Below are 57,671 nucleotides of genomic sequence, written 5' to 3'. Positions count from 1 at the left end.
TCCATCTTTCTGGATACTATAACCATTTAAAAGTCCCTGTATCGTCAGTGTATAGTTTCTGGAAAATTCAGGAGGTGTGTAATAGTAGATTGCCACAATACCCGGTGCATCTTTTCTGGCACAGGCTGCAATATCAATATAGGATCCGTCTTCCCTGGCAAACCGTTCTGAATAAGATCTTTCTTCATATCCGGTAAAATCCATAATAATGTCTTTTTGCAGATACTCCGTAATCTCATCAGTCAGAGACTCATCCGTACTGTATTCGCAGTCCGTCTTTCCCTCTGTATCCAGTACAATGATACCATCCACCCAGAGAGTCTGCAGGTTTTCTTTCAGGAACTCCCGGCTTAGATGACCGCCGTTTTCTTTTTCCGTTTTAATATTTGTACTCATCTGTCTGGCACTTTCAATAGCACGGAGGAGGCTTTTGGATTCCGAAGATTCATTATAATGGGTGTAGGTGGAACACTGCACTTTGACATAATTTACAATCTCTACCATTCTTTTCTCTGCTTCCGTTTTCTCCGCATGAAAGAAATAAAACAGAGAGACTACTGCCACACAGATTCCAATCATACCACCGAGCAGCTGGATTCGTTTTTCTTTTTTCTTTCTCTTAATATCCAAGATCATCCACCTCCAGATATTTCTGGGGATCATCCAGATATTTTCCAATAATTTTCAGGGATGTGCCATCCTGACGCATTTCTTCCAGAGTCTGGCTCATCTGCTCACAGATTCCTCTGTCATCATCTTTTGCAAAAGCGACACCTATTCCAGTGATCATCAAAGGTTCTTCCAGGATACAGAAGCTTGCATCATAATCCTTCATATACTGAACAATCGATTCCTCATGTGCGGCGACTGCATCTACATAGCCTTTTCCCAGAAATGTATAGATCAGTTCCCTGTGTCCTAGGCTGATCAGATTGCCCAGCTTTGGGATTCTTTCATCTGTCCGGTTCAGAAAGATGCCTTCCGGTTTGGTTGTGGACTGGACAGCAAGGTTCTTTCCCTCCAGGTCATTCAGGCTGTAGATATCGCTGTTCTCATTTACAGCGACCACCTGACGGCTTGCTATGTACGGTCCTGCCCAGCGGTAATCGTCAAGACGTCCTTCCATAGAAAAGCAGCCCATGATACAGTCAATCTCTCCGCTCTCTACCAGTTCTTTTTTCTTCTCCCAGTTGATCTGGACAACCTCCACCTGATATCCCATTCTTTTGAAAGCTTCTGTAGCCAGTTCTACATCTATACCCGTCGGTACACCATCCTCATTCAGATAATTGTATGGTGGATAGTTATCGCTTCCGAGGGTAATAACAGGCTTTTCAGTTTCTTCTTTCGTGTTATCTTTGTTTTTACACCCTGCCAGGGTGACTGCTAAAATTCCCGCAAGCAGAATGCCTGCAATCACTTTTTTTCCTTTCATTTTCTGTCTATCCTAACTATCCTTCTCGTATTTTTCATATCTGATTCCCTGCCATAAAATTATTATTGTTACGTCTATGAAATAACACCGTAAAAAAACACTGTCTCACAGACAGTGCACCTCAGTTCATGCAACTGGCTGCCATTTTACAGGCCCTATAGCTTTGCGTCACAGACTTTCGTCTGTTTTGCCGATTTTCTTATTATAGCTTTTAAAATTCTGCAAAAAACCTATTTTATTATACTCCATTGCTCCACTTTACACAAGAAAAACCTCACCGCTTTAACACTTAAAAATTAAAAAAAGAACAGCCGATACATATACTCGAACTGTTCTCCTTCTTCCGAAGTCCACGCAGCATTGACATTACTGTTTCCTACTCATTTGTACTCAGATCGTTCCATATCCTTGGAACTTCTTTTTGCTCTTCTGTCAGCTTCTCCGAATTAATATCATAGGTTATTACGTTTTTACTTTCTTCTACGTTTTTGTGAGGCGGCCAGCCTGTAATAGGGCCAACTTCCGGATCTTTTGCATTATTAAAATGCATTCTAAAATTTTTTCCATACACTTGGTTTAACCCCGCCCGGATACAATTGTATTTTTTAGTTCCCTTGCCGCAGCTCCCATAGGATGCTGGCTGTCATACACCAGGCAGATCTGGCGTTCCGGAATTTCATCTTTTAATGGAATCTGTACGATCTCTTTTTTCAAAAGGGAAGGTGCAGCCATTGGCTGGGGCAAAAAGGCAAGCCCGAGCTCGCATTTTACCAGAGGCAGGATCTGATCCGCAGTGGCAGCTTCCGTATCCGGGGAAAGATCCAGGCCATGGGACAAAAATACGCTGTTGTAAAATTTATAGGTCATAGTTTCCCGCCCAAGAGAAATCATCGGATAGTTCTTTACCTCCCGAAGGGAAAGTTCCTGGCTGCCAAGGGCAGTAAAAGTAGTGCCTCCAACCAGAATCTCCTGAAACGGCATGAGCATGATCTGTTTCAATGGGGAATCCACCTCTGCCGGAGTGGAAACTACTGCAAAATCAATCTTTCCGCTTTTAACAGCTTCAATGGCTTCCGGTGTGGAATGGTTGTAAAGCTTCAGCCGGATTCCCGGATAAGTCATGTGAAAACTTTTTAATTTATCCAGCAGGAAAATATTGAGGGCAGTTTCACTGGCACCGATGGCTACACTTCCGTGAGATAATCCGGAGCTGTCTGCCAGCTCCTCTTCTGCTGCCTGAAACTGCTCCATTGCACTTAGCACATGATTATAAAGCCGTTCTCCTTCCGGAGTGAGCTGTACGCCGCGGTTGGTACGGATAAATAAAGTGGTATTCAGCTGTTGTTCCAGACAATTCATGGCCCGGGTAATATTAGGCTGGCTGTTGTTTAACGCCTGAGCCGCCTTGGTAAAATTGTGGTATTTTGCCACATAATAAAAAATCTTATAATACTCGAAGTTAACATCCATAATATTTTTCCTTTTCTTTTGGCATATCATATGTTTATTTCAGTTATATCAATTATAGTTTTTACTTATTTCTACGTCAAGCGTATTATGTACTCGAAAACCATATGGCGTTGTACTTGCCACATGCTTCCCTCTTAAGGTAGAAACTACCACCACCTCCCCTGTATATCGCTTAAGAGGAAAATACCCTTTAGGATGATTTCTACTCCTAAAGGGTATTTTTATAAATAATTATTTATTTAATTTATGAAATAATATAAAACAATACTTAACCGCTCAGGTATTTTCCGGATAAATCCCAATAAACGTTAGAAGCGGAAGTACACGGAAATCATGTAAAACAATTTTCATTTCCCTGGCTTTTTTCCCCTTAACAGGAATGATCTTCTGATAGCCAATTACCGTTCCTGTGTAAATACTGTTCCATATTTCCCCTTCTTTAACAAATACCTCATATTTTTCTACTCTCTGGCTATAGCAGACAGCCTCTTTTAATACCAGATACCCCAAATTGTATGAGTCGTCCAGGCAAATCGTTATCTCTACTGGCAGCTCACTGCTTTCAGGCTGATACCATGCTTCTAAAGTATCCTTTGTCAAATTGGAAGCCGGATGCGCCGGATCTTCATTTTCCGAAAAAACATGTGCTGTACTCATTAAATTATGAGCAAAAGATTTCTTTTTCCAGCTTCCAAATTCTTCCAGACGTTTAACATCATTTTTATGAAGAAGTCCGTTTGGCATAGGTGGAATGTTTAACAAAAAGGTTGCATTTCCTCCAACAGCCCCAATATAGATATGAACCAGCTCTTCCAGACTTTTCACCTGATCATCTTCTTCTGGATGATAAAACCATCCAGGTCTTATAGAAGTATTTACTTCTGCCGGATACCAGATCAGATCCGTTTCACCTTCAAGCGCTTTTCTGCTTCCAAGATCTTCCATATCACTGGTAATCCGGCGCATTCTGAATTCCTCATCATCGGTCTGCTGGCTTCTTTCCTGTACACTCTCTGCAAGTGCTGTACGCGCAGGAACAACACTCCACTCAGATTTTCTTACATCGCCAGCTTCATTTCCACACCATCGGATATCTGGCCCGCACACACAGATACATGCGTCTGGCTGATATTTTCGAACACATTCGTAATAGCGATTCCAGTCGTAGACCTGTTTTTTCCCATTAGGTCCTTCCCCACATGCACCATCCAGCCAGACACTGAAAATATCCCCATAGCCGGTGAGAAGCTCAGTCAGCTGTGCCAGATAGTAATCATCATATTCTTTTCCACTTCCATAGCAAGGCTGGTTTCGATCCCATGGAGAAAGATAAATTCCAAATTTCAGTCCATGGCGGCGGCATGCTTCGGACACTTCCCGGACCACATCTCCCCTGCCATTTTTCCACGGGCTTGCTGCAACGCTGTGACTGGTATATCTGGTAGGCCACAGACAGAAGCCGTCATGGTGCTTACAGGTAAGAATTACGCCTTTCATGCCGGCATTTTGTGCTGCAGTCACCCACTGGTCTGCGTCAAACTCTGTAGGATTAAAAATTTGCAGATTTTCCGTTCCATCTCCCCATTCCCGATTGGTATACGTATTCATTCCAAAATGAAAAAACGCATAAAACTCTGTTGCCTGATAGGCAATCTGGCGGCAGGAGGGAACTATTTTTATTAATTCCTGATCAGTTGGCATATGATTTCTCCTTTTTTCATCCTTTCAACCCGCCTGCACCGATTCCCTGAAGCAGATATCTCTGTCCAATGAGATAGATAATAATTGTTGGGATCATAACGATTACAAGTCCGGCAAACAGGGCACCCCAGTCTGTAGCATATTTCTGCACCTCAAACAAGTTTGCCATACCGATGGGAAGGGTTTTCTTTGCATCTTCCGTAAGAAGAACAAGTGCCAGTGGATATTCATTCCAGAAGCCCATGGCACTTAACATCGTAATGGTCGCAATCCCGGGTTTTGCAAGAGGCACCATAACTCTTAATAACAGCTGGATATTAGTAGCACCGTCAATTCTTGCAGACTCCTCATAATCCCTTGGTACCGCAGACATAAATCCCTGTAAGGTAAAAATACAGAAAGGAAACTGCATAACTGCATAAACAAGACATAATACCGGCAGGTTATTTAATCCGTTCACAGCCTGTAATTCCAGAAACAAAGGAATCATAATGTAAGTAGCCTGCAGAAAAATACAAGCCATGTAGACCGTAGAAATCAGCCTGCTGCCCACAAAACGGTATCTTGCCAGTACATAAGAGATGGGAATGACCAAAAGCAGAAGCAATACAGTGGAAAGCACTGTCACAAATATGGAATTTCCAAAATAAGCGGCAATATTTGCTTTCTGCCATGCTGCCACAAAATTATCCAGATTCAAAGCTGCGGGCAATGCATAAGGATCTGTCAGATATTCTGCATTTGTCTTAAACGCAGACATCAGGTTCCAGAAAAGCGGATACAAAAAGATAACGGTAAACAGAATCATCAGGATTCTGATACACCAGGTTCTTACAGTTTTCATCAGTCTCCCTCCTATTCTTTTTCAGATGATATTTTTTTAGAAATCATTGCAAGGACGATTGCAAGGCCAAGGGTAAACATGGCGATTGCCATGGCATATCCAAAGTTGGCATTTCTCATACCCTGGGTGTACATATACTGCAACAGGACACTGGATGCGCCGTTTGGTCCACCACCTGTCATAACATTGGACAGGGTAAAACTTAAGTTGATAGTACCAGACAGGGAAAGTATATAGGTCGTTCCAATTGATCTGCGAAGCAACGGAATGGTGATCTTAAAGAACTTCTGCACTCCTGTTGCACCGTCAATGGAAGCAGCTTCATAAACCTCCTGGGAAATCCCATCAATGGAAGCCACATGCATGACCATGTAATAACCAATGGCCTGCCAAACCAAGGCTGCACCGATACACCAGAGAGCCGTTTTTCCCTCTCCAAGCCATGCGTGTTTCCAGGTGGAAAGATGGAACAAATCCAGCATATGATTCAGAATTCCTCTTGTGGGATTAAACACAAAGGACCACACAATACCAACTACAGTCATGGAAACAATACTTGGGAAAAAGAATACGGTCCGGTAAAATGACTTTTCCTTAAGCTGTCCCTGAGTAAGGATAAATGCAAATACAAGACTTAGAAATATGGTCACAGCCGGGATTACCAGCATCAGCTTAAGAGTATTAAACAGTGCCTGAAGAAAATCCTTATCCTGGAACATATACCTGTAATTATCCAAAAATACAAATTTGCTGTTAAAGCCTACGCTAAGTGCAGTGGAACTGGTAAAAGACAGATAAATGGCATTTACCATAGGGACAATCATAAAAACAATGGTTAAGATCAATGCAGGAAGCGTACACAGGGCTATAAATAATCTGGGCTTTTTTACCACGCTTGCTCACCTCTTTAAATTTAAATATTGAAAAATGTGGATGACATCACCGATTGGCAATCTATCTGTTCAGGGTTACAAAAGGCTGCCGCATACACTGTGCAGCAGCCTTTCCATGCTTTACCGTTTTTATCCGGCTGGCATATGAAGTTTAGTTGGCAGCTTCCATATCAGCACGAACCTGTGCGAAAGCAGCTTCCACGTTCTGTGCCCACTCTTCTACTGTCATTTCATCGTTCATAACAGAAGTGATCGGATTGAAGATCTCATCTTTCGGGTTGATCTTGCAGTCAGCCGGAACTGCTGCAAAGCTCATGATCAGGGAAGAAGCATTTGCCTCTTCGTAGATTCCGTACATATTATAGATTGCAGTAGACAGCTTATCTTTTGCTACTTCACGGGCACTCTTGGTAGCATAGAGGGCACCGGAAGCCTCTGCAAATGCAGATACGGATTCATCGCTGTACAGGAAACGAAGGAATTCTTTTGCAAGCTCCGGATTCTTTGCAGCAGCCGGAATGGAGAACTGCTCACAGCTGTCGAATACATAATGCACATCATCTGCGTTCTCAGTTGGGATCGGGGCCATTGCAAACTCAAAGCCTTCTTCTCTTGGAGCATCCTGCATCTCATTTTCCATCCAGGTTCCGTTCGTGATAAATGCAGCTTTTCCAAGCATCATCTCTGTCTGGGACTCTGTATGGTTCATACCTACAGTACCCTCTAACAGATAACCTTTCTCTGCAATTTCTTTGATATGGGTAAGAGCCTTTAACACACCTTCGTTGTTGAAGGAACCTTCCTCATAATTGGCAATCTTGGTAAGAGCTTCCTCACCGCACTCATTTGCAATTGCCGGCCAGAGCATTTCTTCCATGTATCCCGGATAAATTCCCTGATAGGTGAAAAGCGCACGTCCGTCAATATCTTTTAAGGTATCGCCAAGTGTGAAAAACTCGTCCCATGTTTTTGGAACTTCCAGATTGTTCTCATCGAAAAAGGTCTTGTTGTAGATCAGACCCTGCGGACCACTGTTAAATGGTGCCAGATAAATTTCATCGTCTCCGTATGGTGCACACTTTGTACTGGAAAGAATTCCGTCTGTAATGTCATCGCGAAGAGTACCGGTTCCAGCATAGTTTTCTCCGTCAAATACATCGTCCAGATTTAAAAGTGCATGTTCTTTAATCAAAGAAAGAATTACGCCGTCCTCACCACCATCGTTGAGACAGATAAAATCCGGCGCGTTTCCGGCTACGATCTGTGGACGAATAATATCACCAATAGTCGGGCTGATCGTCATATTTACCTTCACGCCCTCATGGCTTGCTTCAAAAAGCTCTACCATCTGATTCCAGTAAGCATCTCCGTATCCACCCTGGAAAATGGCAATGTTCAGCTCCTGTTCTTCTGCTTCCGCAAATGTTGTGAGCGGAGAAAGTACAGTAGCTGCGCTCATGGCAAGAATCATTGCGGATGCTGCAAATCTTTTTTTCATATGGTGTTTCCTCCTTCTGGTTGGCTGTTTTATTACGTTTGCCTGATGATGCTATTATATTGCGAAAATCTTTTGTCGTAAATTAATAAAACGATTCTCGTTATGGAGCATTTTCTTGTAAATAATATCTGATATGGATTTTCTTGCGGCATATATGTATTATTTTTTCATCTTTTGCTTTTACATAGATTATTCTGTTTTTTTCCTGTATAATGAATGAAAATAATAATATTTTGACAGATACCCGTCAGTGGTCAGCAACAGGAGGAACCTCCATGGAAAAAAAACATCATTTTCAGGGATTTCGTAAATTCAGCATCAAAACAAGACTTGTAATTGCCCTTCTGATGATTTCTATTATACCATTGGTAGGAATCAGCGGCTATTCTTTTCATATATTTTCCGCGGCACTTCAGGAGAAGCTTTCTGCGTCTATTTCCCAGACCCTGTCCATGATCAATCTGAATATGGTAAGTGAGATTGAGAAATACCAGTATCTGTGTGGTTCCATCTGTATTAGTGAAGAGATTAAAAAAGGTCTTCTAAAAAAAGACATGACAGATATGGAGAAGAATCAGGCGATGCTTGAGATTCAAAACATGATCCGCAATAAAATCATCTATCCTGCCCAGGCAAAAAATATTACTGTCTATGATACCGATGGAAATATTTTTTATGATCTGGGCTATGACGGGTTCTATCAGGAGGATGTGGACCGGATCCTGTCGCAGCTTGAAGAGCAGGACCAGGATGTGTGGGCTTATGTACATACTTACCGTGACAGAAATATTCTGGTTCTTGGAAGAAGGATTTACGAGCATTATTCCAAAAGCCGGGTAATTGGATACACTCTGATTTCTATTGAAGAAAAAATCTTTTCCAAGACAGTACTGGAGCCTGTGGGACTGTCAGATTCTTCCAATATTATGTATATGAATCTGGATGGAACGGTGCTCTCTTCCTGGAACCGAAGTATAGCCCTGGGGGAGAAAACTGGCGATGAGCTTCTGAAAAAAATCCAGGAAAGGCTTCCAAAGAAAACAAGTTCCTTTAGCATCCAGGAGGATGGGGAGGATCAGCTGGTGACCTATATTTTTAATAAAAATCTGAATCAGCTGTTTGTATATACCATGCCTTACCACTATATCAATTCAGAGGTTTATGCCATGCTGAAACATATTCTTGTGGTGGTAGTGTTTCTGGTTTTACTGTGCATCGTAATTGTAGCCATGGTATATCAAGGAATTATGTCTCCTATTAAAAGAATGCTGGAATTCTGCCGTGAGGTTTCCGGAGGAAAATTATCTGTGCGTATTCAGGACAAGCATAAGGATGAACTCTCCCGGCTTTCCGGCAGCATGGATCATATGGCAGATACCATCGAACATCTGATGGACCAGCAAAAGTCCCAGGAAAAGAAAAAAAGAGAGCTGGAGCTGCAGATGCTTCAGTATCAGCTGAATCCTCATTTCCTTTTCAATACTCTGAACAGTCTTCGGTTTGTGGCTGCCATGCATAAGGATCAGATTGTAAGCGACGGAATCCAGGCGCTAAGCAGTCTTTTACAGAATACCCTTACCAATAAGAATGAATATATTACTATTCAGGAGGAACTGGAAAATCTGGAAAATTATTTTTCCATTCTTAGGATCCGGTATGCAGGAAGCTTTGAATATTCTTTCCATGTGGAGGAGGATGAGCTGCTCTCCTGCCTGGTTCCAAAGCTGATTCTGCAGCCTCTGGCAGAAAACTCGGTGATGCACGGTTCGTCAGATAATGGCACGGTGATGGAGATTCAGATTACCTGCTGGCGGGAAAATGCGGATGTAATGATCGAACTGTCTGATGACGGCAAAGGCTTTGAGGTGACAGTTGACGCTCTGGCACCTCACCCGGAGCGGAAAAGGATTGGCGTCGCCAATGTAAATGACCGGATCCAGCTGAATTTCGGACGAAAATACGGGCTGAAAATTAACAGCCAGCCGGGAAAAGGAACTACTTGTACCCTGACCCTGCCGGAGCTTTATGCGGACACGCTTTCATAAAATACACAACTAGAGCCTTTTTCAAACACGCTCTGGTCAGAAAGGACGATACATGTACAGTATACTGATTGTGGATGATGAGCCTATTGTAAAAATTGCGCTTCGTTCCATCCTGCCCTGGGAGGAGCATGGCTTTTCTATTTGCGGAACGGCATCAAATGGACTTGAGGCATTGCCTTTGATCGAACAGCATCATCCGGATGTGATCATCACAGACCTGAAAATGCCTGGGATGGACGGGCTTGAGCTGATTCGGACTTTAAAGGAAAAGAATTGTCCGGGAGAAATTCTGGTACTTAGCAATTACGAGGATTTTGATTCTGTGCGAAGTGCACTGCTGCTTGGTGCGGCAGATTATCTGCTGAAAATTAAGATCCAGCCAGATACCCTTCTTGCCTGTCTGAATAAAACGGTAGAAAAATTAAAGGACAAAGTGCCCAGAAATTGGGAAACCGAAAAAAAGGATCAGGAAGAGGATATATCAAAGCTGCTGCTGGAATTTTTCCAGAAGGATGTAAAGCTTTCAGATTTTATGGGACAGCATGCTAAAACCAGACTTGCATTTATGGAAGCTTCCTGTGCCGTCTGCTATGTAACCTTTGAGAAGTATTTATCTAATGACGCATTTTCCATCTCCGGGAGTCTTCTGCGGGATATGATCCTGGATGCGGTTCAGGGAGTGCTTCAGCCCTATATTCTGGTGCTGAACGATTATAGCGCACTGGTTGTTTTTTCCCAGACGGAGCTGTCCGACAGTGAAATTAAGGTGGAACAGCTGGTAAAAAAGCTATACAATCGTTTTACCATGTACCAGTCCTTTGCACCGGATATGCCCTATCAGGAAATGTTGGAAAATTACGAGGAAGCGCGAAGTGTGTTCCGGGAATTTTCCTCTAATGAGGGACACTATAAAACTGATGTAGCGAAAACCCTGGAGTATATGGAGGAAAATTACATGTACAGGCTGACCCTGTCTTCTATTTCTGCAAACGTAAATTTAAGCTCCAGTTATCTGTGCAGGATTTTTAAATCTGAGGTTGGCACAAGCATTACCAATTATCTGAATAATCTGCGGATACGCAAGGCCGCAACCCTGATCAAGGAAAATACCATGTCCATGAAAGAGATTTCTTCCATGGTAGGAATTGATGATCAGCTTTATTTCAGCAGGCTGTTTAAGAAATGCATGGGAATTTCGCCATCGGAATATGGAAAGAAGTATCATCAGTAGACAGATCATAACACCAATATACCATAATGAAAGGAATAAATATATGGAATTGTATTATAAAAATCCGGCAAAATGCTGGCTGGAGGGATTTGCGCTGGGAAATGGACGAATGGGAGCGGTTATTCACGGAGCTTTGGATCATGAAGTGTTACAGTTAAATGAGGACACCTTATGGTCAGGCTCCCCTTACAGCGGACAGACCGGACTTTCCCCTGAAGTAGTGAAGCAGGCCAGGGAGCTTGCAAGGGCAGGGAAATATGAAGAAGCAAAACTGGTTATGGAAAAGAAGCTGGAAGAAGCTGAGGATGTACAGGTTTATCTGCCCTTTGGGGATCTGCTTCTGGATTTTGTGGAGGATAATTATGATGCTGATGGAGGTACAGTTGCAGGTGCTTCGCCAGATTCAGATACAGCAGTGACAGATTATGAGAGACATTTGGATTTAGACAGGGCTGTGGCGTCTGAGTGCTATGTGAGAAATGGAGCTAAGTTTACACGTAACTGCTTTATCAGCGCACCGGCTCAAGGACTTGTGTATCAGATTAATAGCAGCCGGCCATTTTCTATTTTGGTCCACTGTGACGGAGCCTTTATCCGTGAGAAAGATTATAAGGAAAATCATTTCACGCTTACCGGAATCTGTCCGGGAAGAAGCGGACTGAAGGTTATTAAGGAAAATAAACCGGAAGAGTTCCTTTTCCCGGACGAACCAGAGCTTCAGGGTGTACACTTTATAGGAGAAGGGTGCGTAACTGCAGAAGGTGGAAGAGCTACTGGATCTGCTGATGGAATTCTATTGGAGCATGTAACTGGGGTGGAAATCCGTATGGCAATCCGTACCAGCTTCCGGGGATTTGACAAAGCATATACTGAGCAATATTCCGATGCCCAAATTCATCATATGCTGGCTGCCGATTTAGAAAAACTTTCAAAACCATTTGAAGAGCTGCTGAACGAGCACGTAGAGGAATACAGGTCTTTTTATGGGAGAACTTCATTGAGACTGTGGGATGATGTACCGAAGATTTCTGCTGAAACTTCTCAGTGTGATCTGCGGGAGCGTCTTGCAGCATTTCATGAGGGCGCATCTGACCCGGAGCTTTATGCAATCCTGTTTGCTTTCGGAAAATATTTGCTCATCTCATCTTCCAGACCAGGAACCCAGGCTGCCAATCTGCAGGGAATCTGGAGCAATGATATTATTCCACCATGGTTCAGTGATTTCACCGTAAATATCAATACCGAAATGAATTACTGGATGACAGGACCACTGAATCTTGCCAAAATGCAGGAGCCACTGGTAAATCTTTGCAAAGCGCTGGTTAAAAATGGACAGAAAACCGCCAGAGAACTGCTTAACTGTGAAGGAACTGCCTGTTTTCACAACACGGATATCTGGGGTAAAACTTCTCCTGCAACAGGAAAGGCGGTGTGGGCGTTCTGGCCATTTGGGGAGGCATGGCTCTGCCGAAATCTGTTCGACCAGTACTTATTTACAGAAGATAAAGAGTATTTGAAGGAAATTATGCCTATACTGGAAGAAAACGTGCGATTCTGTCTGGCTCAGCTTCAGGAAACAGATCAGGGACTCGCCATCTGTCCCGCTACCTCACCGGAAAATCTGTTTTATGAGGATTGTTCCGTGGCAGAATACAGTGAAAATACCATGGCCATTGCAAGAAATCTGTTTCGGGATTATGTGAAGGGCTGTGAAGTGCTTGGCTTGCAGAATCAGATAATGTGTGATGTACTGGAAGCGCTGGAGCGCATGGTACCTACTGCTATTGGAAGCAAGGGACAGATTCTGGAATGGAACCAGGAATTTCCAGAGCAGGATGTGCATCATCGCCATGTTTCTCATCTTTATGAGCTTCATCCTGGCTGCGGCATTACTCCACAAACACCGGAATTATATAAAGCAGTGAGAAAGAGTCTTGAACTTCGGGGGGATGAGGGAACCGGATGGAGTCTGGCTTGGAAAGTTCTGATGTGGGCCCGTATGGAAGATGGCGCTCATGTGGAGAAAATTATGAAAAACCTGTTTTATGTAGTAGATCCAATGGAAGAAATGGGAATACGAAGAGGTGGCATCTATCCCAATTTATTTTGTGCCCACCCACCGTTCCAGATTGATGGGAATTTAGGTTACAGTGCTGCGGTTGCCGAGATCCTGGTTCAAAGCCAGGGAGAAGAGCTTGTCCTTCTCCCTGCGCTCCCACCCTCCTGGAGAAATGGGGAAGCCACGGGGTTCATTGCCCGCGGAAACATCCGCGTGGATCTTAAATGGGAGGGGAAGAATGTCACCTACACCTTAACTCCTGCTCATGACACCACTTTACGTCTCCGCGTCGGAAAAGGGGACGTGAGGGGCTATTCACTGCGTGGGGGCGTGGCATACGAAGGAAATGGGATGCTAAGCTGAGGAAGAACTTTGTGAGAGCAGACGGTTTTCCGCCCGTCTTATTCGCCTGTTTATTCGTTACTCTGGAAGGCGCCCTTCGTACATAATACTCAGTTCACCATACACCTGTGCCCAGTTCCGGATCGTACTGGTCCATCTCTTGGTAACTTCAAATGTGGCAAGATACAGTGCCTTTAATAGAGCTGTATCGCTTGGAAATACGCTTCTCTGGCGATTCAGTTTCCGGTAGGTAGAATTCAGGGATTCAATGGTATTTGTAGTATAAATCACCGTCCTGACCGTCGTCGAAAATTTAAAAATTGGAGAAATTCTATACGTTGTTTTCTCATATTTGCAGATAACGCCAATCATCTAAACTAATTAAATATATTATAAGCAAGTGCATGTACCTGACATAAACCATGGATTGGCATGTAGCTTCTATACGAAAGCTTAATACCTATTTTTTATAGTTTCTTCAAACTAACTCATATATTTTTCCATATCAAGCTTCTTTTCTGATTTTGCAACAATTAGGGATGCTGTCACATCGCCCAGGCTGTTGCTCATTGCACGCATCATTCCAAGCAGGGAGTCCAGTCCCATGACCAGTCCGATTCCTGCAAGCGGAACATTCAACTGTGTCAGAAGTACAGACAGACATACAAGCCCCGCTCCTGGAACTCCTGGCGCACCTACAGAAAGAACAAACACGGAGAAAAACATAGACAGCATCATTCCACCGTTGATATCAACACCGAAAACTCTTGCCAGTGCCATGCCAAATATCACCAAATATATACAGGTTCCGTCCATATTTACCGTTGCCCCAAGGGGAATAGACAGGGAATAGATTTTCTTTGATATACCAAGTTTATTCTCGCAGGCATCCATGTTCACAATGATCGCGGCATTACTGGAAGCCATTCCGAACACCTGAAGCATTGTGGGACTGTATTTTTTCAAAAAGGGAATTGGATTCAAACGGCCGATTACTCCAAGTAATATACAATATACAGCGATCATCGCCACGATTCCCACTGCAAAAGTTCCAAGCATGGCCAGCATGGACAACAGCACATCCGGTCCTGTCTTTAATACAACCGATACAATGGAGCAAAAGGTTGCAACAGGTATGAAGCGTACCAGCATCACTGTAATCTTCAGGAACAGGTCATTGCATGCTTCGAATATATCCTTTAATAATCTGGAATGCTCCCCGATCTTCTCTAATGCAATTCCAATCAGAACTGCCAAAAAGATGAGCTGCATCATGTTGGAATCTAAAAACGGTTTTACAAAGTTTGCCGGAATGATTCCTACAATTGTATCCTTGATTGAAATACTTACATCCGAAACCGACACCGCAGCTGCATCTCCAGCCAGTTTTGCCGCAAGCTCTGGATTACCTGGCTTCAATAATTCAAACACACCTGTTGCCGTAAGAATTGCCAGAACCGTGGTAAGCAGGTAAAAGCCCATGACTTTTCCACCAATACGTCCGGCTTCTTTCAGATCTCCAAATTGGGAAATGCAGCATGCTATGGAGAAAAATACTACCGGGCCTACAATCATCTTCAAAGCATTCAGGAACATTGTGCTGATAGATGTAAAAATAGTATTGTTCAGTGCTTCGTTCACGCCTGAAGGTACAAACACTTTCATCAATACACCTATTACGATTGCAGCTATTAAAGCCAGCATTGTATGTAATACCATGGCATGGGGATTTTTCTGTACTGTAATTTCTACCAGGTTCATGTTGTTCTTGTTTTTATAGCGCAGTCTTTCTTCATTCGCCTTGAGAAGGACATCCCGGATTATTTTTTCTTCTTTTTCCTGTGCGCTCTGAAGATCATCATTTTCCTGGTCCAGTACTTCTTCTATGGTATGACCATAAATAAACTGGAATTTCTCACCACGGAGTGACAGATTCACATATACCCTGCCAAACCTTTTATTCAAAATAATGCAGATATTTTCATCAGGGTCTTTGGCATGCTCCCTTAATTTCACCAATACTTCCTCTACTAAAAGCATTGTCTTTATGGTCTGCTTTTTCTCTATGCCAAACTCTTCCAGACCTTCTTTGATAAACTCTATTCCCGCTTTTGTATGCTTCTGCTCTACCAGCAATCTTTTGCTCATAGTTCTATTAATCCCTCCTAACCCTAAAATCTTTTATTTACAGTTTTTGATTCCACTTGACGTCATATAAGTTCCTACCAATACCGATATAACTGCAATAATACCGGAAATCAAATCGGTGCGTGAAGTTCTCCCATTTCTGATAAAATTGTCCGGACCTGTTCAGCATCATGAACAGAGACCATTAAATCAATATCATGAAATTCTGAAAGAATCCCTTTAAAGTACAGCAGCATAGATGCGCCTAAAGCCCACTCTATATTCGCCTCATTAAATCGATGTGCAATTTTCTGTAGTAATTCAATTTTCTTCTGTATTTCACACATATAATAACCTCTCGCTTGTATACTTATCTGGATAAAATATGTTAGTTACTGATTTCTACGGACCACTCTGCAAGGACTGCCTACAGCAATCACATTGTCGGGAATATTTTTTGTTACAACACTGCCTGCTCCAATCACAACATTATTCCCGATGGTAACGCCCGGTAAAATAATAGCTCCGCCACCAATCCATACATTATTTCCAATGATAACTGGTGCTGTTTGTGTTTTACAAAATTCAAATGATCCGTCTTCTTTAGGTATCCCGAAGCGATCTATGGCATTTGTCGGATGAAATGCCGTATAAATCTGTACATTCGGTGCAATTAGGGCATTATCACCGATACGAATTATATTGTCATCAAGAAAGGTACAATTCATATTTACTTCACAGTTATTTCCGAAGTAGATATTATTACCATAGTCAACGTAAAAAGGAGCCGTTATCCATAAGTTTTTGCCTTTTCCGCCAAGAAGTTCATTCAGAATTCGTTCTTTTTCATCTGCATCCGCAGAATTCATCTGATTATAATCTCTTACCAGATCTTTTGCCTTATGCCATTGTGTCAGCAGTTCCGCATCTCCACAATCGTACAGTTCTCCTGCCAGCATTTTTTCTCTTTCTGTCATAGGTCCCTCCATCTGATATCCAGTCCACATTGTTTTTTAATAATACCATAAAAACAGGACTTATAATATGTATTCCATTTGTCTTTCTTTTGTTCGCATCCCCATTTTCTCATAAAACTTTTCTGCTGAAGTATTTCCTGTCCATACATTCAATGTCACTTCATAGCAGCCCAGTTGCTTTGCTTCGTTTTTTACATATTCAAACAGGCTTTCACCAATATGCTGCCCTCGTGCTTCCTGATCAATACACAGATCATCAATAAAAAGAGATTTAAATGGAACCATATTGTTTGAAAAAGGCTGCTCCCGTAATTGACAAAATGCATACCCTACGCAAACATCAGCCTCATTTACTGCAACATATATTGGTGTTTCTTTATTCTTCAAAATCTCTCTCAATTCGTCTATGGTATATTTTGTTGTACCCGGAATAAAAATATCAGGTCTTATATCTGCATGAATTTGCAGCACCTGTTTTAATAACTCTAGAATTCTCGGAATGTCTTTTTCTTTTGCGTCTCTGATCATCATTTTCGCTCTCCTTTTAACAGATTGATTTATCCGCATTTTCCCTCGCCAATCACAATATTTCTATTTCCAAAATAAGGAGATACCATCAACAATGTTTTATCTGGCATCCTCTTACAAACTCAACTGCATTTTTAATATCTTCATCATCTGGATGCCCTTTTGCAATTCCACCAACCAGTTTAAATGGACCAAATGTGTCATAACCCTTGCATCCGAATTTTCCGATCACCTTAGAATGCTTCTTACTCAAAATCTGCTCTATGGATTTATAGTTTGCATTTCCACCATAAGTACAAATCAGGAATACCTTTTTGTTGTCTGGTAAGTTTTTCTCCGCAAATCCCAATAATGATTGATGAAATTTCGAAAAATAGATTCCCGATGCAAAACCAATCATATCATAGCTGCTCAGATCTGCATTTGGCTGCTTTACAGCATCAATTAAACTGAACTGACACTCGTCTGCTATGCGCTTTACTAATTTTTCTGTATTTCCATGATGCACAGATGCATATACGATTGCTTTTCTCATTTGTTTTCCTTTCTGATAAAGTAAAGCGGACATTCCAGGTCCGCTTTGTTACTTGCTCATGAACGCAGTCGCTTCGTGACCTGTGTTCAAATTATCGAAGCTCCTATGTGTATGATGTCTTTATATTATCATATATAGCTTAACTATTCTATATTCTTCGGATCAAAATAACCTGTTTTTGCAGACATTTGAGTATGCAAATCAGAAAAAGATCCCTTTGCAAAGCGAATGGCTAAAACGCCTCCACTTTACTGGGATCTTTTCATGCATACAATATCAATGTACCTTGACGGTTAATCAGATTTTCCTGTCAAGCGGATATTCCAGGTCCGCTTCGCTACTTGATTCGGTTAAATACCATATTCACCAACTATGCCATCAATATCCGGCATTGGATCATCCGACAGCTGGCAGCTGTCCTTCTGTACCTGGGATTTATTTACAATTATATATGCACTGGCAAACTTCTGAATCACAAGCTGCAGCTGTTCATCAGTAGTATCCTCTGGCACCATGATAGTAACTGTGCTGTTCTGTAAGTTCACCCAGTCTGCTTCCATTACATCTGGATCAATCCCTTCCAGACAAATTGTTTCGATTCCTGTCAGCATTGCAAATGCTGTCATATTAAGATTCTCAACTCCGCTGCGAATGTGTATTTCCTTCAAATCTTCACATCCGATAAATGCACAACTGTCAATATTCTTCGCATTCACACAGAACTGCTCCAAACCTGTAGCTCCAAAACACTGTACCCCGATTCTGTTTACCTTTCCCTTCCACCATACGGTCTTCAAATTCTTACAGTAATTAAACAGGTAATTGTCCATCTCTCCAACCCCGTTCACAAAAATCACTGTTTTCAATCCCTTACATTCCTCAAATAAACCTTTATTCGTATTTTCCAGAGGTGCATAACAAATCACAGTTTCCAGATCATGGCAGTGGGTAAAAGCACTGTCCTCTATAGACTTCAATGTCTCCGGCAGAATCAGACAGCGCATTGGCAGCCACTCGCCTTCTTTCTGATTGGTTGCCATATCCGAATGCACATAATCTCTTGCACATTCAAAAGCATTATAAGAAATATTTTCTACCGGCACACCACCAATCGTACGCGGTATAATAACATCCACAGATGTTCCGATATACGCAGTAATCGTTCTGCTTGCTTCATCAAACTCAAACTCTTCTTCCGGTAATGCTTCATAAGGCATCTCTGTCAGGCACTCCACGGCTTCTTCCGGAACAGTTTCTTCTGCCCTTACCGGTACCGCAATTCCTGCCAGTATTGCGATTGCAATCACCACAGTCAATATCCTTTTCTTCATTCTGCTGCCCCCTTTCCACAATCAATATTATGCAATCTTTACATTATCAGAATATAGTAAAAGAATTTCATTGTCACTATCATTACAGCCAGTAAAATTATGTTTAATCCAATAATTTTCCTTTACGATATGATCTGACCCAAAAGAATAGGTACACTGAAATTTACAGGACGAAGCAAAATTGCGGAAATAAGAAGCGTTTCTCGATTTCATTTCTGATTTCGAAAAACGCTATTTAAATGGCGGGTTCTGAGGGTACCTTGCCATCATTTCTTACCGCAATCGTAATATCTTCCATCAGCGTTCCACTGTTTTGTGCCTAAACTGCATACAATGTAACATCTTTATCCTGAATCGGATATGAACTACCTGGCATATAAATTATTTGTGCGTAAGCATCTTCATTGGTGGCAGGATCCTTTGGCATCTATTTTTTTAAATTTGGTTCTAAAGAAATACGGAGAATTACCTCCAACCTATCAGGTTGTTGGTTTTGACGATTCACCGATTGCGTCAGAATACCTTATACCATTCAGCACGATACATCAGCAAATCGATGTTCTTACTAAAGAAGCCATGGATATCCTCGTCATGCAGATGAAAAACCGTAAAAAGCGTCGCCCAGCTATTATGGAGACCCCCATTCACAAAACAGTACTACCCACTCTAATTAAACGTGAGACAACCATTTTTTAGTTTTTATCCAAAAGTCCCGGAATCCACATTACTGGCATTCCGGGACTTTTAACACGACAGCTGTTGACTGCCGGAAATGGTTAATTTGCTTCGTTTTTTACATATTTAAACTATTATTTGCGAATATCTACAAGTCCATTTTTTAGTATATTTTCAGAAAACTCATACGAGGCTCCATCACCGGTTACATTAAGATACAGATTTTCCAGGTCATTTTCATTTACGATCCAGGCCATGTTCAGCTGCACGCTTTCATCTGGCTTTATAGAGGAAATGTAGTTTCCGCCATTGCCATAATTTTCAGAGACATTATAATAAACCATTTCTCCGGTCTTTGCCATGCCATCCCAGGTGATGCGGTCATAGCCATCGCCGGACTGTTCCGTTGGAACGTAAATCTGTACTCTTCCATTTTCCTTTGTCATGGTTAGCAAAGCACCAAGATAAAGCATATGGTCGATTTCCTCATCTGAATTGTTTGTATAGGTCACTGTGGCATAAACCAGTTTCTGGTTCACAGCTTCTGACTTCACAATCTCATCCAGGGAATTGATTCCATCACCAGATTTTACATAATTCAATGTATTTGCAGACAGTTTTCCATCAGCCCCAATTGCTTCTGTCCATTCCTCCGGTATTTTGTCAGGCTCAAGAAGCTGAAGGTCATCTGCGATCTGGATGGAATCCACCTTTGCAGAAATGGTTTTCGTCAGATACTCACCATTTGTGTCTTCCCCAGTCGCATTCAGATCAAAGGTGTCACCGATCTGGTAAACAGGCAGCTCCTTCTCATTTACAGAAGTGATTATTTCATCATCATCATCATTTTCTATCTTTTCAGCTATCATGTCTTCACTCCAGGTAGGCATCCCGGCAGTTTTTACCATAGTTGTGTTTCCCGTAATCACCAGATTCTCAGCCACCTTTATGGCATCCTCTTTTGATACGTCATCTCCTATGTAGATCATAATCACACGGTATAAATCCGGGCAGACAAGGTAAATTCTCTGGTTAAAAGTTCCACTTTTGACGATGCTATTATACTTTAGGTATACTCCCTGATATTCTCCAAATGTACGCTCCTCGCTATCAATAACATTCTGATCCTGCACAACCTGTCCCAGATCATTTTTATCCAACAGAACAGATGCAAAGCTAAACCCGCCGGTCTGTTCATGTTCCGGATACTGAAGATGATACTCGTCATTCCAGCTCATGCCTTTTGGAATGTATCTGGCAAACAGATTTACCTCTGGAACCTCATCTGGAAGCATGGTTTCCTTTGCCATGCTATCGGCATCAATTTTAACCGCTACACCATAAGCGCCCTGCTTCTCCAGAAACCAGTGATACAGATTTACACCTGCATATGCTGCTGTGGAAACTGCCAGCGTACAAGCAGCTGCTACAGCTGCGATTTTGGGAATCGTCCATGTTTTTCTTCTTTGAAGATTCATCACCTTTGTATCCTGTATCTGCTTTGCAACCTCATTTTGAATCATTTTATGGATAAAATCCGGTGTTTCGGGAATATCGCTTTTCATATCTTCTAATCTCATACCAGCACCTCCTGCAATTCCTGCCTTAATTTTCCCCTTGCCCTTGCAAGTCTCTTCTGAACAGCACCTTCCGATATTTCAAGGATCTGGGCGATTTCTCTTACGCTGAAATCTTCTATGTAATACAAAATAACGGGCAAACGCAGCTCCTCTTTTAAGGAATTTACAGCGGCATACAATTCGCTGTAATCCTTTGACTTTTCTGATTCCATTTCCAGTCTGTCCTCCAGATCTTCAAACGAAATAAACTTACTGGACTTACGTACGAGGTTGTAACATTCGTTGATCAAAATTCGGATCAACCAGGTACGGGCATATTTATCGTTTTTTAATGTGTCTATTTTGGAAAAAGCTTTTACAATTGTCTCCTGGATAGCATCTGCACAGTCCTGGTCACTGAATAAGATTGTTTTTGCAGTTGAGTATAATTGTCTTTCCGAATCCAGGATCAGATTTCCCAGTTGTTCTTTTGTCATTTAAATACCACCTCTTTTTCATGCCGGCCAGCTTTTTCTTTACATCTATTAGACGCATAGAAAACAAAAATATCCCCCAATAATTCATTTTCGCATAAATAATTATGATAAGCTGACTATGCAAATGCTAAACTAACAGTCCAAAAAAAACTAAACTAATTGTACTCTTGATACCTTCCTTATTTGCAAATTTGCAGTAAAATATAGATATAAAGAAAAAGGGAGGTACCAAAGATGAAATTATCACTTTCTGCAAATATAAGCAAGTTGCGAAAAGAACACGCTATGACACAGGAGCAGTTAGCGGAAGCTTTAGGCGTTACCTTTGCATCTGTCTCAAAATGGGAACGGGGTGTGGCGACGCCGGAATTAAACCTGATTGCGGAGATGGCAGATCTGTTTGAGGTGTCTATCGATGCGCTTATCGGATACCAGTTTAGAAACAATAACAGAGAAACTGTAATTACAAGGCTGAAGCAGTATTCTCACGACAGAGATACTGAGGATGTTTTTTCTGATGTTGAAAAGGCATTACAGTGTTATCCGAATTGTTTTGATGTTGTTTATTACAGTGCCAGAATCTACCGTTTAAGAGGACTGACGCAAAAGAATGCTGCTTATTCAAAGAAGGCGCTTTCCCTTTGTGAACGTGCATGTATACTGATCGGACAAAACAAAGATCCGGAGATAAGTGATGTTTCTGTTCGCAGGGAAATGGCTGAAATCCATTTTGCGCTTGGGGAATATGACAAAGGAATTGCATTATTGAAAGAGAACAATCCATGTCGGCTGAACCACTCTTCGATTGGAATGGTGCTTGCGTCCTCTTGCAATGATCCGGAGGGAGCACTTCCCTTTTTATCGAGGGCATTATTAGATTTAACTGTGACGCACTTTGAAATTGTGGTGGGATATATGAATGTTTTCTGTAAGACAAAAGATTATGCAAATGCTCTAGCTCTTGTGGATTGGGCTCTTGCCTTTTATCCCGGGCTAAAAGATCCCGAAAAACAGGGATATATGGACAAAAGCGAAGCATTTCTTTGGGCACTGCGAGCGGATGTTCTGCTGTCGCTGTGTAAAAAAGAAGAAGCAATCAACAGCCTTCGGCGAGCAAAGGATGTTGCATTGCACTTCGACGAATCACCAAATTACGATGTTTCAAGTATCCGATTTGTTTTCTGTAAGACTCCTGCAAGCGCTTTTGATGATTTTGGTGATACTGCCATGATTGGGGTTGATGAATTTATCAAAAGCCAGGAAAAAAGCGAGCTGAGCAATTTATGGAAGTGTGTCAGGGATGAATAACAATTACAAAGCCAAATGAAAAACTATACTGTGCAGTTTTATAAAAAGGGGGGCATGCTTTACGATTTTGCAATATACAACACACCTAATGTGCCAGGTCCACAATGACTTGATATAACACCACCTGCCCTGGTTTCCAATATCTCATCAAAAACGCCAAGCTCTTCCAGATAAGCCCGCACTTTCTCTACAGTTTCCTGTTTACAGCCAGAATGTGTTATGAATACACGTTCTGGTCTCGCATTTTTTAAATCTTTTTCCATATCTTTAACATAGTCCATGATAACAGAATTAATTTTCCCCCGGTATTTCTTAGAAGCATTCATGGCGCCATTTTCTACTACAATCCTGGGATGCAGTTTTAAAATACCTCCGGCCATAGCCGCTACTGCATTGCAGCGTCCACCGCGGTATAAATAGGTGAGGGTATCAACCACAAAGCTTGCTCGCACATTTGGCTTTAGCCTCTCTATCTCAGAAACAATCTGGGAAGCTGTCCGGTTATTCTTTGCCATAATTGCAGCCTCTATTACAAGAAGACCGATACCTGTAGAAAGATTTGCAGAATCGATTACCTTTATCCTGTCAGAAGCCCCCAGCTCTTCAGCAGCAAGGCGCATCACATTTCCAGAGGTGGACATACCTGCTGAAATAGAAAAGCAGACAATTTCCCTTCCAGCCTCTGCATATGGGCGGAAAAGTTCCATGGCATCTGCCAGGGCAGGAGCAGAAGTTTTAGGCGTTGTCTTATTTGCGTCAGACCAGGTATAAATCTGATCCGGGGTAATGTTTTTTCCATCCCCATATTCTTTATCACCCAGAAGAATATGAAGCGGAAGAATGTCAATCTCGTATTTTCTCAATAATTCCTGCGAAAGGTCGCAGGTACTGTCTGAAATAATTTTTACCATATTCGTTTCTCCTCTGCCAACTCATTTTCTATCAGATTCCCGGCCTGCAAGAGCCAGAAATTTTTTATCAGACTGTATTCCCTGTGTCAGAAACCTTCCATCTCTGAATAGCGCATACGTTGTCACCGGTGCCGGAACGTTCTGTGCAGCTTCTCTGCTTGTAACATGAATTACCTTTAAAGAAATATTGTGTTCTTTTGCCACTTCCACTACACGAGGCACCCAGTAACAGGTAAAAGGACATTGATCTGTATAATAGAGAACAAATCCTTCCTCTTCTACTTTCGGGTGTCTTGCACATTCTTTGAATTTTGACGGCTCAGTATCTGTGTCAAATGGTAAATACATAAGATTGATTCCGCAGTCCGAAGTATCTGCAACAGAAAATCCCTTAAATTTTAAATATTTCGGGTCTGCCAGAAATTCTTTTTTTCGTCCTTCTGAAGACAGAATACAGACTCCCTTTTTCTCTTGTTCTTTTGCATCACGAATGCATTCATTCAGCAAATCATTGGAATAGCCGTGTCCTTTCATGGAACCGGAAACCCATAAGCAGTTAATGTATATATATCCGTCTGCATCAATGGGCACCCAGGCATTCTCAGCAGGAATATATTCAATAAAACACTTTCCGCGCTCTGCACTCCGATAAAAAACCAATCCTTCTTCAAAACGCTGTTTTAACCACTCTTTTTTTACGATACTGTTTTTTCCTGACATAGCACAGCAGATATGTTCCTTGTCAATGTTTTCTTTTGTAATTCTAATATAATGCATAATATCACCTTTCCCAGATATCATGATTGCTTAAATAACCTTGATCTAACACGCTTTCATAGCTTCCAGAGCCAGTTCATGACTCTCTGGCGTTACTCCTGCGCAACAGAGCGAATCTACAATGATTGGCACTTCCGGCAAAAATGGCTTCCAAAGGTAGTTTTATCAATGGGACCAGATTCCAGAAGCTCTGCAATCTCCTCCCTGATTTCCCAACCATAGGTACCGCGGATGCAATGCTCTACAGGAAGCCATATGAAATACGGCATGTTTTCTAAAAAGCCTATTTAAGCTAACTATATCACGTTATTGAGATTTCGTATACTGCAATAGGCTGATTTCAGCGTATATATTTTTGAAATTTTATATTTTCTATTGCATAAAAATAAGCCATTCAGTCAGAATTGCATCCAACCAAATGGCTACTTATATCAGTTTTCTCCTGCCATTTTTTTTGACATACCCAAATAAAACACAGCGCAAAATACCAGAGCAAACACAACACCAAATACATTCTGAATCACCCTAAGACTGACTGCACCCTTTAATCCATAACTCTCTGCAGCGATAGCCAAAGCGCCAAATGTATTAAATACAGCCTGCCAGCCATATTTTGCGGAAAATCCTACACCGATTCCGCCAAGGATTCCTATATATGCATAGATGGATGACGGAAGCAGGAAATACAATGCTGTAAAACAAAGAACTCCTGCAATATTTCCCACAATTCTTTTCTTCACTCTGTACTGCATGTCTTCCATAAACGGTAAGATCGCTGACATAGCTGCAATACCTGCCCACATTGCACGTGGCATTTTAAAAAGCTCTGCAATACAAAGTACAGCCGGTACACACAGGATCTGGCATAACTGCCATTTTGTCCTGGAAGAAGAGAGATCAAATTCCTGCAGTACATCCTGTATCTTTCTTTTATAAACCCGGTTTCTGTGATTCCGATAAAATACCAGACAGGTAAGTACAGCTCCTGCTGCCATTCCCACCAGTCTCATCTCATAGCTTTTCCCTGTTACGTCATATCCATACAGCAACAGATATCCAAGAACGAGTGTGGACTGATTAAACATAAATGGATTATGACAGCCGAACAGAATCAGCACTGCCAATGCAGCAATATTTAACAGCATTCCCGGTACCGGGGAAAGCTGATTTGCCAGATGTGGACACACAGTCATAACTGCGAAAAACAAAGCCAGAAGTATGGTAGACTGTCCGGTATGGATTCCGAGATCGGCATTTCGAAATACCATAAGACATAATAAGACAACGACACCTACAATACTGTTCTCATTTCCAAGCAGAATGCTGAAAATAGTAACAAATAAAAAACAAAACGCCATTGTGACCGCTACCTTCGCCATATATACAAACAGATGATAGATTTTTTCTTTTGCGGTCTCACTTTTTTTCAGCAGGTCTTTTGAACCTGCCTGATTCAACTGAAGTTCCTGATAAAATGTCATATAGCACCTCCCGTTTTTATGCAAATAGGCATTTTATCACAAACAGGAAGGTAATTCAAGAATGATTTTTAAGGAAATAATTACCTGGCCAGACTATTGCTTTCAATTCTGATCATACGATATCCGATTCCAATATGCGTCTGGATGTATTGCACACCATTTTTTTCTGGTTCCAGTTTTTTTCGAAGTGTTGCCATAAAAACGCGGAGGGAAGCAATATCATTTTCAGAACACTGTCCCCAGATCTGCTGGGTAATAAATGTATGTGTCAATACTTTTCCCACATTACGGGATAAAAGGCAGAGCAGCTTATACTCAATAGGAGTCAGATGTAATTCTTCACCCTTCAGATATGCACAGCCAGCCGAATAATCGATCTCTAATTCACCATTTTTAAAAACAGAGGTTTCCTGCTGTTCTCCGGTCTGCGTTATTGCAAGTCTCCTTTGCGTAACACGAATACGCGCAAGCAATTCCTCCACGGAAAACGGTTTTGTAATATAATCATCTGCACCAGCGTCCAGTGCTTCAATTTTATCTGTATCCTCACTTCTGGCACTGATCACAATAATCGGCATGTTCGACCAGGTACGGATTTTCTTTATTACCTCTACCCCTTCCATATCTGGAAGCCCGAGATCAAGAAGAACAATATCCGGATGATGAGAGGAAGCTTCCAGAATGGCCGAAGAACCATTCTCTGCTGCCAGATATTTATAGTCATGTGTTTTTAGCGTCGTAATGATCAGATTTCTTATAGGTCTGTCATCCTCAACCACCAGAATTAATGTTTTATTCATTCAATGTCACCTCACTTAAAGGTAAAGTAAAAGTAAAATTACATCCATGGGGATCATGGTCCGTCAGAATCAGGGTTCCGTCATGGGCTTCTATAATAGAGTGACAAAGCGCCAGCCCCAGTCCCAGACTTCGGTGACTATCCGCAACTGTTGTTTTGCCGGTATAAAACATCTGGAAAATATGCGGCTTCATTTCTTCCGGAATCCCAGGTCCATTATCCTCCACGCTTATCTGCGCTTTTCCATCTGTTTTAGTTCCCCGGATGCTGATTACAGTACCTGGCGGCGTATATTTTATGGCATTGTCAATTAAATTTACCAGAACCTGTATAATAAGGCGGACATCCATACGTGCAAGAACAAGTTCTTCACAGTCAGTTACGATTTTATAATCGTCATGCTTCCGGCTGATATGCCGCAGAGCCTCTGCGATCACCTCATCAAGCAGCTGATCTGTAAATTTGAATTTCAGTCTTCCATCATTTAGCCTGGTAATGGAAAGCAGATTCTCCACAACTCCAATCAGCCATTCAGAATCATCATAAATGTCCGTATAGATCTGATGCTTTGTAGCTTCATCAAGCCGTTCACTGTTGCTAAGAAGCATGTCTGCATTGCCTGAAATGGAGCAAAGGGGAGTTCGAAGATCATGGGAAATTGCCCGAAGAAGATCTGCCCGCAACTGTTCGTTTTTTGCTATCACTGCATTTTTCTCTTTTTCCATGGCATTTTGTGCGTTTTCCATTGCAAGTGCACATTCATTTATCACGGACAGCAGGATACTGTATTCAAAAGAGTCCAGTGTTTCTTTCTGCAGCGGTATTCCTATTACTCCATAAACATTGTTCCCGCTCCGGATTGCCAGATATAAGCATTTGGCCTGTGGAAAATGATGTGTGGATGCACCGGCACGCTGTCTGTTTTCATAGGCCCATCTGGCTATCTTCAGTTCTTCAGGTGTTAAAAAATCTTCCGCGTCCTCTTTTTCCTCTCCAGAGAAAAGCTTCCCTTCTGATAATGCTCCATTTTCTACTACATATGCTGTAATATTACGATTCAGCAGGCGAAGGAGCTGTGTACAGGTAACATCAAGAATCTCTATCTCTCCTTTTGCTTTCTGCAGCAAACGGTCTGTATCAAACAAAATCTGTGTACGAAAAGCAAGCTGTGCAGAAAGCTTTGCATGTGTTTTCAGCTTTGCCGCAAGTGCCCCTGTAAGTACGGATGAAATTAGCATTATGAGAAAGGTCACCGGATAACCCACTGCATAGGTCTGAAAAGACATCCTTGGTTCTGTCAGAAAAAAGCAAAATAAAAAGACACTTAAGAAAGAACCGGCTACACTGCATAGATAACCATCTGTCACAATGGAAGTAAGCAAAACCCCCAGAATGTATATGGTTACAATATTCGTGTCCGTGAAATCCAGCTTCTGAAACAGCAGACCAATCAAAGTACATACTGCAAATATAAAAACTGTCAGAAAATAATCCTTTGCAGACGGTTTTTCCATATACCATGTAAATGACCGTTTCTGGTAGTTTCCTGTTTTGACCGTATCCGGAATAATATGGATATCAATATCTGGTACAATTTCAATCAGTTTTTCTGTCAGAGTCACTTTACTGAAAAAATGATTTCGTCGGGCATTACTTTGTCCAATCACAATTTTAGTAACATTTGATAGTCTGGCATACTCTGCGATCTGTACCGGTATGTTTTCCCCATGAGTCATTACGATTTCTGCTCCCAGATTTTCTGCATACCGAATATGTTCTTCCAGTTTTTCTTTATCTAAGTCTTCTGATTTTGTGCCAGTGCGAACGTACAAGGCTGTAAAACGTGCCTGCAACGCATTCGCCATTTTTGCCGCTGTATCTATTATTTTCTTATTGGAGGGTGCTGCTGACAGACAAACAAGGATATGTTCATCTGTTTTTTTATTATCCTCTTCAATTCCCAGACTCATCCTGCCAGTCCCCTTTTTCTGCCTTTTTTGCAATTATATCATGCGACTGTATTATGGTCAAAATTCTTTTTTTCATACCTGGACTGTCCATCAAAAATTATAATTTCAGCTTCCTTATATTCAATTTTACACTCATGAATCTCTCTTAACAATTCTTCATCTGAAAGAGTATTCAAAAACAATGTCTTCGATGACTGCTGTTTTTCTTCCATATTTTCCTGAATTTCGCCCCAAAACTGATCTGCTTTATTTGCAATATAAAATCCAAGTCCAAACATACAAAATACAGTAACTGCCAATATTCCTTCTGCCATTGTCTTCACCTCTATAGCAGCCTCTCCATAACAAATGACTATATTCTGAAACATTTCTGAAGGGCTCTGTATTCTCCTAACACCAGTAATTTATGATTCTCTTCAAAATACGTATCCGGTGAAATTGCAATACCAAATTCTCCTTCATTTTTTACTGCCAGAATATTAATATTGTAGCGTTTTCTGATATCCAGTTCTCCTACTGTTTTTCCAACCCATTCTTCCGGCACTTCCACTTCAAAAATCGCATGGGATGCATCCACCTCCATATAGTCGAGGATATGATCATCTGTGTAACGGATCGAGGCCCACTTTGCAACCTGCTTTTCCGGATAAACCACTTTATCCGCACCATTACGCAAAAGGAATTTTTCCTGAACATCACGCTCAGCCCTGGATATCACCAGTTTCGCTCCCAGTTCTTTCAGAAGGGAAGTTGTTTCAAGAGAATTCTGAAAGCTTCCTCCAATGGTTACAAAACAGATATCGTAATTTCCTATTCCAAGGGAACGTAAAAATTCAGCATTGGTACTGTCACCAATCTGCGCATTGGTCACAAATGGTAATGCTTTATCTACTCTCTCCTCATTCCAGTCAACTGCCATAATTTCATGTCCCAGCTGATTCAGCTGCTTAGCAATATGTCTTCCAAATCTTCCAAGTCCAATAAGCAATACATTTTTCATAATTATATTTTCTCCTTCTTATCCAACTGTTATTTTCTCCAGAGGCAGTTTTGCATTTCCCCTGTTTCTTCCTGAAAGCACCGCATAAATCAGAGTCAGACCACCTACACGCCCCAAATACATCAGTATAATCAGCACAATTTGCGAAAACATATGAAGCTTCGGTGTAATTCCCAGCGTGAGTCCTACTGTTCCCACAGCTGAAGCAGCTTCATACAGGCAGTCTAAAAGAGGAAGTTCTTCATATATACTGATTGCAAGTCCGCCGCAAAAAAATAACGTAAAATAAAGCATGGCTATTGTCGCCGCATTTTTTATCACATGGTATTCCAGCCTCCTGCCAAAAGCCCCTGCATTTTCCTGGCTTCGGAATGTGGCAATTGCATTTAACAAAAGAACTGTAAACGTTGTGGTTTTCATTCCACCAGCTGTAGAACCAGGTGAACCGCCAATCAGCATTAACAATATCATAACAGCTTTTGAGGCTTCACTCATCTTTGAAATATCAATCGTGTTAAATCCGGCAGTTCTTGTAGTTACCGATTGGAACGCCGCAGCTAATAAGCGATTCCCTGCGGATAGATTTTTTAAATCACAGGTGAAGAAAAAAATAATCGGAATTAAAATCAAGCATGCAGTAGTCACAAGGATAATCTTGCTTTGCATGCGATAACGTTTAAACTTCATTTTGTTGGTATAAATATCGTCCCAGGTGAGAAAACCGATTCCCCCTATGATGATCAGAAGCATAATCACTACATTTATAAGAACATTTGCAGAATACCCTGTCAGGGAAGGAAAAGGATTTGCAGATGTTCCCAGAATATCAAAGCCTGCATTACAAAAAGCGGAAATAGAATGAAAGACTGACAGCCAAATTCCCTTTCCTTTGTAATCCCATAAAAAAACCGGCAGCAGTAACACTGCCCCTGCAGCTTCAATCAAAAATGTCCCCTTTAAAATAAACCTTGTCAATCTGACGATTCCGCCAACCTTAGGCGCGGAAATCGCATCCTGCATGGTACTTCTCTGCATAAGGGATATTTTTTTACCGGAAAGAAGGGAAACAGATGCAGCCACCGTTACCACTCCCAGACCGCCTATTTGTATGAGTATAAGAATAATCGTCTGTCCTGCCAGAGACCAGTAGCTTCCGGTATCCTTTACTACAAGCCCGGTTACACATACCGCCGAAGTGGCTGTAAAAAGAGCCTCATGAAACGGAGTTGGTATTCTATCTACAGATGAAAATGGAAGCATTAAAAGAATGCTTCCCAAAAGGATCACTCCTGCAAATCCCAGAATTATTAGCTGAAAAGATGTCAGATGTTTTTTCTTATATGATTTTTCCGGCATAAATGATCAAAACTCCTTACGAATGATTACTTTTTTGTTGCACCCATTATATATAATTGCCTTTAAAGATGGTATAAGAGTATCTGATTCTGTATTAAGATTGTATAAAGATGTGTTTCCGCCATATTCAGCCTGAATTCGGTTGCCGTAGCAAAAAAATAAGCCATTCAGTCAGAAACATATCCAACCAAATGGCTTTTATTCTTATCTTCTATCCAGTATTTTATCAAATCGCCTGAAGAAAGTTGAAGTTGTAATGATTGCTGCCAGTATATCGCTGATTGGTTCAGCCAGAAAAACGGCAAATACCTTATTCTGAATGAAAAGCGGCAGAATAAAGATCAGCGGAATCAACAGGATCAGTTTTCTTAAGCATGCAAGCAGCAGACTGACTTTCGCCTGTCCCAGTGCCATAAAGCTCTGCTGACAGGAAACCTGGAATCCCAGTGAAAAAATACCAGCCATATAGATTCTCAGTGCCCATGCGGTATACGTGATCAGATCCGTATCATTGGAGAAAATACCTGCAAAGAGCCTGGGAAACAGAAGCATGATCAGCCAGAAGCAGCCGGTAAAAACCGTGCAGACTGTAAACTGCGTAAAAAATGCTTTTTTAACACGCTCTTTATTGCCGGCACCGAAATTATAACTCATGATCGGCTGTCCGCCCTGGCATATTCCCTGCAGCGGTAAGGTTGCAAGCTGGCTGACACTTGTGATAATGGTCATGGCTCCAACCGCAAGATCTCCGCCATATCTTGAAAGGCTGGAGGTGAAACTGATGGACAGAATACTTTCTGTGGACAACATGACAAAAGTGGATATTCCAAGCCCCAGGCATGGTAAGATAATATTTTTTTGTAATTTGAAATTCTCTTTCCTAAGATGGAGAATGGTCTTTTTTCCTGACAGGAAACGAAGAATCCAGATGGCACCAACAGCCTGGCTCAAAACAGTAGCAATTGCAGCACCGCTTACGCCCAGGTCAAATACAAAAATAAAAACAGGATCCAGAATAATGTTGATCACCGCACCGATCACAGTGGTCATCATACTGATCTTTGCAAATCCCTGTGTGGTGATAAAGGGATTCATTCCCATTACGATCAGGACAAAAATGCTTCCCAGTATATAGATTCTTGCGTATGACACTCCATAAGGAAGGGTCTTATCACTGGCACCAAATATTGTCAGAAGCTGTGGAGCAAAAGCGAAAAAAATCACCGTAAGAGCCACAGCCATAAGAATAAGAAGCGAGAAACAGTTTCCAAGAATCTTTTCCGCTGTCGCATTGTCCTTTTTCCCCATGGAAATTGCGGCTCGGGGAGCACCTCCTGAACCTGCGAGCATGGCAAAGGCATTGATCAGCATAAGAATTGGCGTAAATAACCCCACGCCGGTTAATGCTGCCGCACCAACACCGGGAATATGTCCAATATAAATACGGTCTACAATGTTGTACAAAAGGTTAATGATCTGTGCCACAACAGCAGGAATTGCAAGCTGCGCCAAAAGACGTGGGATTTTTTCCGTTTCCATTGCCTGTGTATTAGATTTACTACTCATATCTGTTTTCTCCTGACAAATTTTTTGACATAAACCAATAAAACATAAACGAATTATGTCTTCTGATTTTAACTCATATATTTGTCAATATCAAGCTTCTTTTTTGATTTTGCAACGATCAAGAATGCGGCTGTTGCTCATTGCACGCATCCTTCCTCCACTGATCAACAGCCCGTTTACAGCTTATGTTTTCTCCTCCAGATACAATCCTTAAGTACATTTACAAGCCTCGCCGGTTCAAGGGGTTTGGTAAGATGCTCATCCATGCCAGATATCCGGCTGTTTATAATGTCTTCTGCAAATGCATTGGCACTCATGGCAATAACCGGTACACGCTCTGCATCTGATCTTTTCATGGAACGAATTCTCCGGGTAGTATCCCAGCCGTTTAAGTTTGGCATCATGATATCCATTAAAATCACGTCATAATAGCCTGGCTCGGACTTTTCAAATTTCCCAATTGCCTCCAGTCCGTCTTTGGCGCAATCCACAATTATTCCATTATCTTCCAGCATAAAGCTGGCGATTTCCATGTTCAGTTCATTATCCTCAACTACCAGTGCACGCAGACCTTCAAGGGAAATCGTATTCGGATCCTTTACAAAATCCTCCAGCTTCCGGGCTTTTTCTGCTTCTCCGATTTTGAACGGAATTGTCATGACCACAGTTGTGCCGGTTCCCTCTTTACTTTCGATCCGGATTGTGCCGCCCATTCTGTCTGTCAGCTTCTTTGCAATGGAAAGTCCCAGTCCGGTGCCTTCATATTTCGACCGGCTGGTTTCCTTCTCCTGGGTAAAAAGGTCAAACGCATGTGCCACAAACTCCTGGCTCATACCAGGACCATTATCTGCACAGCCAAATTCATACACTACCCGTTTTTCATCTGCATACTTCTCTTTACACCATACATGGATTTTTCCGCCTGGTTCTGTAAATTTCACCGCATTATCAGAAATCGCATTCAGAAGCCGTTCCAGATAAACAGGATTTCCGGTTAATAATATATGACTTAGCTCTGACCTTTCCCAATCCACGATGTATTCTATATTTTTCTCAGCTGCCTGAAGCTGCTTTTCTGTGTTGGTCCTGCTCAGAATTTCTGTCAGATCAAAAGTAAGCTCCTGGTCAACAATATCTCCCGACTCCAGTTTATTCATATCCAGTATATCATTTACAAGAGAAACCAGATATCTGGAGGATTCCATGATCTTATCCCTGCACTTCTGCTGCATTTCAGGGTCATTGGGATAACGGTTTGCCAATTCGATCATACCTATGATCCCATTCATGGGAGTTCGGATATCATGGCTCATATTAGACAGAAATCTGGTTTTAACCGCCGCATCCTTCTTCGCTTCAGCAGCCTGGTATATAAGAGTCTGCTCCCTTCTCTTCGCATCACTGATACTTCGGATTGCACAAAGAACATGGGTCAGGCGGCCGTTTTCATCCCTTTTCTTTTCAATAAAGCGCAGACTATGCCAGCTTCCATCCTTCATCCGGTATTCCAAAACGACAGATTCTTCGTCTTTCATTCGTTCCGGTAGTGTAGAGATATCTGTAAATTTTTCAAAAGCATCCTGATACTCTTCTGCCACCTGTTCACGGCAAACTCTTCTGTTGTTTTCAGACAGAGTACCTGAATGAATATATTTCAGATGCTCCACATCCCTGTTGGAAATTTCCTCAAAATAATCTGCCTGGATATCAATTCTGGAAATATACTGGTATGTTCTGGCAATGGAGGAAATGATCTCATTTCCCAATCTGGCCTCATCCAGAGTTTTTCGCAGTTTCTCCTGGATTTCCTTCTCTTTGTAAAGGATACTGTCTATATTGCGATATCCAAGAAAAACATCAAAGGTCTCATCCTCTGTCTTTCCCTTCACTACATAGGCTTCATAATAGCTATCTTTTCCTTCCTTTGAAACACTGTGGTAATGGTAAGTAAGCTTCTCTTCATGTAAAAGCCTTCTTTTCATATTTGCGCAAAGATGCCAGTCTATAAACTCTTCTTTCTCTTCATCCAGAATAAAATTGTCTGCATATCTTCTCGCATATTCATCAAAATTTTCAGCCGGATGGGGATCTTTCTCCGCCAGCTGCCTGGCATTGGTATTCGCATCCAGTCTCAGTATTTCATATTTGCCGGAATTAAGCTCTATCCGGTATAAGGATACATACTCGGGCAATAATCTGCTTAAAACATATTGTTCTTTCACCGGATAATCATTTACATCCTGCCTTTGATCGTCTGTCTTTGTTTTTTCTCGTGAAAGCATAATACCGTTTTAAATTTATCCTTTCTTTTGCTGTTAACATTTGTTTTTGCATGCCAGGCATAAACCACCACGGACGTTTCTGGTGGAGCCGCATAACTTGCAAACCTCTGTTATTTCCGGCTTCCAATCGCTGTCCAGCCTCTTCAGGCCTCCGCTGACCTGATCCAATGCTTCATCATCCAACTCAACAACTGCCTGACTCACAGGCTTCATGCTCTCTTTTTTGTCATTCGCTTCTTTCATAATAGTTTCCTCCTGTATATGATTTTAATACGATTTCACTTTTTACTATAGTCAATTATACAATTTTTCACCTGTGTCTTCAACTATTTTTTGGCATTTTAACCAAAATGTGACTGGTCACTGGTAACGTTTCCTCAAAAAATCCTCCGGAAATAATATCTCTGTTTATTCACGCCTGCTTCGTCTGTACTCCATAGCAGTCATACCGCAAGATTTCCGAAAACTCTGCGCCAGATAGCTCTGGGAAGAAAAGCCTGCAAGATGGGCAATGTCAGAAATATCATGATCTGTATTTTCCAGAAGATTTTTGCAAACCTCAATCCTGCGCCGGTTCAGATAATTAATGGGAGAAATCCCATAATATCGTGTAAACTCGTGGCTTAGATAATATTTGTTCAGATGACTTAATGCCGCCAGCTGATCCAGATTGATATCTTCCCCATAGTTAGAATCCAGATAGCGCTTGACCTGTGCACACTCCTTACTTGGATGAAAAGAAGGCACCAGCTGGAAGCCGGAATCTGTAATCCTGCGAAGCTGGGCAATAAGAATAGAAAGCGTATGTCTGCAAATCTCTTCATAACCCTCTTTTTTCTCATCTAATTCCTGAAAAAGGGAGTGGAAATAAAACAAAAGATCTGTATTAATCTTCCGGCAGTTGAAAATCTGGAATTCCTTCTGATCCCGGAAAGAAAAACTAATTCCATCCACTCCTACAGTATAATAAGAAAGGGGCGCAGCGCTCTGAGAAGTTTCCGTGTGCAGGATATGTGGATTGATAATGACCAGATCGTCCCTGGCAATGGAAAACCGCTGATTTTCTATAAGAAATTCGCCGCTTCCTCTGGAAACATAAAAAAGCTCCGTAAAAGCATGGGTATGAGGAATGCTGGGCCAGTCCTCTTCGTATCTGGAGGATGAGGCATTCACCAGAACTGCTTCTGTAGAAAGTGGATTATCATTGGAAAAAGAAAAGGAACGTGTACTCATAGATTCTCCTTATGTATCATAAGCTATAGTTTGTTGTCCGCGCTGTCGGCTCCCGATATTCCGAATACAGCGTTTTCAAACAACAGGGAATAAACACTCGCACACTTAGAGTACCATAGAACGGAAAATACAGCAATATTTCTAAAAACCTTAGCAACAACTCTGTTGAAAAACAGCTGTCAAAAACGTATTCTTATATTACAGAAAAAACAACTATCAAACAATGTTAACAACCCTTGTAAATAAAAAAAAGAAAAGCGAGGTCGCAAAATGGAACAGAAAAAAGGCAGAGTTACTATTCCTACCAACCTGGATGTGGTAAAGGAAACACTGGATATTATGAATGAGTGGGGCGCAGATGCCATCCGTGACTGTGATGGAACCGAATTCCCACAGGAGCTGAAGGACACTGGTGCGAAAATCTACGCTACCTACTACACCACCCGAAAGGACAATGCCTGGGCAAAGGCTAATCCGGATGAGATCCAGCAAATGTACATTATGAGTTCTTTCCACACCGCAACATCAGACAAACTGGAAATCCACCTTATGGACCACCTGTACCCGGATATGCTGAAGGTGAACACACGCGATGATATCACAAAGTGGTGGGAAGTAATCGACCGTACCACAGGAGCAGTGGTTCCGGCAAGTCAGTGGCATTATGATGAAACGAGCGGAAATGTGGTAATTACACCTGTAAAACTGTTCCATGAGTATACCGTCAGCTTTCTGGCTTATATTATGTGGGATCCGGTACATATGTACAATGCAGTGGTAAACGACTGGAAAGATGTAGAGCCGCAGATCACCTTTGATGTGCGCCAGCCAAAAACAAGAGCTCATTCTCTGGAGCGCCTCCGCAGATTCCTTGATACCCACCAGTATGTGGATGTGGTACGCTTCACCACCTTTTTCCATCAGTTCACCCTGATCTTTGATGAGCTGGCAAGGGAGAAATATGTGGACTGGTTCGGTTATTCCGCATCTGTCAGTCCATATGTGCTGAAGCAGTTCGAAAAAGAGGTTGGCTATCCCTTCCGACCGGAATACATTATCGACCAGGGCTACATGAACAATACCTATCGCATTCCATCCAAGGAATTCAAGGACTTCCAGGCATTCCAGCGCCGCGAGGTCGCGAAGCTTGCAAAGGAAATGGTAGACATTGTCCATGAATATGGCAAAGAAGCCATGATGTTCATGGGTGACCACTGGATCGGCATGGAGCCATTTATGGATGAGTTTGCTTCCATCGGTCTTGATGCTGTGGTTGGAAGTGTAGGAAATGGTGCAACCCTGCGTCTGTTCAGCGATATTAAAAATGTAAAATACACGGAAGGACGATTTCTTCCATACTTTTTCCCGGACACCTTCCACGAAGGTGGAGACCCGGTGAAAGAGGCGAAGGTAAACTGGGTAACTGCAAGGCGTGCCATTCTCAGAAGCCCCATCCAGAGAATTGGTTATGGCGGATATCTGAAGCTGGCTCTTCAGTTCCCGGATTTTGTCCAGTACATTAAAGAGGTCTGCCAGGAATTCCGCACCCTTTATGATAATATCCAGGGTGTGACTCCTTACTGCGTGAAACGTGTTGCTGTGTTAAACTGCTGGGGGCGCATGCGTTCCTGGGGCAATCATATGGTACATCACGCAATCTATTACAAACAGAATTACTCTTACTTTGGCATTATTGAGGCATTAAGCGGTGCACCCTTTGATGTATCCTTTATCAGTTTTGATGATATTCTGGCAGATAAGGATCTGCTGAAAAAATTTGATGTTGTGATCAATGTAGGGGATGCGGATACTGCGCAAAGCGGCGGCGAGTACTGGGTAAATGAAACCATTATTACTGCTGTAAAGGAGTTCGTTTACAATGGCGGCGGTTTCATCGGAGTTGGCGAGCCTGCAGCCCATCAGTGGCAGGGAAAATTCTTCCAGCTGGATGATGTACTGGGTGTGGAAGAAGAAAGAGGCTTCAATTTAAATACCGATAAATACAACTGGGAGGAACACAGAGACCACTTTATTCTGGCTGACGCAGAAGGTGATGTGGACTTCGGTGAGGGCAAAAAGAATATTTTTGCGCTTCCGGAAACCCGGATCCTGATCCAGAATGACCATGAGGTACAGATGGCAGTAAAAACCTTTGGAAAAGGCCGCGGTGTTTACATCAGCGGACTTCCATACAGCTTCAGAAACAGCCGTGTGCTCTACCGTGCGGTTCTCTGGTCTGCATCTGCCGAGGACGAACTGAACCGATGGTATTCCACCAATTATAATGTAGAGGTCCACGCTTATGTAAAGAATGGCAAGTACTGTGTCGTAAACAATACTTACGAGTCACAGGATACAGTCGTCTATAAAGGAGATGGCAGCAGCTTCCCGCTTCATATGGATGCAAACGAAATTAAATGGTACCAGATTTAATAGTCATAGGTTTATTATAATTAAACCACATCATATTTCAATAATTCTGTCACGAAGTGTTGGAAAATGGCGCGAATGGTATTATAATAAACCTATCACAAAATAAAGGAAACCATTATGAGAATTGCAATTGTTGATGACATTAAAGAAGAGCGTGACAAGCTCGCAGACGTACTGACGAAACAGCTTTCCAGACGTGGGATTCACGTAAATTTATTTGAATTTGAAAATGGAGAAGATTTTCTTATTGCGGCAAAGGAACGTCCTTTCACCGTCGTTTTTCTGGACATCTACATGAGTGGTGCAAATGGGATCGAGACTGCCAGAGAGCTTCGGACATTTGACTCGGATGCACTTTTAATTTTTACTACCACTTCTACGGATCATGCTCTGGATGGGTTCAAGGTCCGTGCCATGCACTACCTTGTGAAGCCATATCCCGAAAATGAAATTTCAGACCTGATTGATGAGGTTCTGTCCCGGATCCCGGATTCCGGAAAATACATAGATATAAAAGTAAATGGAAGCAATGTACAGGTTCCGTTTCGACATATTATATACGCAGAACATTTTTCCCATATGATCCATATTCACACTACCGGCGGCAAAGAGCTGATCACCCGCCAGTCCTTCGAAGCCTTTACTGCATCCCTGAAAATGGATCCAAGATTTTATCTTTGCAGCAGAGGCGTTGTGATCAATCTGGAGCATGCTGTTGATTTTGATGGAGCCTTGTTTATCCTGGACGATGAAACCCGGATTTCCGTCAGCCGGAAGCTGGTTAAAAATGCAAGACAGACTTTTATGGATTTTCTGTTTCAAAGGGGACATTGAATATGAATACTATATTAAGACCTGTTCTGGAGCTTACGGTAATGATTTCTGGTCTGTTCCTTGCCTATCTGCCGGTACAGACATATCTGAAACAACCGCCCGGCAGACTGGCTGCATGGCTTGCACCTCTTCTGGCAGGAATCTGTCTCCTGGAAGGAGGATTTTGTTACTTTCTTAACATCCCTACCAGCTCAGTGCTTTTTCCCACTCTGCTGGTACTGATGCTGATCTATCACAAAAGCCTGACTATCTCTATCTGGAAATCCGGCAGCATTTTTCTGGCAGTATGTGCGGTCTTTGCCTGTGTAAACAGCCTTTCCAGAGCAGTAAATGCCATTGTGGCAGAAAGACTTGGACTTCCAGAAACAGAAATCTGGTTTCACACCAGTGCCGGTATTTTTTACAATGTAATATGTCTTCTGTTCGTTGCTGCCGCCTGGTACCCGGCCTCCCATGCAGCCCGCACTATGATTGATGACGAAAATTTAGCCCAGACCTGGTATGTTTTCTGGATACTGCCACTGATTTTTATAGGTCTGAACCTGTTTATGATTCCCAAATATGAGGGAACTCTGTATACCGGACGTATTTTGCAGGGCTACATTGTGATCAGCCTGGTGCTTCTTATAATTCTCATGCTGTTTTACACAATGTTTCTTATGATGGCCAACAGCCTGAATAAAAATGCAAGGCTTCAGCAGGAAAACCATTTTCTCTCCCTTCAGCAGGCACGATATGAGAACCTTTGCTCTGCCATAGAGGAGGCAAGACAGGCACGACATGATATCCGCCATCACTTTTTGCAGCTTTCTTCCCTGGCTGAAAAGGGAGATCTGGAAAAAATAAAAGAATATCTTTCCAATGCAAACAGTAAAATCCCAGACTACAACCTGCATTTTTGTGAAAACCAGGCGGCTGACAGCGTAATCAGCCATTATGCCGCTCTGGCAAAACGAGAGAACATTCCTTTCCAGGCAAAGGCAGATCTGCCAGCCCACATTTCCATAGACCAGATTGATATGTGCCTGGTTCTCTCCAACCTTCTGGAAAATGCTCTGGAAGCCAGCCTGAAAGCAAAGTCTTCCAACAGGAGCATCCATGCAGAGGTTTACCTTCATCATAAGCACCTTCTCCTGATCCAGGTGGAAAATACCTTTGAAGGGAAAATACAGGAGAAAAATCATATTTTCCAGTCATCCAAGCGTACCGGAAACGGAGTGGGAATCCAGTCTGTCCGCCACATTGCAGAAAAGAATGGAGGAGACAGCAGCTTCACTTATGAGAATGGTGTTTTTACTGCTAAAATTATGCTGCGCATACAGAAAACAGCCGTTTCTCATCCATAAGCAAAGCAGAGAGGTTTCATGCAGACACACTCTGGAGCGTATCTGAAAAATCATTCCCGCAATCTGCACGCCCCACTTTGCGGTATATTTTCCCCGAATCCAACAAAAAAAGAAAGCTGCAGAACAATATCAGAAATGATACTGTCTGAAGCTTTCTTTTTCTGCATCAATAAACTACAAATGCCATGACCACATACACCAGTATGGATACCAGGCAATACAGCGAATTTGTGGTGGAAACATAAGCGCTTCCATCCTCACTCTTCAGGAAGGTCTGCATACTGAATGTGGCTGGAGCGGACATGTAGCTGATCACTGCAAGGTTCAAAAGAAGATGATCCCCTACTATGTAATGTATTGCCAGCAGCACTCCCCCGATCATAACTGCCTGAAGAAGAACACGAAGTACGATGGTCCTGATACATGGGGAAAGAAGTTTCTTATCAAATTCAATGCTGAATCCTACCACCAGCAGAATAACTGAGGTTATGGAAGTGGTGAGAATGTTCTCCACACTTGTATAGGTACCTGCAAACGGTCCGGCAAGAAGCTTCTGCACCACACCGGTAAGTCCGGCAATAATTCCCAGCACACTTGCAATAAACGCCGGTGTGCGTATTGCACTGGAAAACAGTTTTCCCGGATCGATCTTTTCCCCGTTTTCCACCTGTCCGAGCATTCCCATATAGACGCTGAAGCCAAACAGAAGACCTGCAATATCCAGCACAGCGATCTGGGAAAGATTCTCCGCTCCGCAAAGGCTGGTATATAAAGGATAGGCCATGGAACCGCCTTCGTATACACTGACCATAAAGGGCAGATATTTCCGGTAACGCTCTGCCGGCATAAGCGGGCGGAGTAAAAAACCGATGCTAAAGGAAACAACCAGCATTACAAACATAATTCCAACCAGAATTCCGGTTTCTTTATTATATTCTGACGTAGCAAGGGCATGGAAAATTGCCACAGGAAGCATGATCTGGGTCACCAGAAGCTTCATATTGTTAATTCCATTCTGATCCAGCAGTTTCAGCCGCTTGCAGGCCATACCCAGAAGGATCATCACCAGTACGGGCAAAATAATTTCCAATACTTTCATTCTATGCACACTTTCTATGTATTTCTTAATATTGTATTTTGGTATTTCTTAATCCAGACTCTTCCTGATTTCTTACCTTACAGGATATTTCGTATGGCAAACTCTTCTGCCAGAGCGTGTCTGAATAGTTCTTTTATTCATCAAAATCGGTCTCAAATACTCCCTCAGGCGTACGCATGGTAAGAACCCCGAGATTAAAATCATCATCCATTACCGTGATATGATACTCAAAGATTACATCATCCTCAAACTTGGACAGCAGAATATAGCTTCCGTTCTCTTTTCCCTCGATCTGGTCGCAGATATCATCATACACATCTGCACCGGAAATCTCACGCGGATAACCGGAAGCTTTGATTTTTTTCTCAATTGCAGCGTATAATTCTTCCATTTTATGTTCTGCAGCAGTGCATGCCATCAGGGCTTACCCTCTCAGTTCTTTTTGACTGCCGCATACTCCTTTCCTGAATTTTTTTCGATTAAATATGATTGTATAATATCCGCCCCTGAAATGTCAAACCACATTTTAACCAAATCCTGGTTATCGTAATTTCTTCGTGAGCAAAGAAATCCTGATTTGTATGATTTCGTACCATACTTCTCGTTTTTTGTATAATTTTTTATAAATTATCTGTTATTTTATTCTACTCTCTACATTTTTTCCATGGCTTTTGTAGTTTTTTGTTTTTTCTTTTGTGTATTTCGTTGTGTTTTTCTTTGTTTTTGATATTTTTCATTGTTTTTTTCACCAATTTCTGTTGACATCTGACTGTTTTTGTTGTATGCTATTTTCTACAGAGAGGCACTCCATTTGGTACAAGGATGTATCTATGGAATGCCTCAACTCGTATCTAAAGGGAGGTAATACTTATGAAAATGAAACAGGTTTTAGCAACAGGCGCAGCTTTATCAATGGCTCTCTCCATGGCTCCGGTCACCGCATCCGCCGCAGACAAAGTAGACATAAACGTCATTGCTGCACAGTATGGCCAGCAGACTGCTGACTGGTGGGCGAACTTCGTGACAGAATTTAATGAAGCAAACCCGGACATTAACCTGAACGTAGAGGTTGTTTCCTGGAACGATATCTACACCGTAGTAAATACCCGTATCGCCAATGGCGAAGCTCCTGATGTCCTGAATATCGACGTATTCGCAGATTATCAGGCAGATGATCTCCTTCTTCCGATCCAGGACGTTGTTTCTGAAGAGACCTACAGCAAGATGTACGATGCATTCCTTGCACAGTCTGAAGTAGACGGAACTGTATGGGCTATCCCTGATCTTGCATCTGCACGTGCTATGTACTATAACAAAGACATCCTCGATGCAGCAGGCGTAGAAGTTCCTACTACATGGGATGAACTGAAAGCTGCATGTGAAGCTCTTAAGGCTTATGACGACAGCATTTATCCATGGGGTATCGATATGACTACTGACGAAGGTCAGGCAGCATTCGCATACTACACCTGGAACAACGGCGGCGGATTCGTTGACGATGAAGGCAACTGGACACTGAACAGTGAGCAGAACGTTGAAGCAATCCAGTACGCAATCGATCTTGTAAATTCCGGTTACACAAACACCGATCCTGCTAACGATACCCGTTATGATCTGCAGGATATGTTCGGCGCTGGCAAAGTAGCTATGCTCATCGCACCGAACAGCTTACCTACCTACATTGCTACAGGCGGAAATGAAGTAAACTACGGCGTTGCTTCCATTCCTTCCAATACAGGCGAGTCTGTATCTGCAGGTGTTATGGACCGCTTCATGTGCTTCGATAACGACTACTCAGATGATGAGAAAGCTGCTATCTCCACATTCTTTGATTATTTCTATGATGATGCCCGTTATACAGAGTGGGTTGACATGGAGGGATTCCTTCCGGCAACCAAGTCCGGCGGCGAGGCTCTCGCAGCAGCTAACGAAGATATGGCAAGCTGGATTGATATCTTAGACAGCTGTAAATTCTATCCAACAGCGAAAGCAGAATGGGCAGATGTAAAACAGGGCGTTATCAACGTAGAGCAGAATGCTCTTCTTGGCGGCGACGTTCAGGAATTACTGGATGACCTTCAGGCAGAAATCGCTGGCTGATCTTAATCCACTGTTTTTCCCATTACGAGGAAGATAATGGGCCGGACTTACGGGTCCGGTCCATTTTTAAGTTTGCGAAGCAAACGCTACTTCTTGTGCCAGGCACAAGAAGGTTCCACCTTTTTGCGAAGCAAACACTACTTCTTGTATTTGTCACAAGAAGGTTCTGTTTTTCTGCGTAACAAACGCCGTTTTCTGTGCTTGTCTGCGCAGCGTCAACGCTATTTTTATAAAAAGAGAGGTATCCCTGTGAAGAAAAAATTCAAAAAAGTGGAACCATATGTATGGATCCTGCCAAGTGTCCTTCTCATGGCAATTTTCATCCTGGTTCCTATTATCTTTGTATTCCGTATGGCCTTAAGCGACGTCAGCAAAGCTGGTCTGATCAAAGGCTTCGCCGGATTGGAAAATTTCCGCAAGGTAACAAGCAGCCCTGTTTTTGCCATGGTGCTGAAAAACACCCTTGTGTGGACCGTTGCCGTAGTCGGCATCTCCACACTCCTTGGATTTATCCTTGCGATCCTCCTCAACAATGAATTTAAAGGCCGTAAGCTTGCACGTGCCGTTGTTGTTTTCCCATGGGCCACAACCCTGATCGTTCAGGCAAGTATCTGGAAATTCATCATCGACACAGATTACGGTACCTTAAATACACTGTTGATGAAGCTTGGCATTATTGACCACGCTGTGAACTGGACTCCTACTGCCGGTGCTTATTTCGCCTGGGAAATTGCCTGCGGTATTTTTGTTACCATTCCATTTGTAACCTTTACCGTACTTTCCGGTCTGCAGAGTATTGATGCCAGCTACTATGAGGCAGCAGCCGTAGACGGAGCCAGTTACTGGCAGAAAATGTTCCAGATCACCATCCCGCTGGTACGTCCGAATCTTACCATCAGTACCATCCTGAACATTATCTACGTATTTAACTCTTTTCCGATCATATGGACCATAACCAAGGGTGACCCTGCTAACCGTACCGACACCCTGGTTACCTATCTGTACAAACTGGCCTTCTACAACGGCAAACAGGGACAGGCAGCAGCCGTATCTGTTATCGGCTTCCTGATTCTTCTTTTCTGCGCCAGCCTGTACATGGTTTCCGTACTGAAGAAAGGAGACGAATAATATGGCAAACACCAATGCTTCAGTTAAGAAAAAAAATACCAGAAACACAGTTTTGCGTGTATTGCTCTATGTAGTGATCATCGCCATCTGTCTGATAACTTTATACCCATATTTTGTAACTGTATGTACTGCTCTTAAAAGCCGCGCGGAAATCTTTTCCATGAATGGAACTATTTTCCCTGTTGAGGCCATCTGGTCCAACTTCACAGACGTATGGAAGCTGGCTCCCATGAGCAATTACATGATGAACTCCATTGTGATCGCAGGAGGCTCCACTCTTCTGGCTATGGTCTGCGGTATCCCAGCTGCTTATGCCCTGTCCAGAATGAAATTCAAAGGCCAGACTGCTTTTCTGGGATTTGTTATTGTCTCCCAGATGTTCGCACCGGTTGTACTTCTCATCGGTATCTACAAGGTTATGATGGCGTTCCATCTTACCAACAGCATTATCGGCCTGATCTTTATCAACGCAGCATTTAACCAGGCATTTGCTATCTGGCTGCTCCGCGGTACTTTCCTGAGCATCTCCCCTGAGATGGAGCAGGCTGCCACTATTGACGGCTGTAACCGCGTACATGCCCTTTTAAGGATCCTTCTGCCTGTTGCTGCACCTGGTATCGTTACAGCGCTTATTTTCGTATTTATCAACGCCTGGAACGAATATACAGTGGCACTGACACTGATCTCCACTGATACCTTCAAGCCTCTCACCGTTGGTATCAATATTTTCAATGGTTACAATATGATCGAGTGGCAGTATCTGTTTGCTGCTTCCCTCTATGCAATTGTTCCAGTTGTAATTCTGTTCGTCGGAATCGAAAAAAATCTGGTTGGAGGACTCACTTCTGGTGGTGTCAAGGGTTGATTTTTATTTTTTTCCAAGTATAATAGAGGAAGATGCGGACGCGAGAAAGGGTTGCCCAGGGCAGCCCTTTGTTCATGCCCCATAACTATTCAGAAGGCAGTATTCCGCCAGGTGTTTTTGTGAACATTGTTCACAGCTGCGGCGCGAAATCATACAAAACATGTTACTGGTCATCCAGTAACTGTTTTATTGTGTACGGTAAAATTTCACATACGGAATAACCCCGATGATTCCGCACATTTCAGGAACTCTATACTGGAGATCACCGAATGATTCTTCTGTCCTGCTGACGAAAATTCAGCACATTTCACAGATTTTTAAAATCAATGGTTTTGACCTTGACTTTTCTGTAGAATACTGTAATATTGATAGTGCACAACATCTAGTATGTAATTAAAGATTTAAACACAATATATGGAGGGATTTGAAAGAATGAGTACTGAGGTCAATGCAAACGTCATTAAACGAAATGGCGTGGAAGTTATTTTTGATAAGGCGAAGATCATCAACGCCGTTGAAAAAGCGAATGAGGAGGTTTCTAAGCTTCACAGGCTGAGTCATTACCAGATCACAGCGCTTGCTGATATGATTGCCACCCGTGCCCTTGAATCCTCCCACGCTGTCAATGTGGAAGATATTCAGGATATGGTAGAGACCGGCATTATGGAGATGCGCGGTTATGAGGTTGCACAGAAGTATGTGCGCTATCGCTACAAGAGAGAGCTTACCCGCAAGTCCAATACCACAGACGACAGCATCCTTGCTCTTCTTGACCAGATTAATGAGAATGCCAAGCAGGAGAACTCCAATAAGAACCCTACTATTAACTCTACCCAGCGTGATTACATGGCAGGCGAGGTCAGCAAGGACCTGACCATGCGTGTTCTTCTTCCTGAGGAGATCGTAAAGGCTCACGACGAGGGAATCATTCATTTCCATGATTCCGATTACTACGCACAGCGTGAGCATAACTGTGACCTGATCAATCTGCAGGATATGCTCCAGAACGGCACGGTTATCAGCCAGACACTGATTGAGAAGCCTCACAGCTTCTTTACCGCATGTAACGTTACCACACAGATCGTCGCACAGGTAGCCAGCAATCAGTACGGCGGACAGTCCTTCTCTCTCGCCCATCTGGCTCCTTTTGTAGACATCAGCCGCCAGAAGATCCGTAACAAGGTAATCGAGGAACGTAAGGCTTGCGGTGAGCCTCTTGATGATGAGATCATCCAGAAGGTATCGGAACGCAGACTGAAGGATGAGATCCAGAGTGGTATCCAGACGATCCAGTACCAGCTGATCACTCTTATGACCTGTAACGGACAGGCACCATTTGTAACGATTTTCATGTATCTTGATGAAGTTCCGGAGGGACGCACCCGTGATGACCTTGCACTGATCATCGAGGAAGTTATGAAGCAGCGTATGCAGGGTGTTAAGAACGAGCGCGGTGCGTGGATCACACCTGCATTCCCGAAGCTGATCTATGTGCTGGATGAGGATAACATCCACGAGGATTCCAAATATTGGTACCTCACAGAGCTTGCAGCGAAATGTACTGCCAAGCGTATGGTTCCGGATTACATCTCAGCCAAGATCATGCGCCAGTTAAAAAACGGCAATGTTTACACCTGCATGGGATGCCGTTCCTTCCTTACCGTTGAGGAGAAACAGAAGAACCCGGACGGTTCCTACAAGTTCTACGGTCGTTTTAACCAGGGTGTTGTTACCATTAACCTTGTAGATGTAGCCTGCTCCTCAGAAGGCGATTTTGATAAATTCTGGGAGATTCTGGAGGAGCGCCTGGAGCTTTGCCACAGAGCACTCCGCTGCAGACATGAACGTCTTCTTGGCACTGTTTCCGATGTTGCCCCGATTCTGTGGCAGTATGGTGCTCTTGCACGGCTTAAGAAGGGTGAGACCATTGACAAGCTTCTTTATGACGGTTATTCTACGATCTCACTTGGATATGCAGGTCTCCATGAGATGTGCATGAGAATGTACGGCAAGCCTCATACAGACCCTGAGGTTCGTCCGTTTGCGCTGAAGGTTATGCAGCGCCTTAATGACAAATGTGCCCAGTGGAAGGCAGCTGAGAACATCAGCTACTCTGTATATGGCACTCCGATGGAATCCACCACATACAAGTTTTCCAAATGTCTTCAGAAGCGTTTTGGCATCATTCCAGGAGTTACGGATAAGAATTATATCACAAACAGCTATCACGTTCACGTTACTGAGGAGATTGACGCATTCTCCAAGCTGAAATTCGAGTCTGAATTCCAGAAGCTTTCTCCAGGAGGAGCCATCAGCTACGTGGAAGTTCCGAATATGAAGCAGAATATCCCGGCAGTTCTCTCTGTTATGAAGTTTATCTATGATAACATCATGTATGCAGAGCTGAATACCAAGAGTGATTTCTGTGATGTCTGCGGATATGACGGAGAGATCCAGATCAAAGAAGACGAGAACGGCAAGCTGATCTGGGAATGCCCGAACTGCGGTAACCGCAATCAGGATAAGATGAGCGTTGCCAGAAGAACCTGTGGATACATCGGTACCCAGTTCTGGAACCAGGGACGTACCCAGGAGATCAAGGATCGTGTATTACATCTGTAATAAGTAATGGTTCCCGGGTTTTCTGTGAACTACGTTTACAGAACCTTATATAACGTTACCACTGAACTTAACACTCCGGACAGTTTTCTGAATTTCATAATTTTGATTTCTGTCCGGATTTTTTTGCATAATGGTATTTTACTATGAAAGTCCTGAATCGTGTTTGAAAAAGGCTTTCTGCAAGATGTGTGCATTTGATTATCAAGCACAGAAGGAAAAGAGGAATCAGTTATGAACTACGGAAACATTAAATCCTACGACATAGCAGACGGCACAGGCGTGCGTGTAAGCCTGTTCGTATCTGGCTGCAGGCACCACTGTAAGGGCTGTTTTAACGCACCTACGTGGGATTTTAACTACGGTAAGCCATTTACCCGGGAGACACAGGATAAGATTCTGGAGCTGCTTGCTCCTTCTTATATAGAGGGCTTCTCCTTACTTGGAGGAGAGCCATTTGAGCCAGAGAACCAGCCTGTGCTGGCAGAGCTTCTGGAAGAAATCAGACGTACCTTTCCGGATAAATCCATCTGGTGTTACAGTGGATATCTTTTTGACAAAGATATGGTTCCCGGAGGTAAGATCTACACTCCTTTTACAGACCGGATGCTCTCCTGCATCGACGTTCTGGTAGACGGAGAGTTTATTCAGGAATTAAAAAACCTCTCCCTCCAGTTCAGAGGGAGCAGCAATCAGCGAATTCTGCATTTAAAGGATGGTAAGCTTATTAAAGAAGGCCTGTGATACGGGTCTTCTTTTCTTATATCTGCATTCAAATAGTTGCATAAGTTTTTACATCTGGGTAATTGAAAATCCCCCTCCTGTCTAACAGGAGGGGGATTTTATTACACTTTATTTATTTTGCTTTCGCATATTTTGGTGTGCTGTAAGAAGAATAGATTGGAACACCTGCTTCGTTGTTTCCAACGGCGCGTACTTTGTAATAATACTTGGTTCCAGCTTTCTTGGAGCTCTTGTCAACATATTTCACTTTGGAGCCTTTTGTAATAGTTCCTACCAGTTTGTATCCGGAACCTTTCTTAGTGGAACGGTATACCTGATATCCGGTAGCTCCTGTTACTTTTTTCCAGCTGACAGTGATCTTGCCCTTTGTTGCTTTCGCTTTCGGACTGGTTGGCTTCGCGATCTGTGCTGTGGAAACCATAGCACTTGCAGATTTGCTTGCACCACTTGTGTATGTTGCGTCAGCAGAATCTTTGTACTCATAGGACTTGCCATTCTTGTAAGCAACTACATAATAGTAATATTTTACTCCTGCTTTCGGTCCTTTGTACTCTGTGCTTGTTGCACCATTATAGGTGTACTTGATCTCGCGATCTGTAATAGTCGTTTCCTTCAGTTCACTAACACATTTATATCCGCTGACTGTTGTGGAATCAGCAACATAATTCGGAACGGCTGCACTGGAACCGTAATTATAGCTGTAAGAATTGCTGTCTTTGTTATATCTGTTCCAGGAAGAGGTAGTTCTATATACACGATAGTAATCAGCACCTGCTACCGGATTCCATGTTACCGTAATGCTTCCATCTGCTTTGTTTGCAACCGCTTTTACATTGCCAGGAGTTGCTATAACAGGGATAACTGATGTTCTGATTTCATTGCTGTATTCCTGTCCTCTGTATGCACGTACACGATAGGTTGTTTCCGTATCTGCTGCCGGGAATGTAATGGAAGATGTGGAAGCTTTCAGTGTCTTATAGGTTTCCCATGCACCAGTCTCTTCATTTCTCTTCTCAACCAGATAACCCTTTCCGGCATATACCGGCTGCCAGCTTAACTTCACTTTACCGTTTGCATAAGAAATACTGTTAACAGTAGTCATCTCGAAGCTAAGATTTGCATATACACCCTCATCAATGTAATACTTGCTGTTTCCTACAGTCTTGTAAGCTCTTACAAAATAGTAATAATCCATACCGCTCTGAAGCTTCTTATCTGTATAACTGGAAGCCTTTGCACTTGTAGTCTTGATCAGTTTATACTTGGCAAAATTGTTGGCCATGCCAGCTGCTACAGTATCTCCAATAGAAGATCCTTCACATCTGTAAATCTCATATCCCTTAGCACCTTTGATCTTGGTCCAGGACAGTTTTACAGAAGTTGTGCTCTTAGGTGTTGCTTTCAGTTTCAGCGCACCGCCCCAAGTAGTAACCTTATTATAAGCCCATGCTCCATAAGTGGTCTTGCCTGTTTCGGAATCATAATAATATGGTCTTACTCTGTAAGTATAGGTGGTATCTGCTTTTAGTTTGGTGTTCTTATAAACGCTGTCTGTAGTTTTGGCAATTGTTTTATATTTCTTGCCATTCTTTCTCTGGATCTGATAGCCGGTAAGCCAGCCTTCTGATCCGCTTTCAGCGCTCATCCTTAAGGTAACAGTCTTTGCTGTGATAACATTTGTTACAGATATACTCGGCATACCAGCTTTAAATGATGCTGTATTTGTGTATGCACTGTATTTCTGTGCAAGTGTAGCTGCCTTATCATTTTTTACACGGGCACGCACATAATAGGTCTTGCCTGGTGTAAGTGATTCAAAGTAAAGTGTTGCCTTATTGTTCTCACCAGAAATACAATCTGTAACCTTGTAATCATTTACAAATTCAGGTGATTCGGAATACCAGAATTCTACATCTTCTTCTTTTCTTACAGTTCCGTCATAGGAGAATACATAACCATCCGGTGTTTTCTCAACCAGCTTCAGGTTACTGATCGCTGAAGTAGCTTTGGAAACATTGACAGCTACTACATTGGAAGGAGTACCATATTTCTTGTTTCCGCTCTTGTCTTTTACATAAGCGACAACTCTTACATAGGTTGCTCCTTCTTTTAATAAGGATTTACTCAATGTAAGTGCATCATCATCCTCATAGTACTCATCTTCATCTTCATCATAGTAACCACTGGAAGAAGCGGTTACCCAATCCTCTTCGGAAGGCTGTGCCTTATCTGTGTACTGGAGCTCATAAGAGTCGCCATCTTCCAGAACAGCATCAAAACGGAATTTGAAGCTGTTTGCAGATTCTTTATACATCTCTAAGCCAGTTACATTCTTAGGTGCCTTTTCTGCATCTGTAGTGAAGGAGACTGCTGCAGGTTTCAGTTTTGCAACCTCTTCCTCTTCCGGTCTGTCTGCACTGCTCACTGCACGAACATAATAGGTTTTTCCTGCTTCCAGATTACTGTTGTTTTTGCTGATCTTCAGTTTCGCGGAACCAGCTGAGCCATCATAATAGAAGCGGCTCCAGTCACTTGCCATAGTTGCAGTGGTAAATTCTGTGCCTGTTGCGATCTGATACCATACGCTGTCTAAATCAACCTTTGCACTGTATGTGAAATAATAGTACTCATCGTCAGCTTTTACATACTGAAGATCTGTGATCGGCTGAAGAGCATCTACTGTAAATGCAGCGGACGGTGCTGACCAGTCGCCTTCTACGGTCTTTGTGACTTTCTTTCCGTCTGTATCAACGGTATAAGTGCGTACTGCACGTACCTGGAAGGTATAGGATTCTCCAGGAGCCATTGCCTTGATCGGATCGCCATTCTCATCTCTTACACGGTCAAATGAAACCTTAGGATCTGTTGTATATGTATACAGATATTCATCTTCATCTTTAAGCTTTGACAGGGAAACACTTGGGAAATTACTGCGACCGACGCTGTAATAGGTCTTATCAACAGTTCCGTCATCCTTCAGAGAAGCTGAGCGCACGTATTCACGTCCGGCAGAATCTTTTACAAGGATTTCATAGCGGTTTACATTGTCAAGTGCATTCCAGCGCAGGGTTGGCTCACTGTCCTCTGTGTTTACGGTTACACCGGAAACAGCTGCAGGCTTCTCACTGGTACCTGCATCTGAAGCGGTTACTTTGTATGCAAATGCATTGGACCAGTCTCCGTATACTTCCTTGCCATCCTCTCCGATCTTAACGGCACGAACAGAAAGATTATAAGTCTTTCCATCTTCAAATGCATAAACAGGCTGACCGGTAGCCGGGTAAATAACAGGTTCCAGAACTCCGTCTACACTTGTATAAGTGTTATAATCAGAGTCATCAAATGAATATCTGGTGCCGCTTACTCTGGTATAACGGCCACTCTTCCGATCGGATGCCAGCGACTCAAAGTACTCACGTCCAGCTTCGTCTGTGATCTTAATCTCATAGCTGTCTGCATTCTTATCCGGATTCCAGCTGAGAACATAAGAAGAAGCTGTTACACCGGAGACTTTCTTCAGGCTTGTATCTACAGCTTTATAAGTTACTGTATAAGCGTCAGACCATTCACCTTCCTGCTTCTTGTTTGCACCATTCTCATATCTGTAATTAATTCCGCGGACACGGATGGTATAGGTTTTACCTCTTTCAAATTTGAACTCTCCGTAGGTTCTTCCTAAATAGAAGTTTGGATAGGAATAATTGGAATCTGTTGTAAAGGCAACTTTTCCATCTACTTCAACTTCGTACTGGGATACATATGTATTCTGGATACGGTTCCAGCTTACATATTCATATTCATCGTTGTATTTGAAATTACCGGTCTTCTCTGGTACAAGACTGCCGCTGTCATCTGCTTCTACAACCAGCTCATTGGACCAGTCGCCTACCTTCTTCTCGCCGCCGGAGCCTGTATATGCACGGACTTTAACGGTATATTTCTTGCCTTTCTGGAAAGCACCGATATATTTTCCGTCTGCATCAGAAGCGACTTCATAAAGACCTGTGGTGTCGTTCTTTTTAAGCAGATAACCGTAATTCTCATAGAAATTGAGCCAGTTACCTGAAGCAGTTACATAGGAGGGTTCCTTTGCTCCATATGCATAAGAATAATATTCATTTCCAGCTTCATCCTTAATGGAAACCTCGAGGTTCTGGTTCTCGCCGGATACCTGAATCTGATTCTTTCTTTCAGCTGCATAAATTGTCACACTCTTCGGCTCAGCGACCTTCTTTGCGTAGGTATAATCTACAGCGTCAGACCATTCACCATATGCAACAGTTCCATCTGCGCTGTTACGGTTTACGGCGCGAACGGAAACCTTGTATGTCTTGCCATTCTCAAGACCTGCAATATATCCGTCTTTACCGTCTGGTTTGTATACAAGGTTTCCTTCTGCGTCAACCTTGAACGGCCGCATGGTAAGATTTGTAAGACTATAGCTTAAGTTGACTGTGGACGGATAACCGGTCTCTGGCTCGCTTGCATTATAATTGTAGCGGTAAGTGTACTCTCCGTCTGTTACACGGATCTGGTATTCATCTGCCTTCTGGTCCGCATACCAGATAAGGACATTCTTATCCTCCTCATCAAATGCAACATGTCCAATCTTGCCAGGTGCCTCTGCATCAAAAGCAGCAACCTCATCGGTGCTTCCGCTCTCTTCTGCATCTGCAACTGCCTCACTGTCACCGAAGCCCTCCTCGGTAACAGCTGCCACTGCGGTTTCATCTCCGAAGCCATCTGCCTCTACAGCAGCTTCCTCTGTGATGTCCGCTTCCGCTGCCGGAGACTCAGATACGAAATCTCCTCCATCTGTAAAATCTGACGCCAGAAGTGGTGTCGGTGCGGAAGTTGCGGTCATTGCCGCTGCAATTGCAATGGCAACAGACTTATTGAGTGTTTTCAAATCTTTCTTCATACATTTCCCTCCATGAATTAAATTTATTGAAATTGATCAATAAGTAGTATGGGGAAATTATAGCGTATTACTCCGTTTTAGGCAAGCGTTTTGTGAATAATTTATGTATTTTGTGTAAATAAACACACATTACCAACACCCATTTGTATTTTTCTGATATTTTCTCTTTTTTCTGACAATTAAGTGTTTTCTTTACATTTTGACTATTTTAGTGTTTTTTCATATTCCGTCAAAATACTGTTCATTTCGTAGCGCTTTAACTGTCTGATCAGTTCTTCTGCATTAATATGAAGCCGCATATCTTCCAGGCTTTCTTTTATCTCAATGTCACGTTTCATAGTTGCCAGCTGTTCGCTTAAGTATACCATCTCTTTATTTGTTTTCAGTGCTTTCAGAGGGCTTCTGCCTATTCCAAGGTTTTCTTTCCAGAAAGTATTCAGTTCCTTTTCTTTCTTTGCCACGTCTTCGCAGTCCTCAATTGCTTCATAGATCGCGTCCAGGGTTTTATATTCTGCTACAAGCGGCGCTGCTGCTGAGGAAACGCCCTTACAGCCTGGAATTCCATCGCCTGGATCTCCAGTGATCGCCAGAAGCACAGGAATCTGTTCCGGATATACCCCTTCCTCAGAACAGACAATTTCCGGTGTATATTCAAATACATTAGAAGGGAGTTCCTCGTAAGCCTCTTTTCCAAACAGGCCATATGCATCCTTTAAATTCTCCAGCTTATCCTTCGTAACAACACGCCACATGCGGGTATATTCGCTTACCAGCTGAAAATAATCGTGATCCTTGGTAAGCACATAAGTCTGCAGATCCGGGCCCTGGAATTTCTCCACAAGAGATGCCGCATAATCGTCAGCCTCATAGTCCTGGCTCATAAATACCGGACAACCGATTGCTTTCAGAAGCTCTTCCATCTGGATAAACTGTTCTTTTAATGGCTGGGCAGTCTCCTTGCGATTGGCTTTGTAAAAATCGGCGCCAAGCTGGGTACGGCGGAAAGTATCTCTTGTCATGTCAAAGGTAAATGCCACGTATTCCGGCTTTACCTTCTTATAGACAGCCAGAAGGGTGCGAAGCATGGTGAACATGGCATTTGTGTATTTTCCATCGGAGGTGTGCAGGATTTCCGAATAGTGTCTCTCTTTTTCCTCGTCCGTCTTTGCGAAAAGGATAGATTTGGGAAGATTTCCGTAATAGGATGTAGACAGCATGGAGGAGCCGTCGATGATCAGAAATTTTGGCATGATTGTTCTCCTTCTATGATTATTTGACAGTCTCCTAACAAAGCGTTGATTTTTACACACTGTCAGGAAGTGTCTTTTCAATATCTGATATGATATCAGACCTGTAATTTTTCTCAATCTCTCTGTAAGTATACCATAAATTTATCTTATCTGAAAAATTTCCAAAAATTTTTTCAGATTTCGTGTTATTTCTTTCTCTGGTTTTCGTATATATAGTGAAGGGAGCAGAAAACAAAATTATTTCTGAATTCCCGCTTCTACGTAGAATGAGGAGGTACTCAATGAAAAAAATAATTTTAACCTTATCCGGCGTTCTTTTTGTGATCGTCACCGGATACTCGCTACTGATCTGCATGATGAACGGAATTCCGAATTTGGATCAGCCGGCTGCTGCCTTTTACCTGGCGAAAGCAATTCTGTTATCCTTTAGCCTTCCTCTGGTAACCTTAGGTCTCTTCGTACACTGTTTGCAGCTTAGACGAAAGCTTGATAAGAAGAACCAGTTGTTCCGGAATGCGATGAAGGAGCTGATAAAAAATCGCCAGACCAGCTGCAGGGATTCTGGAGATTCTGATTTCCAGAGCTTTAAAAATTCACTTACCTGTCTGTTCTGTGCCTTTGCAGAAGATTCCGGTCTCAGCGAAGAGGATCAGAAGGACTTGCTGGATTTTATTGACAAATTTTAAGTGAGGGACTTGCATGCTTTTAATCTGTATGAGCATAGCAGGAACAGTACCACTGATCATCTGTCTCCTGCTATTGCTTCTCCAAAGGAAAAAATTTTCATACCGGCTTGGCCGGAACCTGGTGTTTCTGAGTCTGGCGGGGTATTTGATACCGTTTCAGGTGGTTAAATATCTGATGCCGATGGATGTTTTGAGAAGAACAGATGCTCTTGCAAACATCTCTTATTACATCAATTTTGATGACAAAGGATCAATTTCTTATCACGGAATCTCATTATGGATGTCCGACTGGATTCTTATGATTGGATTATGCTGGCTATTTTTAATCTCAGGCTTCAGTATTTACGAAATCATAAAGTATCACCGGCTCACGCGAAAGCTGAAAAAGATTACTGAGAAAAGAACTTGTTTCTTACCTGGAATCGGGGATGTAGAATACCGTATTTCTCCCCTTATTGGTTCTCCTTATACTATAGGTTTCCTGAAGCCTTTCATTGTCGCGCCGGAGAGCCTTGAGGATTCCCGATTGTCAGAAATGATTTTGCGGCACGAATATTCACACCTGTGCTGCCATGACTCAGCTGTAAAGCTGCTCTGCCTGTTAGCCATTTGCCTTCATTTTTATAATCCGTTAACATTGCTTACGCTTCTGCTTTACACCAGCTTTTCCGAAAACATTGCAGATCAAGCCGCCACCGAAGGTTTCGCCACGGAGGAGAAAAAAGCCTACGCAGTCGCTCTCGTGAATCTTTCCGTAAGAAACAGGCAGGTTCCTGTAGTCTGGAAAAACAACTTATTGGGGGCCAAACATACAATGAAAAGGAGAGTGGAATTTATTATGAGGAAGAATAGGAAAACCAGTAAAATTGGTACTGCTGCTGCAATATTGGCATCTGTGTTTTTGAGTGGGACTACGGTGTTTGGGTATGCGCCGATGCAGACGACGGAAGCACCAGTATTTTCTCCAATTACTGAATCCTCTATTTCTTTTGAAGAAGTGAACACTTTAGATTCTCAGTTTTCAAACTCAGATATATATTTTGAAACAGAAGATCATTTTTCAGTTCCAGTTACTTCTTCCGATTTAGAAACACGTGCCCTTATATGCACACATGATTTTAAAGAGGGATACGCGGATAGACATTATCCCAAAAGTAATGGTGGTTGTGAAGTAAAACGCTATACTGCAAAAATTTGTCAAAAATGCAATCATCTT

General features: G+C 42.5%; 49 protein-coding genes, 1 pseudogene and 1 riboswitch (2 of these 51 cut by a window edge). Of the genes and pseudogenes, 16 read left to right on the top strand and 34 right to left on the bottom strand.

What is annotated here, in order from left to right:
* From ACESTK_RS05430 to ACESTK_RS05395, 8 genes are all read right to left on the bottom strand, one after another.
* Positions 1-636, bottom strand: the 5' end (the start) of a protein-coding gene (locus ACESTK_RS05430) for an ATP-binding protein (protein ID WP_187564833.1). 1,569 nt of this gene lie to the left of the window's left edge; only the first 636 of its 2,205 coding nucleotides appear in the window; the start codon lies at positions 634-636; the stop codon falls past the left edge of the window.
* Positions 620-1,435, bottom strand: coding sequence for a substrate-binding periplasmic protein (locus ACESTK_RS05425; protein WP_373119041.1), 816 nt, complete (start codon positions 1,433-1,435; stop codon positions 620-622). Before ACESTK_RS05425 ends, ACESTK_RS05430 begins: the two co-directional genes overlap by 17 nt.
* A 126-nt stretch (positions 1,436-1,561) precedes the next feature.
* Positions 1,562-1,637: riboswitch (cyclic di-GMP riboswitch) on the bottom strand.
* Between the two features lie 174 nt (positions 1,638-1,811).
* A complete protein-coding gene (locus ACESTK_RS05420; RefSeq protein WP_173736503.1) occupies positions 1,812-1,985 on the bottom strand; it encodes a hypothetical protein in 174 nt (57 codons plus the stop codon).
* A 26-nt stretch (positions 1,986-2,011) separates the two neighbouring features.
* Positions 2,012-2,905, bottom strand: coding sequence for a LysR family transcriptional regulator (locus ACESTK_RS05415; RefSeq protein WP_195699179.1), 894 nt, complete (start codon positions 2,903-2,905; stop codon positions 2,012-2,014).
* A gap of 276 nt (positions 2,906-3,181) precedes the next feature.
* Positions 3,182-4,606 (bottom strand): alpha-L-fucosidase, encoded by a 1,425-nt coding sequence (locus ACESTK_RS05410; protein WP_173735597.1) that lies wholly within the window; start codon positions 4,604-4,606, stop codon positions 3,182-3,184.
* Positions 4,607-4,622: 16 nt separating this feature from the next.
* Positions 4,623-5,450, bottom strand: a complete 828-nt coding sequence (locus ACESTK_RS05405) for a carbohydrate ABC transporter permease (protein WP_118578099.1) — start codon at positions 5,448-5,450, stop codon at positions 4,623-4,625.
* A gap of 11 nt (positions 5,451-5,461) precedes the next feature.
* On the bottom strand, positions 5,462-6,343 hold the full coding sequence (locus ACESTK_RS05400; RefSeq protein ID WP_148462043.1) for a carbohydrate ABC transporter permease: 882 nt from the start codon (positions 6,341-6,343) through the stop codon (positions 5,462-5,464).
* 151 nt (positions 6,344-6,494) lie between these two features.
* Positions 6,495-7,841: a carbohydrate ABC transporter substrate-binding protein gene (locus ACESTK_RS05395; protein ID WP_118578097.1), complete on the bottom strand. Its 1,347-nt coding sequence runs from the start codon at positions 7,839-7,841 to the stop codon at positions 6,495-6,497.
* A gap of 275 nt (positions 7,842-8,116) precedes the next feature.
* On the opposite strand from ACESTK_RS05395, the gene ACESTK_RS05390 reads away from it, so the two are divergent.
* The 3 genes from ACESTK_RS05390 to ACESTK_RS05380 are packed head-to-tail and all read left to right on the top strand — an operon-like array spanning position 8,117 to position 13,539.
* A complete protein-coding gene (locus ACESTK_RS05390; RefSeq protein ID WP_373119037.1) occupies positions 8,117-9,886 on the top strand; it encodes a sensor histidine kinase in 1,770 nt (589 codons plus the stop codon).
* Between the two features lie 52 nt (positions 9,887-9,938).
* Positions 9,939-11,117, top strand: a complete 1,179-nt coding sequence (locus ACESTK_RS05385) for a response regulator (protein WP_173735595.1) — start codon at positions 9,939-9,941, stop codon at positions 11,115-11,117.
* A gap of 43 nt (positions 11,118-11,160) precedes the next feature.
* Positions 11,161-13,539 (top strand): glycoside hydrolase N-terminal domain-containing protein, encoded by a 2,379-nt coding sequence (locus ACESTK_RS05380; RefSeq protein ID WP_187564825.1) that lies wholly within the window; start codon positions 11,161-11,163, stop codon positions 13,537-13,539.
* A gap of 57 nt (positions 13,540-13,596) precedes the next feature.
* Here ACESTK_RS05380 and ACESTK_RS05375 read toward each other — a convergent pair whose 3' ends face one another.
* The 7 genes from ACESTK_RS05375 to ACESTK_RS05345 all read right to left on the bottom strand — a co-directional run bounded on the left by ACESTK_RS05375 (position 13,597) and on the right by ACESTK_RS05345 (position 19,016).
* On the bottom strand, positions 13,597-13,878 hold the full coding sequence (locus ACESTK_RS05375; RefSeq protein ID WP_272092444.1) for a transposase: 282 nt from the start codon (positions 13,876-13,878) through the stop codon (positions 13,597-13,599).
* Positions 13,879-14,001: 123 nt separating this feature from the next.
* Complete coding sequence (locus tag ACESTK_RS05370) at positions 14,002-15,666, bottom strand: dicarboxylate/amino acid:cation symporter (RefSeq protein ID WP_373119033.1); 1,665 nt, start codon at positions 15,664-15,666, stop codon at positions 14,002-14,004.
* A gap of 110 nt (positions 15,667-15,776) precedes the next feature.
* Entirely contained in the window at positions 15,777-15,992 is a 216-nt protein-coding gene (locus ACESTK_RS05365; RefSeq protein ID WP_187564823.1) for a hypothetical protein, read from the bottom strand.
* A gap of 45 nt (positions 15,993-16,037) precedes the next feature.
* On the bottom strand, positions 16,038-16,622 hold the full coding sequence (locus tag ACESTK_RS05360) for a sugar O-acetyltransferase (RefSeq protein WP_118578091.1): 585 nt from the start codon (positions 16,620-16,622) through the stop codon (positions 16,038-16,040).
* A gap of 60 nt (positions 16,623-16,682) precedes the next feature.
* The gene (locus tag ACESTK_RS05355; RefSeq protein ID WP_148462037.1) at positions 16,683-17,153 is read right to left on the bottom strand and encodes a GNAT family N-acetyltransferase; all 471 of its coding nucleotides are present in this window, start codon (positions 17,151-17,153) and stop codon (positions 16,683-16,685) included.
* A gap of 85 nt (positions 17,154-17,238) precedes the next feature.
* On the bottom strand, positions 17,239-17,685 hold the full coding sequence (locus ACESTK_RS05350) for a flavodoxin family protein (protein WP_118578117.1): 447 nt from the start codon (positions 17,683-17,685) through the stop codon (positions 17,239-17,241).
* Between the two features lie 350 nt (positions 17,686-18,035).
* Positions 18,036-19,016: a leucine-rich repeat domain-containing protein gene (locus ACESTK_RS05345; RefSeq protein ID WP_173771428.1), complete on the bottom strand. Its 981-nt coding sequence runs from the start codon at positions 19,014-19,016 to the stop codon at positions 18,036-18,038.
* A gap of 420 nt (positions 19,017-19,436) precedes the next feature.
* Between ACESTK_RS05345 and ACESTK_RS05340 the strand changes: the two genes are divergently transcribed.
* On the top strand, positions 19,437-19,712 hold the full coding sequence (locus ACESTK_RS05340) for a substrate-binding domain-containing protein (RefSeq protein WP_173735591.1): 276 nt from the start codon (positions 19,437-19,439) through the stop codon (positions 19,710-19,712).
* Positions 19,713-19,825: 113 nt separating this feature from the next.
* Here the strand turns inward: ACESTK_RS05340 and ACESTK_RS05335 are convergent, their stop codons facing one another.
* On the bottom strand, positions 19,826-21,271 hold the full coding sequence (locus tag ACESTK_RS05335) for a hypothetical protein (protein WP_373119029.1): 1,446 nt from the start codon (positions 21,269-21,271) through the stop codon (positions 19,826-19,828).
* Positions 21,268-21,747, bottom strand: coding sequence for a sigma-70 family RNA polymerase sigma factor (locus ACESTK_RS05330; RefSeq protein ID WP_118578087.1), 480 nt, complete (start codon positions 21,745-21,747; stop codon positions 21,268-21,270). The genes ACESTK_RS05335 and ACESTK_RS05330 overlap by 4 nt, the downstream gene beginning before the upstream one ends.
* Before the next feature lie 234 nt (positions 21,748-21,981).
* On the opposite strand from ACESTK_RS05330, the gene ACESTK_RS05325 reads away from it, so the two are divergent.
* Positions 21,982-23,055, top strand: coding sequence for a helix-turn-helix transcriptional regulator (locus tag ACESTK_RS05325; protein ID WP_148462032.1), 1,074 nt, complete (start codon positions 21,982-21,984; stop codon positions 23,053-23,055).
* A 59-nt stretch (positions 23,056-23,114) separates the two neighbouring features.
* Here the strand turns inward: ACESTK_RS05325 and ACESTK_RS05320 are convergent, their stop codons facing one another.
* The 12 genes from ACESTK_RS05320 to ACESTK_RS05265 all read right to left on the bottom strand — a co-directional run bounded on the left by ACESTK_RS05320 (position 23,115) and on the right by ACESTK_RS05265 (position 36,430).
* Positions 23,115-23,966 carry a DegV family protein gene (locus ACESTK_RS05320; RefSeq protein ID WP_118578085.1) on the bottom strand — a complete coding sequence of 284 codons (852 nt, stop codon included), beginning with the start codon at positions 23,964-23,966 and terminating at the stop codon, positions 23,115-23,117.
* A gap of 21 nt (positions 23,967-23,987) precedes the next feature.
* On the bottom strand, positions 23,988-24,743 hold the full coding sequence (locus ACESTK_RS05315) for a YoaP domain-containing protein (protein WP_187564821.1): 756 nt from the start codon (positions 24,741-24,743) through the stop codon (positions 23,988-23,990).
* 431 nt (positions 24,744-25,174) lie between these two features.
* Entirely contained in the window at positions 25,175-26,224 is a 1,050-nt protein-coding gene (locus tag ACESTK_RS05310) for an FUSC family protein (RefSeq protein WP_173717784.1), read from the bottom strand.
* Positions 26,225-26,304: 80 nt separating this feature from the next.
* On the bottom strand, positions 26,305-27,024 hold the full coding sequence (locus ACESTK_RS05305; protein WP_118578082.1) for a response regulator: 720 nt from the start codon (positions 27,022-27,024) through the stop codon (positions 26,305-26,307).
* Positions 27,017-28,993 carry an ATP-binding protein gene (locus ACESTK_RS05300; protein ID WP_195699192.1) on the bottom strand — a complete coding sequence of 659 codons (1,977 nt, stop codon included), beginning with the start codon at positions 28,991-28,993 and terminating at the stop codon, positions 27,017-27,019. Before ACESTK_RS05300 ends, ACESTK_RS05305 begins: the two co-directional genes overlap by 8 nt.
* Positions 28,994-29,031: 38 nt before the next feature.
* The gene (locus ACESTK_RS05295; RefSeq protein ID WP_373119024.1) at positions 29,032-29,307 is read right to left on the bottom strand and encodes a hypothetical protein; all 276 of its coding nucleotides are present in this window, start codon (positions 29,305-29,307) and stop codon (positions 29,032-29,034) included.
* Between the two features lie 38 nt (positions 29,308-29,345).
* Positions 29,346-29,993 (bottom strand): TrkA family potassium uptake protein, encoded by a 648-nt coding sequence (locus ACESTK_RS05290; RefSeq protein WP_173735587.1) that lies wholly within the window; start codon positions 29,991-29,993, stop codon positions 29,346-29,348.
* An 18-nt stretch (positions 29,994-30,011) separates the two neighbouring features.
* A complete protein-coding gene (locus ACESTK_RS05285) occupies positions 30,012-31,349 on the bottom strand; it encodes a TrkH family potassium uptake protein (RefSeq protein ID WP_195589872.1) in 1,338 nt (445 codons plus the stop codon).
* A 204-nt stretch (positions 31,350-31,553) separates the two neighbouring features.
* A complete protein-coding gene (locus ACESTK_RS05280) occupies positions 31,554-32,915 on the bottom strand; it encodes an MATE family efflux transporter (protein WP_118578079.1) in 1,362 nt (453 codons plus the stop codon).
* Between the two features lie 176 nt (positions 32,916-33,091).
* Positions 33,092-35,197, bottom strand: a complete 2,106-nt coding sequence (locus ACESTK_RS05275; protein WP_187564818.1) for an ATP-binding protein — start codon at positions 35,195-35,197, stop codon at positions 33,092-33,094.
* Positions 35,198-35,230: 33 nt separating this feature from the next.
* Positions 35,231-35,440 (bottom strand): hypothetical protein, encoded by a 210-nt coding sequence (locus ACESTK_RS05270; protein ID WP_187564817.1) that lies wholly within the window; start codon positions 35,438-35,440, stop codon positions 35,231-35,233.
* A 165-nt stretch (positions 35,441-35,605) separates the two neighbouring features.
* Positions 35,606-36,430, bottom strand: a complete 825-nt coding sequence (locus ACESTK_RS05265) for a helix-turn-helix domain-containing protein (RefSeq protein WP_148462020.1) — start codon at positions 36,428-36,430, stop codon at positions 35,606-35,608.
* Between the two features lie 270 nt (positions 36,431-36,700).
* On the opposite strand from ACESTK_RS05265, the gene gnpA reads away from it, so the two are divergent.
* The 3 genes from gnpA (at position 36,701) to ACESTK_RS05250 (ending at position 41,043) form a co-directional block, all read left to right on the top strand.
* Positions 36,701-38,863, top strand: a complete 2,163-nt coding sequence (gene gnpA / locus ACESTK_RS05260) for a 1,3-beta-galactosyl-N-acetylhexosamine phosphorylase (RefSeq protein ID WP_195379716.1) — start codon at positions 36,701-36,703, stop codon at positions 38,861-38,863.
* Between the two features lie 117 nt (positions 38,864-38,980).
* A complete protein-coding gene (locus tag ACESTK_RS05255; RefSeq protein ID WP_118578074.1) occupies positions 38,981-39,697 on the top strand; it encodes a LytTR family DNA-binding domain-containing protein in 717 nt (238 codons plus the stop codon).
* 2 nt (positions 39,698-39,699) lie between these two features.
* Positions 39,700-41,043 (top strand): sensor histidine kinase, encoded by a 1,344-nt coding sequence (locus tag ACESTK_RS05250; protein ID WP_187564815.1) that lies wholly within the window; start codon positions 39,700-39,702, stop codon positions 41,041-41,043.
* 24 nt (positions 41,044-41,067) lie between these two features.
* Here ACESTK_RS05250 and ACESTK_RS05245 read toward each other — a convergent pair.
* A pseudogene (locus tag ACESTK_RS05245) lies at positions 41,068-41,142 on the bottom strand (DUF6783 domain-containing protein); the annotation flags it as partial.
* Between ACESTK_RS05245 and ACESTK_RS05240 the strand changes: the two are divergent.
* Entirely contained in the window at positions 41,107-41,232 is a 126-nt protein-coding gene (locus ACESTK_RS05240) for a hypothetical protein (protein WP_368356999.1), read from the top strand. The pseudogene ACESTK_RS05245 and the gene ACESTK_RS05240 overlap by 36 nt on opposite strands.
* Here the strand turns inward: ACESTK_RS05240 and ACESTK_RS05235 are convergent.
* Together ACESTK_RS05235 and ACESTK_RS05230 are read right to left on the bottom strand one after the other, a co-directional pair.
* Positions 41,210-42,142, bottom strand: coding sequence for an AEC family transporter (locus ACESTK_RS05235; protein ID WP_195699196.1), 933 nt, complete (start codon positions 42,140-42,142; stop codon positions 41,210-41,212). The two genes, ACESTK_RS05240 and ACESTK_RS05235, sit on opposite strands and share 23 nt — an antisense overlap.
* A gap of 133 nt (positions 42,143-42,275) precedes the next feature.
* The gene (locus ACESTK_RS05230) at positions 42,276-42,533 is read right to left on the bottom strand and encodes a hypothetical protein (RefSeq protein ID WP_148462016.1); all 258 of its coding nucleotides are present in this window, start codon (positions 42,531-42,533) and stop codon (positions 42,276-42,278) included.
* A 479-nt stretch (positions 42,534-43,012) separates the two neighbouring features.
* Between ACESTK_RS05230 and ACESTK_RS05225 the strand changes: the two genes are divergently transcribed.
* From ACESTK_RS05225 to nrdG, 5 genes are all read left to right on the top strand, one after another.
* Entirely contained in the window at positions 43,013-44,242 is a 1,230-nt protein-coding gene (locus ACESTK_RS05225) for an ABC transporter substrate-binding protein (RefSeq protein ID WP_226815019.1), read from the top strand.
* Positions 44,243-44,491: 249 nt separating this feature from the next.
* Complete coding sequence (locus ACESTK_RS05220) at positions 44,492-45,370, top strand: carbohydrate ABC transporter permease (RefSeq protein WP_227199023.1); 879 nt, start codon at positions 44,492-44,494, stop codon at positions 45,368-45,370.
* 1 nt (position 45,371) lies between these two features.
* Positions 45,372-46,235 (top strand): carbohydrate ABC transporter permease, encoded by an 864-nt coding sequence (locus tag ACESTK_RS05215; RefSeq protein WP_118578072.1) that lies wholly within the window; start codon positions 45,372-45,374, stop codon positions 46,233-46,235.
* 432 nt (positions 46,236-46,667) lie between these two features.
* A complete protein-coding gene (gene nrdD / locus ACESTK_RS05210; protein ID WP_373119016.1) occupies positions 46,668-48,857 on the top strand; it encodes an anaerobic ribonucleoside-triphosphate reductase in 2,190 nt (729 codons plus the stop codon).
* Positions 48,858-49,088: 231 nt separating this feature from the next.
* A complete protein-coding gene (gene nrdG, locus ACESTK_RS05205) occupies positions 49,089-49,598 on the top strand; it encodes an anaerobic ribonucleoside-triphosphate reductase activating protein (protein WP_173717772.1) in 510 nt (169 codons plus the stop codon).
* A gap of 112 nt (positions 49,599-49,710) precedes the next feature.
* On the opposite strand, the gene ACESTK_RS05200 is transcribed toward nrdG, so the two are convergent.
* On the bottom strand, positions 49,711-54,519 hold the full coding sequence (locus tag ACESTK_RS05200; protein ID WP_373119013.1) for a hypothetical protein: 4,809 nt from the start codon (positions 54,517-54,519) through the stop codon (positions 49,711-49,713).
* A 203-nt stretch (positions 54,520-54,722) separates the two neighbouring features.
* The gene (locus tag ACESTK_RS05195; RefSeq protein WP_195699199.1) at positions 54,723-55,769 is read right to left on the bottom strand and encodes a 5'-3' exonuclease H3TH domain-containing protein; all 1,047 of its coding nucleotides are present in this window, start codon (positions 55,767-55,769) and stop codon (positions 54,723-54,725) included.
* Between the two features lie 281 nt (positions 55,770-56,050).
* Between ACESTK_RS05195 and ACESTK_RS05190 the strand changes: the two genes are divergently transcribed.
* Both ACESTK_RS05190 and ACESTK_RS05185 read left to right on the top strand, forming a co-directional pair.
* Positions 56,051-56,455: a hypothetical protein gene (locus ACESTK_RS05190; RefSeq protein ID WP_195699200.1), complete on the top strand. Its 405-nt coding sequence runs from the start codon at positions 56,051-56,053 to the stop codon at positions 56,453-56,455.
* Positions 56,456-56,468: 13 nt separating this feature from the next.
* Positions 56,469-57,671 carry the 5' portion of a M56 family metallopeptidase gene (locus ACESTK_RS05185; RefSeq protein ID WP_373119009.1) on the top strand. 54 nt of this gene lie beyond the right edge of the window, so 1,203 of the gene's 1,257 nt are visible here — the first part of the coding sequence; the start codon lies at positions 56,469-56,471; the stop codon falls past the right edge of the window.

The organism is Ruminococcus sp. Marseille-P328, assembly GCF_964249465.1.
Classification (GTDB): domain Bacteria; phylum Bacillota; class Clostridia; order Lachnospirales; family Lachnospiraceae; genus Blautia_A; species Blautia_A faecis.
Note: the sequence above shows the minus strand (reverse complement) of the source record. Positions and strands in the feature narration are given on the sequence as shown.

Excerpts from the sequence above, each read along its gene's own strand:
- ACESTK_RS05425 (WP_373119041.1), bottom strand. The coding sequence starts at position 1,435 with ATGAAAGGAAAAAAAGTGATTGCAGGCATTCTGCTTGCGGGAATTTTA.
- ACESTK_RS05420 (WP_173736503.1), bottom strand. The coding sequence starts at position 1,985 with ATGCATTTTAATAATGCAAAAGATCCGGAAGTTGGCCCTATTACAGGC.
- ACESTK_RS05415 (WP_195699179.1), bottom strand. The coding sequence starts at position 2,905 with ATGGATGTTAACTTCGAGTATTATAAGATTTTTTATTATGTGGCAAAA.
- ACESTK_RS05410 (WP_173735597.1), bottom strand. The coding sequence starts at position 4,606 with ATGCCAACTGATCAGGAATTAATAAAAATAGTTCCCTCCTGCCGCCAG.
- ACESTK_RS05405 (WP_118578099.1), bottom strand. The coding sequence starts at position 5,450 with ATGAAAACTGTAAGAACCTGGTGTATCAGAATCCTGATGATTCTGTTT.
- ACESTK_RS05395 (WP_118578097.1), bottom strand. The coding sequence starts at position 7,841 with ATGAAAAAAAGATTTGCAGCATCCGCAATGATTCTTGCCATGAGCGCA.
- ACESTK_RS05390 (WP_373119037.1), top strand. The coding sequence starts at position 8,117 with ATGGAAAAAAAACATCATTTTCAGGGATTTCGTAAATTCAGCATCAAA.
- ACESTK_RS05385 (WP_173735595.1), top strand. The coding sequence starts at position 9,939 with ATGTACAGTATACTGATTGTGGATGATGAGCCTATTGTAAAAATTGCG.
- ACESTK_RS05380 (WP_187564825.1), top strand. The coding sequence starts at position 11,161 with ATGGAATTGTATTATAAAAATCCGGCAAAATGCTGGCTGGAGGGATTT.
- ACESTK_RS05370 (WP_373119033.1), bottom strand. The coding sequence starts at position 15,666 with ATGAGCAAAAGATTGCTGGTAGAGCAGAAGCATACAAAAGCGGGAATA.
- ACESTK_RS05365 (WP_187564823.1), bottom strand. The coding sequence starts at position 15,992 with ATGTGTGAAATACAGAAGAAAATTGAATTACTACAGAAAATTGCACAT.
- ACESTK_RS05360 (WP_118578091.1), bottom strand. The coding sequence starts at position 16,622 with ATGACAGAAAGAGAAAAAATGCTGGCAGGAGAACTGTACGATTGTGGA.
- ACESTK_RS05355 (WP_148462037.1), bottom strand. The coding sequence starts at position 17,153 with ATGATGATCAGAGACGCAAAAGAAAAAGACATTCCGAGAATTCTAGAG.
- ACESTK_RS05350 (WP_118578117.1), bottom strand. The coding sequence starts at position 17,685 with ATGAGAAAAGCAATCGTATATGCATCTGTGCATCATGGAAATACAGAA.
- ACESTK_RS05345 (WP_173771428.1), bottom strand. The coding sequence starts at position 19,016 with ATGAAGAAAAGGATATTGACTGTGGTGATTGCAATCGCAATACTGGCA.
- ACESTK_RS05335 (WP_373119029.1), bottom strand. The coding sequence starts at position 21,271 with ATGAGATTAGAAGATATGAAAAGCGATATTCCCGAAACACCGGATTTT.
- ACESTK_RS05330 (WP_118578087.1), bottom strand. The coding sequence starts at position 21,747 with ATGACAAAAGAACAACTGGGAAATCTGATCCTGGATTCGGAAAGACAA.
- ACESTK_RS05325 (WP_148462032.1), top strand. The coding sequence starts at position 21,982 with ATGAAATTATCACTTTCTGCAAATATAAGCAAGTTGCGAAAAGAACAC.
- ACESTK_RS05320 (WP_118578085.1), bottom strand. The coding sequence starts at position 23,966 with ATGGTAAAAATTATTTCAGACAGTACCTGCGACCTTTCGCAGGAATTA.
- ACESTK_RS05315 (WP_187564821.1), bottom strand. The coding sequence starts at position 24,743 with ATGCATTATATTAGAATTACAAAAGAAAACATTGACAAGGAACATATC.
- ACESTK_RS05310 (WP_173717784.1), bottom strand. The coding sequence starts at position 26,224 with ATGACATTTTATCAGGAACTTCAGTTGAATCAGGCAGGTTCAAAAGAC.
- ACESTK_RS05305 (WP_118578082.1), bottom strand. The coding sequence starts at position 27,024 with ATGAATAAAACATTAATTCTGGTGGTTGAGGATGACAGACCTATAAGA.
- ACESTK_RS05300 (WP_195699192.1), bottom strand. The coding sequence starts at position 28,993 with ATGAGTCTGGGAATTGAAGAGGATAATAAAAAAACAGATGAACATATC.
- ACESTK_RS05295 (WP_373119024.1), bottom strand. The coding sequence starts at position 29,307 with ATGGCAGAAGGAATATTGGCAGTTACTGTATTTTGTATGTTTGGACTT.
- ACESTK_RS05290 (WP_173735587.1), bottom strand. The coding sequence starts at position 29,993 with ATGAAAAATGTATTGCTTATTGGACTTGGAAGATTTGGAAGACATATT.
- ACESTK_RS05285 (WP_195589872.1), bottom strand. The coding sequence starts at position 31,349 with ATGCCGGAAAAATCATATAAGAAAAAACATCTGACATCTTTTCAGCTA.
- ACESTK_RS05280 (WP_118578079.1), bottom strand. The coding sequence starts at position 32,915 with ATGAGTAGTAAATCTAATACACAGGCAATGGAAACGGAAAAAATCCCA.
- ACESTK_RS05275 (WP_187564818.1), bottom strand. The coding sequence starts at position 35,197 with ATGCTTTCACGAGAAAAAACAAAGACAGACGATCAAAGGCAGGATGTA.
- ACESTK_RS05270 (WP_187564817.1), bottom strand. The coding sequence starts at position 35,440 with ATGAAAGAAGCGAATGACAAAAAAGAGAGCATGAAGCCTGTGAGTCAG.
- ACESTK_RS05265 (WP_148462020.1), bottom strand. The coding sequence starts at position 36,430 with ATGAGTACACGTTCCTTTTCTTTTTCCAATGATAATCCACTTTCTACA.
- gnpA (WP_195379716.1), top strand. The coding sequence starts at position 36,701 with ATGGAACAGAAAAAAGGCAGAGTTACTATTCCTACCAACCTGGATGTG.
- ACESTK_RS05255 (WP_118578074.1), top strand. The coding sequence starts at position 38,981 with ATGAGAATTGCAATTGTTGATGACATTAAAGAAGAGCGTGACAAGCTC.
- ACESTK_RS05250 (WP_187564815.1), top strand. The coding sequence starts at position 39,700 with ATGAATACTATATTAAGACCTGTTCTGGAGCTTACGGTAATGATTTCT.
- ACESTK_RS05235 (WP_195699196.1), bottom strand. The coding sequence starts at position 42,142 with ATGAAAGTATTGGAAATTATTTTGCCCGTACTGGTGATGATCCTTCTG.
- ACESTK_RS05230 (WP_148462016.1), bottom strand. The coding sequence starts at position 42,533 with ATGGAAGAATTATACGCTGCAATTGAGAAAAAAATCAAAGCTTCCGGT.
- ACESTK_RS05225 (WP_226815019.1), top strand. The coding sequence starts at position 43,013 with ATGAAAATGAAACAGGTTTTAGCAACAGGCGCAGCTTTATCAATGGCT.
- ACESTK_RS05215 (WP_118578072.1), top strand. The coding sequence starts at position 45,372 with ATGGCAAACACCAATGCTTCAGTTAAGAAAAAAAATACCAGAAACACA.
- nrdD (WP_373119016.1), top strand. The coding sequence starts at position 46,668 with ATGAGTACTGAGGTCAATGCAAACGTCATTAAACGAAATGGCGTGGAA.
- nrdG (WP_173717772.1), top strand. The coding sequence starts at position 49,089 with ATGAACTACGGAAACATTAAATCCTACGACATAGCAGACGGCACAGGC.
- ACESTK_RS05200 (WP_373119013.1), bottom strand. The coding sequence starts at position 54,519 with ATGAAGAAAGATTTGAAAACACTCAATAAGTCTGTTGCCATTGCAATT.
- ACESTK_RS05195 (WP_195699199.1), bottom strand. The coding sequence starts at position 55,769 with ATGCCAAAATTTCTGATCATCGACGGCTCCTCCATGCTGTCTACATCC.
- ACESTK_RS05190 (WP_195699200.1), top strand. The coding sequence starts at position 56,051 with ATGAAAAAAATAATTTTAACCTTATCCGGCGTTCTTTTTGTGATCGTC.